The sequence below is a fragment of the Pantoea sp. CS_6 genome (assembly GCF_041954745.1).
Taxonomy (GTDB): Bacteria; Pseudomonadota; Gammaproteobacteria; order Enterobacterales; family Enterobacteriaceae; genus Pantoea; species Pantoea stewartii.
The window spans coordinates 171,079-218,671 of record NZ_JAVAYG010000010.1 but is presented as its reverse complement, the minus strand read 5'-3'; the positions used below and the strand labels follow the sequence as shown (position 1 = coordinate 218,671).

The window sequence follows — 47,593 nt, the reverse complement described above, 5'->3', positions numbered from 1 at the left end:
CCTTTTTAGGGGCGTAGTTCAATTGGTAGAGCACCGGTCTCCAAAACCGGGTGTTGGGGGTTCGAGTCCCTCCGCCCCTGCCAGAAAAAGAAAAATCCTTTGCGTATGCGAAGGATTTTTTTTTGCCTTAAGAAAAGCAAAACAGAAAACCAGCCAGCAAAGACTGGCTTAATCCTCGCTTTCTTCCCTCTCTTTAATTCGGCACGACTGGAAACTTCAGCAACTGACGGATATACGTCTGCTGATCACTGTTTTGCAGCCATACCGCATACAAAGGCCGCACCGCCACAGACGTATCGGGCATCACTATCAGGTCGCTGTACAAGCTTTGCCAGAACTCGGGCAGAAACGCGCAGGCTCCTGTCGTGTGCAACAATTCACGCGTCACCTGTGCTGATGTCGTTGTTAATACCGGAACATCGTCCCCGCCGGAAAGATAACTTTGGTGCTGATGAAAGTCCGCGCCCCATTCCAGCTTAATATAGTTATATTTCTCACGCTTTTCGGTCTGCCGGGAACGAAACAGTGCCAGCGAGATATGACCTATCTGCTGGCTGGTCAATTCATCCATCTTTGGTGCTTCCGTCGTAATCAATAAATCCAGTTGGCGTTCATGCAACTGTTTAACTAACAAATGACGCTGCGCCACGCGCGCTTCCAGGTGCAGACTTTCCCTGTTTTCGTAGAGTGTCTGAAGCCATGGCGTCAGATAGGCTTCCCAAAGTGAGGCGCTGGCACCAATGGACAGCTCATGATGCTGCTGCGTGTGAGACACTTCTTTCTTCGCCATAAGCCAGGTGTTCATCAGACTTTCCGCGTAAGGCAAAAGACGCTCACCTGCCGAGGTCAAACGGATGTTGTTGCGGTGTCGGGTAAAAAGATTCACTCCCAGTTGGTTTTCTAACTGGCGGATGCGAAAACTGACAGCAGACTGCGTTAAGTAAAGTGCTTCTGCAGCACGCCCGAAATGGCGAGTTCTGCTCACTTCCAGGAAAGTTTTCAGTAATTCCGTATCCACAGCCTTCTCCCAAAATTTGTTTGTCGTATAGATTTAAATGTTTTGTTTTACACTCTGTCAAGCGTATCTAATACTCCGCGCCATAAATAGCACGGCCATAAGAGAAACAGGAGCGTGTAACATGGCGGAAAGCTTCTCAACGGAAAATCGTTTCTTTGATAACAAACATTACCCACGCGGATTTTCGCGTCATGGGGACTTTACGATTAAAGAAGCACAGCTACTTGAACGCCACGGCGTCGCGTTTAATGAGCTGGATCTTGCCAAACGTGAACCAGCGACAGAAGAAGAGCGTTTGTTCATCGAGGTATGTCGTGGTGTCCGTGAGCCGCAGACGGAAGCAGAACGTGTCTGGTCCAAATACATGACCCGTATCAAGCGTCCTAAGCGTTTTCACACGCTGTCAGGCGGTAAGCCACAAATGGATACCGTTGAAGACTACACAGAAAGCGACGATTAATGAAAAGGGGCGAAAGCCCCTTTTTACTGCAGGTTGTTATGAAGATAGGTCATGAGGCGGTCAATGCTTCGGTAACTGACGGCTTCCTGCAAATGATAACGGCTGATCGTCTCTTCACCGGCCAAATCGGCCACCGTGCGCGCCACTTTCAGGATCCGCTGCCAAGCCCGGACTGATAAGCCCAACTGATTTAAAACAGACTCCAGCCACTTCGCATCCGCAGAACAAAGCGCACACCACCGTAATACCTCCGCATTAGCTAAATGAGCGTTGATTTTTCCTGAACGCGCTATCTGTCTTTGCCGGGCAACAAGCACGCGCTCGCGTACCGCCACAGAACTTTCTCCCGTCTGCTGTTGCTGGCCTAACAGTCCCGGCGGTAGCAATGGCACCTCCAGCGACAGATCAAAGCGATCAAGAAAGGGGCCGGAAAGTTTGCTGAGATAGCGTAAAATCTGCTGCGGCGAGGTGCGGTTATGCTGTCCCTGATAGTGTCCTGTCGGACTGGGATTCATCGCAGCGACTAACTGAAAACGTGCAGGGTAAACCACCTTAGCCCTGGCTCGCGAAATCGCGACTTCACCGGACTCAATGGGTTCGCGCAATGCATCCAGAACGCTGCGCTGGAATTCAGGCAATTCATCTAAAAAAAGCACTCCATTATGGGCCAGCGAGATCTCGCCGGGACGGGGCAATGCGCCACCGCCAATGAGCGCATACAGTGAAGCACTATGATGAGGGGCCCTGAACGGCCTTTTACGCCATGAATGATGCACAGGGCCCGCATTACTCAGGCTGGCTATCGCTGCGCATTCTAAGGCCTCCTGATCGCTTAATGGCGGCATGATGCCCGGTAAACGAGTGGCAAGCATGGTTTTGCCTGTGCCTGGCGGTCCGATCAGCATCAGGTTATGTCCACCGGCCGCCGTGATCTCCAAGGCACGGCGTCCTTGTTCCTGCCCGACAATATCGCGAAGATCGTCTGTGATTTCGTCGGTGTTATCGGCGTGGGCGGTGGCAATCGTGAGTTCACCCCTGTTGTGTAAGAAAGCACAAACGTCGATCAAATGGGCGGCTACCAGCGTTGAGCCTTTACGGATTAAACCCACATCAGTCTGGTTTTCTGCTGAGAGAATCAACTGCCTGCCAGCTTTAATCGCCGCAAGGGCAGCCGGAATGGCGGCCTGTACACCACACAGAGCGCCGTTTAGCGCCAGCTCGCCCAGAAACTCATATCCGCCCAGCTTCTCTGCAGGGAGCTGTTCAGACGCGACCAGAATGGCGACAGCCATGGGCAAATCGTAGCGCCCGCCTTCCTTAGGCAGATCGGCCGGGCCCAGATTGATGGTGATTCGCCGGGCAGGGAAGTCAAAGCCGCTGTTAATGATGGCGCTACGGACACGTTCGCGTGCCTCCTTGACGGTAGTTTCCGGTAAGCCCACCAACGTCAGGGCAGGCAATCCGTTGCTGATATGGACTTCAATAGTCACCAGCGGCGCATCAACCCCGATGGCTGCACGTGTCAGAACTTTTGACAAAGACATGGCCGCTCCCAAATGCGGCAAGTCTGCCCTGGCGCTTCAATGACGGCGAGGGCCAAAAGGACAAAATGTAAGCTGCGCCGTGATTTTTTTGCGCACTATACATCCGCACGCTTTTTTTGTGGAACCGGACTTTGAACGCGGTATAACCGCATCGGCATGGTTTTTTTGTCAAAGTCGGGGCTCAATAAAATAATCTTTTAATTACAAATTGATAACGAAAGAACGCAATGGGCCGCAATAAAAAACCTGATAAAAAATATTGTAATTAGCCTACTAACTATGATAACTCTGTAGGCATTACTTCGAACGAGTTAAAGAATCGAATACGTTATGAAAGCCCTTCTACTAGTGATTAGCCTTGTCGTGATTAGCGTGGTGGTGATTATTAACCCACTGTGCGGGGCAACGCTTGGAGCAAGAAAGGCTTAAAAATCAAGCCAGAACTCTAAAAAACCCCCCGCACCGAAAGGTCCGGGGGTTTTTTTTTGACCTGGCAAAATTCAGTAAATCTGCAAGGAACAAACAATGAACAGTAGCATAAAATTCTGTTGTTCCCCTCAGGCGACAGGAGAATAACGATGACAGGTGCACAATGGGTAGTTCAGGCTTTACGCGCACAAGGCGTTGATACCGTATTTGGTTACCCTGGCGGCGCCATCATGCCAGTGTACGATGCGCTATACGACGGCGGCGTCGAACACCTGTTGTGCCGTCACGAGCAGGGCGCGGTGATGGCCGCAATCGGCTATGCCCGTTCAACCGGTAAAACCGGTGTCTGCATTGCCACTTCGGGCCCCGGTGCAACAAATCTGATCACCGGCCTGGCTGATGCCATGATGGACTCCGTGCCGGTTGTCGCGTTGACCGGTCAGGTCGCTTCTGCCTTCATCGGTACGGATGCCTTTCAGGAAATCGATGTTCTCGGTCTGTCGTTAGCCTGCACCAAACACAGCTTCATGGTTGAATCGCTGGATGATTTGCCTTCCGTGATGGCCGAGGCGTTCGCCATTGCGCAGTCGGGTCGCCCCGGGCCGGTATTAGTCGATATCCCAAAGGATATTCAGCTGGCAAAAGGGGAACCTTCACCGCAGTTGATGCCGGTGGAAGAAGCGATGTCGATGCCGCATCAGGCAATTATTGACGCGCGGGCAATGATGGCGCAGGCCAAAAAACCTATGCTGTATGTCGGCGGTGGCGTCGGCATGGCGCAAGCGGTACCGGCACTGCGCGCGTTGATGCAGGAAACCGGCATTCCCGCTGTTGCCACGCTGAAGGGCCTGGGAAGTGTGGATGCCGACAGCGAATGTTATCTGGGCATGCTGGGCATGCACGGCACTAAGGCCGCTAATCTGGCCGTCCAGTCCTGCGACCTGTTAATCGCGGTGGGTGCCCGTTTTGACGACCGCGTCACCGGTAAACTGGACACCTTCGCCCCGCTGGCCAGCGTGATCCATCTGGATGTGGACCCTGCAGAACTGAATAAGCTGCGCCGTGCACATGTGTCGCTGCAAGGCGATCTCAACCATGTCCTGCCGGCCCTGAGCCAGCCTTTACAGATTCAGGCGTGGCGCGACGAAGTCATGGCGCTGAAAGCACAGCATGCGTGGCGCTACGATCATCCCGGTGAAGCCATCTATGCGCCGTTATTACTGAAACAATTGTCCGATCGCAAACCGGCAAACACTGTTGTTACCACCGACGTAGGTCAGCATCAGATGTGGGCGGCCCAGCATATAGCCTGTGACGCGCCTGAAGATTTTATCACCTCCAGTGGCTTAGGCACCATGGGCTTTGGCCTGCCTGCGGCAATCGGCGCACAGGTTGCGCGCCCTCACGATACCGTCATCTGTGTCTCGGGCGACGGCTCGATCATGATGAATATTCAGGAACTGGGCACCATTAAGCGTGGCAAACTGCCTGTGAAAATTCTGCTGCTGGATAACCAGCGTCTGGGCATGGTTCGCCAGTGGCAGCAGCTGTTTTTTGACGGTCGCTACAGTGAAACCATCCTGACCGATAACCCCGACTTCCTCACGCTGGCCAGCGCATTTGATATCCCGGGCCAGCGAATCACCCGTAAAGATCAGGTCGACGCCGCAATCGATGCTCTGCTGAACAGTGAAGGTCCTTATTTCCTGCACGTGTCAATTGATGAGCATGAAAACGTCTGGCCATTGGTACCGCCCGGTGCCAGCAACGCCAACATGATGGAGAAAACCGTATGAACCAGCATCAATTGTCTATCGAAGCGCGCTTTCGACCTGAAATATTGGAACGCATTTTACGTGTAGTACGCCATCGTGGCTTTCAGGTGTGTTCAATGAACATGGCGACTGTGGCTAACGCCGAAAACATTAATATCGAAATGACCGTTGCCAGCCAGCGCTCTGTCGATTTACTGTCTTCCCAGTTAAGCAAACTGATGGATGTCGCCTGCGTCCAGATTCAACAACAGACATCACAACAAATCCGCGCGTAGTCGCGAAAGGAAATAATAATGAGCACCAAGAAAGCAGATTTCATTTGGTTCAACGGCGAAATGGTTAAGTGGGAAGAGGCGAAAGTCAGCGTGATGTCTCACGCTCTGCATTACGGCACCTCGGTATTTGAAGGCGTGCGCTGCTACGACTCACACAAAGGCCCGGTCGTCTTCCGTCACCGCGAGCACATGCAGCGTCTGCACGATTCCGCCAAAATTTACCGTTTCCCGATCAAGCACAGCGTTGATGAACTGATGGAAGCCTGCCGTGAAGTGATTCGCGTGAACAACCTGAAAAGCGCCTACATCCGTCCGCTGGCTTTCGTGGGCGATGTCGGTCTGGGCGTGAACCCGCCGGATGGCTTCACCACGGATGTGATTGTTGCAGCCTTCCCGTGGGGCGCTTACCTGGGCGCTGAAGCGCTGGAAAACGGCATTGATGCCATGGTGTCTTCATGGAACCGCGTTGCGCCAAACACATTGCCAACCGCAGCAAAAGCGGGCGGCAACTATCTGTCTTCCCTGCTGGTAGGCAGTGAGGCGCGCCGCCATGGCTATCAGGAAGGCATTGCGCTGGATACCAATGGCCTGATTTCAGAAGGCGCAGGCGAAAATCTGTTTGAAGTGAAAGATGGCGTGCTGTTTACCCCGCCGTTTACCTCCTCTGCACTGCCGGGCATCACCCGCGATGCCATCATCACGCTGGCGCGTAATATGGGCATCGAAGTGCGTGAACAGGCACTGTCTCGTGAATCTCTGTACCTGGCTGACGAAGTCTTTATGTCCGGCACGGCGGCAGAAATCACCCCGGTACGCAGCGTGGATCGCATTCAGGTTGGCGAAGGCAAATGTGGGCCCGTCACCAAACGCATTCAGCAGGCATTCTTTGGCCTGTTTACCGGCGAGACCGAAGACAAATGGGGCTGGCTGGACCCGGTTAACGCATAACCAGACCTTGCGCGGATGTCGCTGGATGTCCGCGATCTTATTTTGACTGGAGTAAAGAGCATGCCTAAGTACCGTTCCGCTACCACCACCCACGGCCGCAACATGGCTGGTGCCCGTGCCCTCTGGCGCGCAACAGGAATGACCGACGATGATTTCGGCAAACCGATTATCGCCGTCGTTAACTCATTCACCCAGTTTGTGCCGGGCCACGTACACCTGCGTGACCTGGGTAAGCTGGTTGCCGAGCAAATCGAAGCGGCAGGTGGCGTGGCCAAAGAGTTCAACACGATCGCGGTGGACGACGGTATTGCCATGGGCCATGGCGGCATGCTGTATTCTCTGCCTTCACGTGAGCTGATTGCCGACTCTGTCGAGTACATGGTGAACGCGCACTGTGCTGATGCCATGGTCTGCATTTCAAACTGCGACAAAATCACCCCCGGCATGTTGATGGCCGCACTGCGCCTGAATATTCCGGTGATCTTTGTTTCCGGCGGCCCAATGGAAGCCGGTAAAACCAAACTGTCCGATCAGATCATCAAGCTGGATCTGGTGGATGCCATGATCCAGGGGGCTAACCCGAACGTCAGCGATGCTGACAGCGAGCAGATTGAACGCTCCGCCTGTCCAACCTGCGGCTCCTGTTCGGGCATGTTCACCGCAAACTCAATGAATTGCCTGACCGAAGCCCTCGGCCTGTCACAACCGGGTAACGGTTCACTGTTGGCCACCCATGCCGACCGTAAAGCGCTGTTCATTAACGCCGGTAAGCGCATCGTCAGCCTGACCAAACGCTATTACGAGCAGGATGATGTGAATATGCTGCCGCGCAACATCGCCACCAAAGCCGCGTTTGAAAATGCCATGACGCTGGATATCGCCATGGGCGGCTCTACAAATACCGTTCTGCACTTGCTGGCCGCCGCGCAGGAAGGTGAGGTGGACTTTAACATCTCTGATATCGATCGCCTGTCACGCAAAGTTCCTCAGTTGTGCAAAGTGGCACCGAGCACGCCGAAATATCACATGGAAGATGTGCACCGTGCGGGTGGCGTCATCGGTATTCTCGGCGAGCTGGATCGTGCCGGGCTGATTGACACCAGCGCCCGTAACATTCTGCAGCAGAGCCTGCGTGAAACGCTCGATCAGTACGACATCATGCTGACTCAGGATCAGGCGGTGAAGGACATGTTCCGTGCGGGTCCAGCCGGTATTCGAACGACTCAGGCGTTTTCGCAAAGTTGCCGTTGGGACACGCTGGATGATGACCGCGCTGAAGGCTGTATCCGTACGCGCGAACATGCCTATTCCCAGGATGGTGGTCTGGCCGTGCTCTACGGCAACATTGCCGAAGATGGCTGTATCGTAAAAACCGCGGGCGTCGATAAAGAGATTCTGACGTTCAGCGGCCCGGCTAAAGTCTATGAAAGCCAGGATGACGCTGTGGAAGCTATCCTCGGTGGCAAAGTGGTAGCGGGTGACGTGGTTGTGATCCGCTACGAAGGGCCAAAAGGTGGGCCGGGCATGCAGGAAATGTTGTATCCCACCACTTACCTGAAGTCGATGGGGCTGGGTAAAAGTTGTGCCCTGATCACCGACGGTCGCTTCTCTGGCGGCACCTCTGGCCTGTCAATTGGTCACGCCTCACCTGAAGCCGCTAACGGCGGCACCATCGCGCTGGTGAAAGATGGCGATATCATCGATATCGATATCCCAAACCGCGGTATCAGACTGGCCGTACCGGATAATGAACTGCATGCCCGCCGTGAAGAGCAGGAAGCCCGTGGCGACGCAGCTTACACGCCGATGAACCGTCAGCGCGACGTGTCGTTTGCCCTGCGCGCCTATGCATCGCTCGCGACCAGCGCCGATAAAGGTGCTGTGCGCGATAAGAGTAAGCTGGGAGGCTAAGATGGCTGAGGCTCAACCGCTACCCGAGGCGCCCTGCGGTGCCGAGTATCTGCGTGCGGTGTTACGTTCACCGGTATACGAAGTGGCACAGGTTACCCCACTGCAGAAGATGGAAAAAATCTCTGCACGTCTGGGCAATACCATTCTGGTGAAGCGAGAAGATCGCCAGCCGGTGCACAGTTTTAAACTGCGCGGTGCCTACGCGATGATTGCCGGCCTTGATGAAGAGCAGAAAGCACGCGGTGTTGTCACCGCGTCGGCCGGTAACCACGCCCAGGGCGTTGCGTTATCGGCGACGAAGCTGGGCATCAAGTCGCTGATCGTCATGCCGCTGGCGACAGCGGACATCAAGGTGGATGCGGTGCGTGCATTTGGCGGTGAAGCCTTCCTGTATGGTGCCAACTTTGACGAGGCGAAAGCCAAAGCCATTGAACTGGCGACGCAGCAGGGTTACACCTTTGTGCCACCGTTTGACCATCCGGCGGTCATCGCCGGACAAGGCACGCTGGCGATGGAACTGCTGCAGCAGGACGCACATCTCGATCGGGTTTTTGTTCCGGTGGGCGGCGGCGGTCTGGCCGCGGGCGTGGCGGTGCTCATCAAGCAGCTGATGCCGCAAATCAAAGTGATCGCTGTTGAGTCAGAAGACTCGGCCTGCCTGAAAGCGGCGCTGGAGGCTGGTGAGCCGGTGGATTTACCGCGCGTGGGCTTGTTCGCCGAAGGTGTGGCCGTGAAGCGCATCGGTAACGAAACTTTCCGCCTGTGCCAGGAATATCTCGACGATATCGTCACCGTGGACAGCGATGCGATCTGCGCGGCAATGAAAGATCTGTTTGAAGATGTGCGCGCCGTGGCAGAACCTTCAGGCGCGCTGGCGCTGGCGGGCATGAAGAAATACGTACAGCAGCACGATATTCAGGGCGAACGCCTGGCACACGTGTTGTCGGGGGCTAACGTTAACTTCCATGGTTTGCGCTACGTTTCTGAACGTTGTGAGCTGGGTGAACAACGCGAAGCTCTGCTGGCGGTCACGATCCCGGAACAGCAGGGCAGCTTCCTGAAGTTTTGTCAGACGTTGGGTGGTCGCTCAATTACCGAGTTTAACTATCGCTATGCCGACACCGACAAAGCCTGCATTTTTGTGGGCGTGCGGCTGACGCGCGGGATGGATGAGCGCGCAGAGATCATCAGCCAGTTAACGGAAAACGGCTATCAGGTGGTGGATCTGTCTGACGATGAGATGGCGAAGCTGCACGTGCGTTACATGGTGGGCGGACGGCCTTCCAAGCCGCTGCGTGAGCGCCTGTTCAGCTTTGAGTTTCCGGAAGCGCCCGGCGCATTGCTTAAGTTTCTGCAAACGCTGGGCACGCACTGGAATATCTCACTGTTCCATTACCGTAGCCACGGCACGGACTACGGCCGGGTCCTCACGGCCTTCGAGCTTGGCAACGACGAACCGCGTTTTGAAGAGCACCTTGCCGACCTGGGTTACGATTTCCACGACGAAACGCATAACCCGGCATTCCGCTTCTTCCTGGCAGGCCAGTAACTATAGCTGGTGCCAGAATGCACTGATAAGCGGCTCTCCAAGCCGCTTTTTTTGTACACAAACACCCAGCTCCAGCGGTGCGACGGACGCCACGCTTTCCAGCGGCAGCACACGGTTTCGTACCGGCTCAGGGCTGTTCTCCAGCACCACATCCGGCAGCAGCGCAATCCCACAGCCCAGCGCTACCATCGACACGATTGCTTCATGACCGGCAACGGTCGCATAAATCAATGGGTTAACGATGCGATGACGGCGGAACCATAGCTCGATCGCCCGCCGGACCGGTCCCTGCTCGGGCAGGATAAACGGAATCTGTGACCAGTCCGGTGCCTCTTCTGTCGCCTGACTGCGCACCGGACAGGGCAGTGCAGGTGCAATCAGTCCCAGCGGCAACAGTCCCAGCGTGGTGAAATCAATGCTGGCAGGCAGCGATTCAGGTCGACCGGCAATCGCCAGATCGGCATTGCCCGACTGGACCATTTCAATCGCATCGGCCGCATCGCCGGTAGTCAGTTTGATTTCCACCTGAGGATGCTCGGCGCGGAAACGATCCAGAATGGGCGGCAGATGGCTGTACGCGGCGGTCACCGAGCAAAACAGGCGCAGTTCACCACTGAGTGACGGACCGTTGAGATCCATGGCATGGCGCAATTGCTGATACTGCAGTAAGGTTTGTTGTGCAAATAACTTCAGTCTTTCGCCCGCTTCGGTGAGCGTGACGGTGCGGTTATCACGCAGAAACAACGCGTGGCCGACATCCTCTTCCAGCCGCTGAATCTGGCGTGACAGCGTGGACGGACTGACGTGCATGGCCCGTGCGGTGCGGCCAAAATGGCAACTTTCTGCCAGATGTAAAAACAATTTGAGATCGCGTAAATCCATACAGGTTCCACCTCAGGAATGCATTGCGATTATTGCAATGTAATGTTGTTAATATATCAATTTAAGCAACAGAAATCCTGTCATATGATGGGGTCATTCGCGGTGCTGAATCTCACGCCGTCAACAGACAAAAGCAAACACAACATTTAACCGGAGTACCCATGGCTAATTACTTCAACACACTGAATCTGCGCAACCAGTTAGCGCAACTGGGCAAATGTCGTTTTATGGGGCGTGACGAGTTCGCGGATGGCGCCAGCTTCCTGAAAGGCAAAAAGATTGTGATTGTGGGCTGTGGTGCGCAGGGCCTGAACCAGGGCCTGAACATGCGCGATTCCGGTCTGGATGTTTCTTATGCCCTGCGTGCAGAAGCCATCGCCGAAAAACGTGCCTCGTATCGCAAAGCCACCGACAACGGTTTCAAAGTGGGCACTTACGAAGAACTGATTCCTCAGGCGGACCTGGTGGTTAACCTGACGCCAGACAAACAGCACTCCGCCGTGGTTCAGGCTGTACAGCCACTGATGAAAGACGGTGCCGCGCTGGGCTATTCACACGGCTTCAACATTGTCGAAGTGGGCGAAACCATCCGTAAAGATATCACCGTCGTTATGGTGGCGCCGAAGTGTCCGGGCACCGAAGTCCGTGAAGAATACAAGCGTGGCTTCGGGGTACCGACGCTGATCGCGGTTCACCCGGAAAACGATCCGAAAGGTGAAGGTATGGCTATCGCCAAAGCCTGGGCTTCTGCCACCGGTGGTGACCGCGCTGGCGTGCTGGAATCCTCTTTCGTTGCGGAAGTGAAATCTGACCTGATGGGTGAGCAGACCATTCTGTGCGGTATGCTGCAGGCCGGTTCTCTGCTGTGCTTCGATAAGCTGGTGGCTGAAGGTCACGATGCGGCGTACACTGAGAAACTGATTCAGTTTGGCTGGGAAACCATCACCGAATCCCTGAAATTTGGCGGCATTACGCTGATGATGGATCGCCTGTCTAATCCGGCGAAACTGCGTGCTTACGCACTGTCTGAGCAGCTGAAAACCATCATGGCTCCCCTGTTCCAGAAGCACATGGATGACATCATCTCAGGCGATTTCTCTGCTGGCATGATGGCGGACTGGGCGAATGACGATAAGAAGCTGCTGACCTGGCGCGAAGAGACCGGTAAAACCGCGTTCGAAACCGCCCCTCAGTTCGACGGCAAAATCGAAGAGCAAGAATACTACGACAAAGGCGTTGTCATGGTTGCCATGGTCAAAGCGGGCGTTGAGCTGGCATTTGAAACCATGGTAGATGCTGGCATCATCGAAGAGTCGGCTTACTACGAGTCACTGCACGAGCTGCCGCTGATCGCGAACACCATTGCCCGTAAACGCCTGTATGAAATGAACGTGGTTATTTCTGATACCGCTGAGTACGGTAACTACCTGTTCTCTTTTGCGGCGGTGCCGCTGCTGAAAGAGTTTATGGCCTCACTGCAGCCGGGCGATCTGGGTAAAGCTATTGACGGCACGCAGGTGGATAACGCCCAACTGCGCGACGTTAATGAAGCCATTCGTCAGCATCCTATCGAGCAGGTTGGCCGCAAACTGCGTGGTTACATGACCGATATGAAACGCATCGCGGTTGCAGGCTAAGTCGCACCGCCACCGTTTTCAGCAAATGTAAGACAAAAAGGCGCAGCCATCTGGCTGCGCCTTTTTGTTTTAGCATGCGCCTGGCGACACGATAACAGGCGGTAAAAGGCTCCTGTAACCAACATACTGACACCCGGCAAGAATAAGGAACATGCCAGCCGTAAGGTTGCCAGCAAAATACTCGTGATGATGTCTGAGGGCATAGCATACGGCGACAGAAGCGACAGCCGTGCGCTGCGGGTCGGGTCGGCATTCAGTCAGTCCCCGCCTTTTCCCCAAATGCGCTTCGGGAAGAGTCTGGCTGCGCAATGTGTGTAGATTTATCGCAAACGGCTATCTGCTTAATGGTCCACTGCGTCGTGTTTTGCCGGACTGGCACAGTGAAAACACAACACCGATGACGCCCTGGGCCATCACCTTACCCAACCGTCTGCTGCCGCTAAAAACCCGGGTTTTTATCGATGATTTTATGGCCTGGCTTAAGTCGAAATAGCGCGCTTTCGCCGCGAAAACGCATAAAAAACCCGGCCTGAGCCGGGTTTTTTTATGAGCGTGATCTGAGATCACACTTCATACAGCGTTTGATGCCGGGTTTCTTTACAGGCAATCAGGGCGATCAGCGTCAGGAAGGCCATAGAGGCCAGGTACAATCCGACGGCATATAAGCCGTAGTGCACGTTCAGCCAGGTTGCGATATATGGCGCAACGGAGGCCCCCAGAATCGACGACAGGTTGTATGAGAACGACGCGCCGGTATAGCGCACTTCTGTCGGGAACAGCTCGGGCAGCAGCGCACCCATCGGGCCAAATGTCAGGCCCATAATGCTTAATCCCAGCAGCAGGAAGGCCATCACCAGCGCCTGAGAGCCGGAACCCAACATCACAGGGAACAGGAATGAGAAACCAATAATCATCAGCGTAATGGTGATCATGGTTTTCCGGCGACCAAAGCGGTCAGCCAGCAGGCCCGCGATGGGGACCATCACGCCGAAGCCAATGACCGCCATCATCAACATCCACAGCATGCTGTTACGTGAGATGCCCAGCCCCGCAGGCGCGGCGGCGGTGCCGTAACTCATTGAGTAAACTGTCATGATGTAAAACAGCGTGTAGGTGGCGAGCATGATGAAGGTGCCCAGAATGGTCGCCGTCAGATGTTTGCTCAGAAGTGAGGCAATCGGCACGCGCACCTGCTTCTTCTCTTTCTGCACTTTGGCAAAGACCGGACTTTCATGTAGCGACACGCGCACATACAGGCCAATCAGGACCAGCACGGCAGACAGTACAAAAGGCACGCGCCAGCCCCACTGCATAAACTGCTCGTCGGTCAGCAACCAGGAGAGCAGCAGGAAGGTGCCGTTGGCAAAAAAGAATCCAATGGGCGCACCCAACTGCGGGAAGGAACCGTACAGCGCACGCTTTTTGGCTGGCGCATTTTCCGTGGCCAGCAGGGCCGCACCGCCCCATTCGCCGCCGAGTCCCAGGCCCTGACCAAAGCGGGCCAGTGCTAACAGCAGCGGGGCCAGAACGCCAATGCTCTGATAGCTGGGTAACAAACCAATGACCACGGTAGAGATCCCCATGGTCAGCAGCGAGGCTACCAGGGTGGCTTTACGACCGACACGGTCACCGAAGTGACCAAACAGCGCTGAGCCGATAGGGCGCGCAACGAACGCAATCGCGAAGGTCGCCAGTGACTGTAGCGTGGCGACAGTGGCATCACCCTGAGGAAAAAAGATATGCGGAAAGACAATGACCGCGGCGGTGGCATAAATATAGAAATCGAAAAATTCGATGGCGGTGCCAACCAGTGAAGCAATAACGACTTTACTGCGTGAGTTCACTGGCGTTGGCTCATGTTGTTTATCAAGAGTTTCTGAGATGGAGGCTTGCATAAATGTTTCTTATTTTTAAATACCGTTAAGGAATCTTACGCACCTGTATAGCGGCATTCAATGGCTGGAAACCGCGTCAGCCGCGGCTTTCTCTGCCTAAAAGTAGAAAATCTTTGCCTGATGTGAAATGTCGGAGAATGGCAGCGTTAACAGAGATAAACATGGCGAGATACTCTGTGAAAGCGCTGAAGAAAAGTGACCCCCTGGTTATTCATGCTGTAAAGTGGCTGATAAATAACCGGGGGCAGGGATTTTTCGCTGGTTACTGCTGTTCGTGGGTGGCCATTGCGCCTTTTTCAGGCATGCGTGGATCGTCTTTGTATTTGGCGGTGGCAATCCAGGCCGCGCAGAACAATGTCAGGCGGGCAAAGAAATAGAAGAACGCCATCAGCCCCAACACCGAGCCAAAAGCCGCACCCGAGGGCGAGCTGGCGAGTTTCGGCAGCGTCAACGTCATCACAAACTTAATGACTTCAAACCCGATGGCCGCCAGTAAGGTGCCACGCAGCAGGGCTTTTTTGCGCGGTTTATGGCGAGGCAGAATCCAGAAAATCCACAGAAACAGCAGATAATTTGCCAGTACAGAGATGGACGTCGCGATGATCGTCAGTGCCGGGCGCAACCATTCAATGCCATCCAGCCCTAACGCATTAACGATAGTCGCCTGGGCGGAACCGGCGACGGAGGTCAGTGACAAAGTAATCACCAGCGCCAGCATCAGGCCGGTCAGAGACAAGAAGTCGCGAATATAGCGTTTCCAGATCTTCTCTTTATCGTCAGGTTGACGCTCCCAGACGTCGCGTGACTGCGCGCGAATAGCCTCGCGTAAATTCCCCATCCAGTTGAGACCGGAATACAACGCCAGCAACAAACCGGTGATGCCCACGGTTGCGCGTTGCTGAATGGCCGTGTTCACGGTGTTTTTTAACGTGGTCGCCAGCGACGGATCGCTGATGCTGCTGACGATTTTGTTGATGATATCGGTCAGGAGGTCCGGATTCGAGGCCAGCACGAAACCCACGGCAGCAAAAGACACCATTAAAATGGGGATGAGCGACAGAAACGAAAAATAGGTAATGGCGGCACCAAACTGGCTGCCGAGGCGATCGTTAAACCGATCCAGCGCGCGAATAAAGTGCGCTACCGCCGGTATCGCCTGGAACCAGGCGGCGAAGCGTGATACGCGCACGATGGAGCGATCAACGGACTTGTTGCCGGTTTTAATATCGATCAGCGGTTTGGCGCCTTTTACGTTGTCCTGCTCGTCTGTCATAGACATTCACTTTCCTGTTGAACCTTAAAATCACATTATAGCCTGTCAGGTGACATACTCCTGGAGCACCTGACTTAACCACTCCATAAACACCCGAACCCGACGCGCGACATTCCGGCGATGGGGATAGAGCAAGTGAATGGGCATCGGTTTGGCCGGGAACGCATGGAGCACCTCGACCAGTTGACCGCTTTCCAGATATTTTTGGATGCCCACCGTCGGCACCTGAATAATGCCCAGGCCCGCAAGGCAGGCGGCGCGGTAGGTTTCGGTGCTGTTCACCGTCACGACGCCGCCCGTGTGCACATAGTGGCACTGCTTACCATCGAAGTATTCGAAGCCCTGCGCCGCCTGACCTAACGGCTGGCTGTAATGCACCATTGCATGCTGCGACAGTTCTTCAAGCCGAATCGGCCTGCCAAAACGCGCAAGATAGTCAGGACTGGCACAGTTAATCAAGGTGTGCGTACCTATACGGCGGGCGATCAGTCCCGAATCTTTTAGCTCGCCAACGCGAATCACACAGTCAAAACCTTCGCGAATGACGTCAACCTGGCGATCGTTGCTGCTGAGTTCAATTTCCACGCCAGGATAGTGCTGAAGGAATTCAGGCAGACGCGGAAGAATAAGATCGCTCGCCATTGCCACGGACATGTCGACCCGCAGTTTGCCACTTAACGTCGCGGGATCGTGCTGAAACAGGCTGTCCATATCGCCAATCATCGCCAGCAAATCAAGACAGCGATCATAGTATACCAGGCCATCCTGAGTCAGCTGCACGCGGCGGGTAGTACGATGCAGCAGCCGTGTGCCCATCAGATTCTCCAGCGCCTGAATTTGCCGTGATACGCTGCCTTTTGGTAACCCAAGGCTGTCAGCCGCCGCCGTAAAACTGCCCATCTCTGCAACTCTGACGAACACCTGCATTGCATGAATTTTATCCATATAGCCTGCCGATTGTTGTTGTAAGTGGAACAGTGCTGCGCATTCTTAAGCGTTTATAGAACAATTTTTAACGAATATCCTGAATCTGTGTTCAATTTTGCAACAGGAAATCAACATGAATCGTAAAATCGTCTTGATTACGGGCGCAAATCGCGGTTTAGGCAAGAATGCAGCGCTAAAACTGGCGGCAAAAGGCCGGGATATCATCCTGACGTACCGCAATCATCAAAACGAAGCACAGGACGTCGTCAACGCTGTTGAGCGCGCAGGCGGCCGCGCCATAGCGCTACAGCTGGATGTGGGTGATGTTAGCCAGTTCGACCGCTTCATTTCTGATGTCAAAAACACCTTACAGCAGCACTGGCAGCGTGAGACATTTGATTATTTAGTGAACAATGCCGGGCATGGTCACTACAAACCTTTTGCCGAGACGACGGAAGCGGAATTTGATGCGCTTATGAATGTGCATTTCAAAGGGCCGTACTTCCTGACGCAAAAACTGCTGCCTGTTATCAGCGACGGCGGGCGCATTCTGAATATCTCCAGTGGATTAACGCGCCTGACCTATCCTGGCTCGGGCACCTATGCGGCGATGAAAGGGGCGATGGAAGTGCTGACCCGTTACCAGGCCAAAGAGCTGGGGGAACGTCGAATCCGCGTTAATATCCTGGCGCCGGGCGCGATTGAAACGGATTTTGGCGGTGGACGGGTGCGTGACGATAAAGCCGTGAATAAAAGCATCGCTGCGTTGACCGCTCTGGGGCGGGTCGGATTACCTGATGATATTGGCGACGCCATTTGCGCCATTCTGAGCGAGGAAACCGGCTGGATCACCGCGCAACGCATCGAAGCATCGGGCGGGCAGGGACTGTAACAGTAAGGGCGACTCCGTCGCCCTGTCGTGTCTCAGGGCGTAACGTCAATTGTGCCCTCAACGATCGTCACTGTTTTTCCGCCAATCCAGATGGTTTCGTCCTCATAAGCCACGTTCACCCGGCCCTGACGTCTGACCTGCGTGCCCTGACGAACGCGGTAATTGTGCGGTTTACCCTGAGCCGCGAAGTAGCGCGCCAGGCAGGCATTTGCGCTGCCGGTAATCGGATCTTCTGTCAGGCTGCCGTGCTCAACCAGTAATCCCCGCACTTCATACTGTTCTGTTTCTCCCGAGGGCAGCGGGCCAAAGGGCATTACACCATCCACGCTGGCGTGGGTAATTAACCGCTCAAGATCGTTGACGTCGGGTATGACGGCGCGCACCGCCTCGGCACTGACCATCGGGATAAGCAACCAGCGAATGCCCATATCCGCCACGGTGACAGGCTGTGAATGATCCAGCGCGTCGCTGTTTAATGCTGTGCTGATCAGGGCATCGTGGTAGGGCGTCAGGGTGGCGCTGGGCGCGGCAAAAGCCAGCGTACCATCGGATGCGATTGTCACCACCACATTGCCGACGCCGCACTGCTGCACCATCCTGCCTGGTGTTTTGGTTTTCCAGCCCGCCTCAAGCAGGGCATGGGCGGTACCCAGCGTGGGATGACCTGCAAACGGTAGCTCGCCCTGTACGGTGAAGATGCGCACGCGGTAGTCAGCCTGGCTGTCTTCTGGCGGCAGGACAAAGGTCGTCTCGGATAAGTTGGTCCAGCGTGCAATCGCCGCCATCTGCCTGTCGTCGAGGCCCTGCGCATCCATGATGACGGCCAGCGGATTGCCGTTGAACGCAATCGAGGTGAAAACGTCCACTTGTTTAAACGCAACCTTCATTGTCACTCCTTTTCATTGAGATAAAGCGGTTTTTTCATGCTCGGGCAATTGCTTATGTCAGTTAAGAGGGCTATGAATAAGTTAAGCAACCGGATGGAGCCTGCTATGTTAAAAATTCTTGGACGCGCCTCCTCAATCAATGTGCGCAAAGTATTATGGCTGTGTGACGAGCTGGACCTGCTTTACGAACGCGAAGAGTGGGGCGAAGGTTTCAAATCCACTCACTCGCCAGAATTTATGGCGCTTAATCCCAATGCCATGATCCCGGTATTACTCGACGACGACTTTGTCATGTGGGAATCCAACGCTATTTTGCGCTATCTGGCCACGGCCTATGGCGGCGAGTGGCTTTACCCGGAAAATCCGCGCGCGCGCGCGCCGGTGGATCAGTGGATGGACTGGCAATCAACCGAACTTAACACCTCGTGGCGCTATGCCTTTATGTCGCTGGTGCGCCATTCGCCCGCGCATCAGGATCCCCGCCTGTTAGCTGCGGCCTGCAAAGGCTGGTCCCATACCATGGGGATTCTCAACCAGCAGCTGGAGCACACCGGTCGCTATGTCGCCGGACGCAACTTCACGCTGGCGGATATCCCGATTGGCCTTGCCGTGAACCGCTGGTTTGAAACCCCGCTGGATCATCCCGACCTGCCGGCTGTCCGGACCTATTACGAGCGTCTGACTGAACGCCATGGTTATACCATCTGGGGACGGAACGGAACGCCCTGAGTCCGACCCGGCGGCAGGCCTGCAAGTTCACAGGCGATGGCACCGACGCGGGCGATAGCGCGAATGTAGCGATCGGTAAACGGATAGCAGCACGAGAGGCGCAGTGCATGGTTATAGCGCTCACTCAGCGAATACAGCGCGCCGGGCGTCACGCAGATCTGCTCTTTCAGCAGACGAGAGAACATCTCGGTCGTGTTCACGTTGCCCGGCAGTTCCACCCAAAAAACAAAGCCGCCGCGCGGCAACGTGGCCTGCGTGCCCTGGGGAAAATGCTGGGCAATTAACCCTCGCGCCTCATCCAGATTGCTGGCATAACAGCGCCGCAGGCTACGCAGATGATGGTCATAACCGCCATTGGCAAGAAACTCTGCCAGCGTCTCTGACAGCAGAGCGGACTCCGCCATCGATGACACGGCTTTAAGCCGTGCGATAGCATCGTGGAAGCGTCCGGCCGCAATCCAGCCGACACGGAAATCCGGCGCAACGGTTTTGGTAAAGCTGGTGCAGTATAAAACCCAGCCCTGCTCGTCAAAGGCCTTCACGGCAGGGGACAGCGGCCAGTCAAACTGCAATTCATCGTAAAGGCCGTCTTCGATGAGCGGAACTTTGTAAGTATTTACCAACCTTGCGAGCCTTTTCTTGTCGGGCAGGCTCATACAGTAACCCAGCGGATTTTGCGCCGTGGGCATCGCCACAATCGCCTGAAGTCGCTCTTCCTGCAGCAGCATTTCCAGCGCATCCAGCGACAAACCACGCTGCGGATCGGTGGGGATTTCCAGCGCTTTGAGGCCGAGTGAAGCCAGCAAAGGGAACAAAAAAAAGTAGGTAGGTGATTCCAGCCCTACGCAGTCGCCGGGCTGCGTCACCGCGCGCAATGCCAGCTGCAACGCCTCCATGCAACCATGGGTGAGGGTGATATCATCGGCGGTGAGTGACTGGCCCGCATGTAATGCGCGTCGCGCAATCTCCTCCCGTAAGCGCTCACTACCGGGCGGAAGCGCATAGCGACCGATAAGGTTGGGATTGCGTCGTAGCAATGAGGCGGTGATGCGGGCTAACCGGGCCGAGGGGAACAGTTCGCTGTCCTGCGGGCAGGCCAGCGAGATATTGATGTAATCAGGATGATTCTGCGCGGCGAACACTTTATCGATCAAATCCAGCTTTTCGTTGCTGGGATCGCGTATCACACGAGCAGCGTGCTGAGTATGCCGGGTGACCACAGGCAGGACGCCGCGCACGTAATAGCCTGATTGCGGTCGTGCCTCAATCAGGCCACGGTTCTCCAGCAGCTGCCAGGCATTCAGCACGGTGTTCACGCTCACCTGGTGCGACTGGGCGACGCGACGGATAGCCGGTAAGCGCTTACCCGGCTTGAGAGTACCCTGATGAATGGCCTCTGCGAAGCTATCGGCCAGTTGCTGGTAAAGCGTTTGTTCAGGCTGAATTTCAAGGGACACAATTGCCTCCTGGCACGACAGGTACAGTTTGACATCAGCGTGATTGTACCCATCAAAATAGCCATTTCCTGTCCCTGTTACCATCACTTTTCGCAACGTAGCATGGTGCTCTGTCTCCCTGTCAGGAATACCATGATGCTTGATCCCTCTTTTTTCAGTTATGTCACCGTGATGTCGATTACGCCGGGTCCTAACAACCTGTTGCTTGCCACTTCCGGCGTGAATTTTGGTATGCGCCGGACGCTGCCGATGGTGTTTGGCATTTTACTTGGATGCGGCCTGCAAACGGTTATTGCGGGCATGACACTGGGGCTGTTGCTGCACTGGATGGCATCCATCCGCTTGCCGCTTACGCTGGTGGGATGTAGCTATCTGCTGTGGCTGTCCTGGAAAATATTTCGTGCGGCTGCACCTGAGGCCCGGCACAAGCCTCAGCCGATGACGTTTCTCGGCGGTGCCTGCTTTCAGGCGGTGAATCCTAAAGCCTGGTTAATGGCCAGCAACGTGGCGCTGTTGTACAGCGCCAACAGTCACGTCCTGATCGTGATGGCGAGTTTTATGCTGCTCAACCTGCCCTGCATATTATTGTGGGCGGCGTTAGGTGACCGCCTGCGCGGTCACCTGCAAATCGCCTGGAAACGCCAGCTGTTCAACAGCCTGATGGCGCTGTCACTGGTGGTAACGACGATCTGGATGCTGGCCGATGCTCTGAAAGCGGTTTAGTCCGGTGCGCCGGGGGCGCTGGCGGAGGGCCACTTCCAGTTCTGCACCTCCGGCACATCTTCGCCATAGACCCGTACATAGCGATGATGCTCTGCCAGGCGCTGCTGCAGATCGTCAGGCAGTTCAGGATGGCGATCGGCAAGTCCCGGGATATGCCTGATGGCCGCCAGCGCCAGATGATAGCGATCCAGCTCGTTCAGCACCGTCATGTCGAAAGGCGTGGTAGTTGTGCCCTCTTCATTAAAGCCATGCACATGGAAATTACGATGGTTATTGCGTTGATAGGTCAGCCGGTGGATCAGACTGGGGTAACCATGGAAGGCAAAAATCACCGGCTTGTCTGCGGTAAACAGCGCATCAAACGCCTCTTCTGACTTGCCGTGAGGATGCTGTTTCTGCGTTTGCAGCGCCAGCAGGTCTACCACGTTAACCACCCGAATGCGCAGGTCCGGCAGATAACTTCGCAGCAGATCGACGGCCGCCAGCGTTTCCATGGTGGGCACATCACCCGCGCAGGCCATCACCACATCCGGCTCTGCGCCCTGCGGGGTTGTGCCGGCCCAGTGCCATTCACCCATTCCGGCCTCGCAATGGGCGATGGCGCTGTCCATGTCCAGCCACTGCGGCGCAGGCTGTTTGCCGGCCACAATCACGTTGATGCGGTCCCATGTTCGCAGACAGTGGTCGCCCACCCATAACAACGTATTTGCATCGGGCGGCAGGTAAATACGCACGATGTCGGCTTTTTTATTGGCAACGTGATCGATAAAGCCCGGATCCTGATGACTGTAACCGTTATGATCCTGACGCCAGACGTGAGAAGACAGCAGATAGTTAAGCGAGGAGATGGGCTGACGCCAGCCCAGCTTGCGTGTCACCTTTAACCATTTGGCATGCTGGTTGAACATCGAGTCAATGATGTGAATAAAGGCTTCGTAGCAGTTAAATAATCCGTGCCTGCCGGTAAGCAGATATCCTTCCAGCCAGCCCTGACACTGATGTTCACTGAGAATTTCCATTACCCGACCATCGGGGGCCAACTGCTCATCATAAGGCTCAATAGCTTCAAGCCAGGTGCGGCTGGTGGTGTCAAATACCGGCGTCAGGCGGTTAGAGGCGGTTTCATCCGGACCAAACACGCGGAAATTGTCCCGATTGCGTTGGAACAGGGCGTTAAGATAACGGCCAAACTGTTCAGTTGCCTGTCCGGCCTGCGAGCCGGGCTGCTGTGTATCGAAAGCAAATTCGCGAATATCAGGCGTAACTAATTCACGGCGCAGTAAACCACCGTTGGCAAACGGGGACGCGCCCATACGTTTGTCGCCCTGTGGGGCCAGCGCCTGCAGTTCCGGCTTAAGCCGCCCCTGTTCATCAAACAGATCGTCAGGCTGATAGCTGCGCAGCCAGTTCTCCAGAATGTTACGGTGGTCTTCGTTTTCGCGGCAGGCCGCTACGGGCACCTGGTGCGCCCGCCAGAAACCTTCCACTTTCTTGCCATCTACCGTTTTCGGCCCGGTCCAGCCTTTAGGGCTGCGCAGGATAATCATCGGCCAGCGGGGAATGGCCTTCATTGGTGAGCCCTGCCGGGCGGCCTGTTGAAAGCCGGCAATCTCTGAAAAAGCGCGATCCAGCGTGTCGGCCATCAACGGATGCATCTCTTCAGGTTCATGACCGCAGACAAACAGCGGTTCATAGCCGTAACCGCGAAACAGCTGACGCAGATCGTCGTCACTGGCGCGGCCCAGAATCGTTGGATTCGCAATCTTATAACCATTCAGATGCAGAATGGGCAGCACGGCACCGTCGCGCTGGGGATTAAGAAACTTAATCCCGTGCCAGCTGGAGGCCAGCGGCCCGGTTTCGGCTTCGCCGTCGCCAATGATGCAGGGCGCGATCAGATCGGGGTTATCAAAGACAGCGCCAAAGGCATGAGAAAGTGAGTAGCCTAACTCTCCACCTTCATTGATCGAGCCCGGGGTTTCGGGTGCCGCATGACTGGGAATACCGCCCGGAAAAGAAAACTGTTTGAACAGCTTCTGCATGCCGTCGGCATCCTGACGGATATGCGGATAGATTTCGCTATAGCTCCCCTCAAGCCAGGTATTCGCAACCATGCCAGGCCCGCCATGGCCGGGACCACAGACATAAATAAGGTTGAGGTCGCGCTGACGAATAATCCGGTTCAGATGGGCATAGATAAAATTCAGTCCGGGCGTGGTGCCCCAGTGGCCCAGTAAGCGCGGTTTAATATGCTCTGGCTTCAATGGCTCGCGTAACAGCGGATTGTCCATCAAATAAATCTGCCCGACAGACAGATAGTTAGCGGCGCGCCAGTAGCGATCAAGTAACGTGAGTTCGTGTGCCGTGTTCGGTTGAGCCATGCCATTTTCTCCTGCATTACGTCAGACGATGCACTAACCCTAATAGAGAATGGGGGAGTCAACCAGGCAAGCGGCAAACAAAAAGGCCTCGCAAGCGAGGCCTCAGACAGGTAGAAGACGGTTATTTACCGACGACGTAGGCAGTTTCACGGCCTTCGTCATTCGCGGCCACCGGCGTTACAGGCGTATACGGCAGTTGCAGGACGCGGCTGGTTTCAGCCAGCACTTTTTCAGTCAGGGCGACGTCACCGTTAAGTTTGCGGCCCCAAGACGGCACAACGGCACGAATTTTATTTTGCCATTCCGGTGACGCCATCTGCTCTGGACAGACCTTGTGCAGCAGTTCCAGCATGATCGGTGCCGCTGTTGAGGCGCCCGGCGAAGCACCCAGCAGTGCCGAAATCGAGCCATCTTCCGACGACACCACTTCTGTGCCCAGACGCAATACTGCGCCTTCTTTTTCATCTTTCTTGATGATTTGCACGCGCTGACCTGCGGTCACCAGACGCCAGTCTTCCTGCTTCGCCTGCGGAACATAGGCGCGCAGCGCGTCCATCCGGTCACGGTCGCTTTGCAGAACCTGATCCATCAGGTACTTCACCAGATCAAAGCTTTTCAGTCCGACTTTGATCATCGGCATAAGGTTAGTACTGTTCAGCGAGGCAAACATGTCCAGCAGCGAACCCTGCTTCAGGAACTTGGTCGAGAAGGTCGCGAACGGCCCAAACAGCAGAACCTGTTTGCCGTTCAGAACGCGCGTGTCCACATGCGGCACGGACATTGGCGGCGCACCGACGCTCGCTTTACCATAGACCTTCGCCATATGCTGTTTCACAACATCGGGATTTTCGGTCACCAGGAAAGAGCCGCCGACCGGGAAGCCCGCATAGCCATTGGCTTCGGGAACGCCAGCCTTCTGCAGCAACGGCAACGCCGCACCGCCTGCGCCAATGAAAATCTTACCGGCGGTTAACGTACGACGTGAACCGTCTGTCAGGCTGACAAGGGTAACCTGCCAGCGACCATCGTTCAGGCGTGTAATGTCGCGAACTTCCAGGCTCATGCGCAAACGGAAACTGGCTTTTTTCTCCAGTGAGGCAATCAACTGACGCGTCACTTCACCGAAATCGACGTCGGTGCCCATATCGGTCCAGGTCGCGGCCACTTTTTGACTGGCGGGACGGCCTTTCATCACCAACGGAATCCACTTCGCAATTTGCTGTGGATCTTCAGAGTAAGCCATGCCACGGAACAAAGTGCTTTTCTGTAATGCGTTAAAGCGTTTGCGCAGGAAGTTAACGTTGTCATCGCCCCAGACAAAGCTCATATGCGGTGTGCTGTGGATAAAGCTTTTTGGCGTATGCAGATTGCCTTTCTGGACATGATAGGCCCAGAACTGGCGAGAAATCTGGAAGGCTTCGTTAATCGCAATGGCTTTCGCTATATCTATACTGCCGTCAGCTCTCTGCGGCGTATAGTTCAGCTCGGCCAGCGCGGCATGGCCTGTACCGGCATTATTCCAGCCATTAGAGGACTCTTCCGCCACATGCGGCAGCCGTTCCACCATTTCAATGGACCAGTCTGGCTCAAGATCCTGCAGCCAGGTGCCTAAGGTGGCGCTCATGACGCCAGCGCCAATGAGTAGCACATCGACGTCTTTACGCTCCTGCGCCCCGGTGGTGTCCTTTCCGCTAACACTCATTGTGAGCGCAAGATTTACAGCTGATTTGCACATGAGGCGACATCTCCTCTTCTGTTGACCTGAAGCTCAACAGTGTTGCAGGCGAAATAGTCACGCTTCTGTCGAGCGCGTTGCGCTATTTCCGGGTTAAGACTCAGGTATAGGTTAAAGCGACGATAACGAGTTAACTGAACGTTATGCTTTGTTGCCCAAATATAACATTCTCGCGTTCGAATTAAACATTTGTTTATTTTTTAAATGCAGAAATGATTCAGCATAAGAAAGAATCATAATAACAGGCGCGCCATAAGCCTTTTTTTCAGCTAACTCAATGGGTTAAGTAAAAGAGGATGTTGCGGGATTGCCCCATAATGGTGCGGTATGAAAATGTCACTTAGCGAAAGGAATAATCTAACATAATGAAAAAAAGGGATTATTGAAATTTATTCTTTGCGTTGAATTTTTAATCGATAAGGCGGCGAAGGCTATCTTGTAAAAAAAATGTTACATTTTTGTGACCTCAGAGCCAGCCAGGTGACTGACCGACGGCAAGGAAGCGCGCCGCATCGCTGACGCTTTGCATGATCAAAGGTTCACCACCGCCAGCCTCTCAGTAATTCAGTCTTTTAAAAAAAGAGGGGCAGCAGGCAGATGTCGCCCTGACGGCGTGATTACGCCCGAAACCAGCGGCGCCAGATAAAGCGAATAACAAAAAACTCCAGCGCGCCCAGAAGTAAAAACCACAGGCAAAAGACCACGGTATAAAGCTGATTAAGGTCCTGCAGATGGAACATCTGTTGCAGGTGCTGCGCGACGGCCAGGCTAAACGCGGGAGCGGGAAGCAGAAGGGCAGAGAGAAAGCCCAACAGTAAAATGCCGCCGGGAATGATCAGGGATTCGAAGGGGTTAGTCATGGACAAAAATTCCGTATTTACCAGCCCGCCATTTTCCGGCATTCCGCGAGAAGGTTCAATGACGGACTGTTCAGGGCAGGAAGTCACGCTGTGCATTGCAAAGAAAAGGCTTAAATGACATTAACTTAGAGACATTCATAGCGATTGTTATGAGTTATAGCCTTTGCTATACTTAAATCCCTGATTTTATTGTCTTTTTATAACGATTATTGCGTGATAGACTGCGCGCACTTTTTAATAACCGAGCCATATGTGTGATGAATTCAGCACGAAATGCTGGCTTTTCATCCCAAGTGAACAAATCATGACCTTTATCGCCACCCTGATTCTTGCTTTTGGAATGTCGATGGACGCATTTGCTGCTGCGCTGGGCAAGGGTGCGACCTTGCATCGCCCGGGCCTGAAAGAAGCCGTGCGCACCGGTCTGATTTTCGGTTGTATCGAAGCCCTGACGCCGCTGATTGGCTGGGCATTGGGTCTTGCTGCCAGCCAGTATGTTGCCGCGTGGGATCACTGGATAGCCTTTTTCCTGCTGGCTTTCCTGGGTGCCCGAATGATGATGGAAGGCTTCCGTAAAACGGCGTCTGAACCGTGCGAAGCGCCGCAAAGCCATGGTTTTATGGTCCTGGCGGCGACCGCCGTTGCCACCAGCCTGGATGCGCTGGCGGTTGGCGTGGGGCTGGCCTTCCTTCAGGTTAATATCGTCACCACGGCTCTGACAATCGGTGCCGCCACTACCGTTATGGCTACCACTGGCGTGCTGGTCGGCCGCTTCATTGGGCCTGTTTTAGGTAAATGGGCCGAAGTGCTGGGCGGACTGGTCCTCATCGCCATCGGCTCCACCATCCTCACCGAGCATCTCGGGCTGTTTCAGTAACGCCCGCAAAATCGTATTTTGTGATCTGGTTCAAAATTTATTGCTGATTAAAACAGCAGGAGCTATACTTTTCCTGTAGTTATTCAACAAATTTTTAACTGGATGCTGTATGAAACGTTTTTTTAAGTACGTGTTTCACGCGTATGTGGAAACCTTTAAACACGTACCACCCGGTGCGCTGAACTAAGCGCCACGTTTTACCCTCGATAGTCGCGGTCAGGGAATGACCGGTGATTATCACCTCATTTTGCCGTTCTTCTCGCCTGTCTCCGCCTCTCTGTTCAGCCCGCACTGGCCTTGCATTCCGCCTGACATACTGTGATACAACTGGACATCCACTGTGCCAATCGCAGTACGATTTCCGTCATGTTTTTTGCTACTCTGCGCGCCGATTTATTCTCAACACGGGTGGATCGCCCGACATAATAAAAGAGGCAGCAATGCAGTTATGCAGTTTTTATCTTCCCGCTCAGGGGAAAAAAAGCGTGGGTATCGTACGGGAACAGGGCGTGATCGATGTCGGGATGCGCCTGGGCAAAGCCTGCCCGGATTTAAAAACCTTTTTGACACGTTCTTCTCTGGCCGATCTTGCCGCCTTTCAGAACATGCCCGTCGATCACGCGTTTTCCGCCGTGCAGTTTCTTCCCGTTATTGAGCAGCCTGGAAAAATTTTCTGCGTAGGAATGAACTACGCAGATAAACGCCAGGAGTTTGCCGCAACGCTGGACGCGCCAACCTTATTTATCCGTTTTGCTGATTCACTGACCGGCCATGAGCAACCGCTGCAAAAACCGCTGACTACCCAGGAATTCGATTACGAGGGTGAGCTGGCGGTGATTATTGGTAAACCGGCGCATCGGGTTAAGGCCGCCGACGCGCTGGACGTCATTGCGGGTTACAGCTGCTTTATGGATGCCACCGTGCGCGACATGCAGTTTACCTGGTTTACCGCCGGGAAAAACTGGCCGCAGACCGGAGGATTTGGCCCCTGGATGACGACTGCGGACGAGATTCCTGATCCCCAACAGTTATCGATTAAAACCCGACTGAACGGTCGTGAAGTGCAAAACGATACCACCGCCAGCATGGTGCATCCGGTCGCCAGCATTATCGAATATATCTCTGCCTTCAGTCCGCTATCACCCGGCGATGTCATTATCACCGGCTCCCCCGGCGGCGTAGGGAAAAAACGGACGCCGCCCCTGTTCATGTTCCGTGGCGACGTGGTGGAAGTCGAGATAGAAAAAATCGGTTGCCTGCGTAACCCTGTCGCCTGACGCAGCGTATTCACTGCCTCTCTGCCGATCCCGTCCTACACTCAATAAGTACCCAGGAACAGGAGCAGCTGATGAGGCGTACCATCCGGTGTAAAAGGCGACAGGGCATAGCCGTGGCCGCAGGGGTTGGTTTAGGTATAGGCGCAGTGCTGTGGGGCGCGAAGCGCTGGCAGCAAATGAAACAAACGCCGCCTGTTTCACCGCGTAGTCACCATGCGGGACTGGCGGGTTACTATCAACAGATCGGTGACTGGCGCATGTTCACCCGCGTGACGCCCGACGCACCTCATGGTTTACCTGTCGTCCTGCTTCACGGTCTGGCGATGTCAGGCCGTTCGATGGAGGCGCTGGCCCTCGCGCTGGGTCGGGACTATCACGTGCTGGTCCCCGACCTGCCAGGCTTTGGCGGTAGCGCGTTGCCCGCATCGGCACCGGTGCTTTCCGTCAGTGAACTGGCCGATATCCTGTGGCAGTGGCTCCAGCATAATGGTTTCCGGCGGGCAATCTGGGTCGGCAGCGCCTTTGGCTGTCAGGTGCTGGCGGCGCTGGCGGATAAACACCCGGACGCCGTGGCCGGACTGGTGCTACAGGGCCCCACAGCCGATCGCCATGCGCGAAGCCTGTTGCGCCAGCTCTGGCGCGGCTGGCGCAACAGCCGACTGGAAGCCCACCGTTCACCTGACTCGCTGGCCCGTATCGACTGGGCGAAAGCCGGTCTCCCCCGTGTATTTGGCACGCTGCGCGCCATGCTTAACGATCCGATTGAATATCATCTGACGTATCTGACGGCCCCCACATTGTTGCTCCGGGGTTCGCGGGACCCGGTTTGTCCGGCGCGCTGGCTGGATGAGCTGGCGGGGCTGTTACCTCAGTGTGAAAAAATCACCCTGCGCGGCGGTACCCACCGGCTGCACTATGTCTATCCATGGAGCTTCTGCCATGCGATCCGACCCTTTTTGGCCCGTATTCAGCAGGAGAACGCCGATGAGTAAACCGCCGAAGGGCATCGCCCGCTTTGATTCCGCAGCAACCATGCTGTTGGCTCTGGCAAGTGCACTACGCGATGAGCCCCTTACCCGTTCGTCATCGATGCTGGACCGGTTACTGCCTTCACTGGATCGACTACCGAGCCGGTTACGTGAATGGGGCCATGCGATAAGTGGCCAGGCGGACGGAATCAGCCCGAAACAGGCGGGTGAGCTGGATGTGGAAGGCATCGCCGAATGGATGGTGAGTGCCTACCCGCAGCGCGAGTATCCGGCGGCATTTATCGGCGCATCGAACGGTGCGCTGGTCCATCTGGCGGCGGCGATGGGAACGCCCTGGCTACCGCAAACGTTTCTGTGCCCGGTGCGCGTGGAACCCAGCGATCCGGACGATGCCCAGGCCGGCTTTGAGCAAGGCAAAGCGGTGGCCGCGGCGCTGCTGGCCACCTGGCCAAGGCTGGCGGTCCATCACAGGCAGGATCCGAGTCAGGACCGGCTGCTGCTCGAAAATATGCAGGCTTTCCGGCTTAAATTACGCGATATGCCACTCGCCTTTAATGAATTTCTGCTGGGAGGATTGCCCGCAGGCGCGACCCTGTTTATCAATCACTGCACGCGCCAGTGGCCGGTCACCCGCACCAGCGACCGTTCGTTTTTCCAGTTTGGCGCACCCGGTGGGGCAACGGAAAGCGAGTATTTGCAGGGCGGCCCCCGCGTTGCGGAATATCTGGCGCGGGCAGGGGTTGATCGGGCGCGCTGGACGCCGCCTGCCATCACCGATCATGTCCCTGAAGCCGAATGGGGGCTGGATGGTTACCTGATCTCTCCTCTGAAAAAACTGGCAGAAGCTCAACGCTGGACGCTGATGGAAATTCGTTATGAGCAACCGGAGGCGCTGAGTTTTGTGGTGGCGGAAATCTACCGTGACTGGTATCTGGCGGCAGGCGTGCTGCCCACCCGGCTTACGGTAGACAGCTTTATATTGCTGGATCCCTGGTGCAGTATGCAGCAACAGGCGATTCCCTTCTGGCTGATGTTCCCCTCTGCCGCCTCGGCAGATGCGCTGCAGCGTTTTCTGGAAAAACAGCCGCCGTTCCGCTACATCGATATGCTGTTGTACTCACAAGGGGCCGACAGCATCGGGCTGGCCGACATCGCCCGCTGGCAGCAGTTGCTTACCTTCGCCAAAGACGAAGGCGCGCTGGTCGGTGTGGATGAAACGCGTTTTCCTCATGATGTCACCAGTGTTTCGCAGTTTGACGCGGCGCTCCGTGAGCGGGCACCGCTGCTGCCTGCGCCGCCGCCGCTCACTGTCGGGACAGCGATCGCTGGTATTCAGCGTTACGGCGCCCGTCATGGCGTGAGCATCAGGGCGCTGACCTGAGTCAGGCTCCGTCGGTGATGGGCTTGCGAACCAGCACCAGATAGGCCAGTGCGCCCATCAGGGTTACGCAGGCACAAATCATCAGCGCCAGGCTGAAGGACTTCGTGGTGTCCAGTATCCAGCCGGTAATCACCGGAGCAAAGGACGCGAAGATAAAGCTGGCGAAGTTTTGAATGCTGCCTACGGAGGCTGTCATGCGCGCGGTCACGTTAGCGTGGATCAGGCCCCAGCATGAGGTCCCCGCAAAGTGAATACAAAACAGGGCCATGCCAATCAGGGTGACGGCGCTGGTGGTCTCAGTGGCGCGCGTGACGAAGGCGGTAAAACCCGCAGACAGAACCATGCCGCTGACAATGCACACCTTACGGGTTTTAACCGCATCCCAGCCGCGTTTCACTAACGCATCCACCACATAGCCGTTGAGCAACATGCCGGCTGCGCCAAACAGGAAAGGAATCGCCGCCAGTAAGCCTGTGCTCTTAAGATCAAGGTGATAGGTCGACTGCAGATAACCCGGCAGCCAGGCAATATACAGCCAGGCGGTGTAGTTAATGCCGCTAAAGCCAATCATCATGCCCCACATGGTGCGCTGCTTAAACAGGCCGCGCCATTCACGAAAGCTGATCGGCGCTTTACGCGATGCCACGCTGCCCGCCTGCAGATAATGGATCTCTTCCGCACTTAAGGTGTTGTTATCACGGTCGCGATAAGTCATGTACCAGCCGATCGCGAGGAAAACCCCTAAAATACCGATAGTCACAAACATGCCGCGCCAGCCCAGCAGCAGCATCATGGCCGCCAGGATCGGCGGCGCCACCGATAATCCGATCATCGAGGCGGCGTTAAACATCCCCATCGGCATCCCGCGATCTTTAATATTGAACCAGTCATTGATGACCTTTACGCCGCATGGATTCATGGGCGCTTCACCCATCCCGAGGCCAATGCGCACCAACACGAACTGCGTAAAGTTATGCACCAGTCCGGACGCGGCCTGGAAAAGTGACCATATGAACATGCCCACGCCCAGCATAATACGTGGGCCTTTGCGGTCCAGCAGGGCGCCAGCGGGCAGTTGTGCCAGCCCGTAAGCCAGCGAAAATGCCGAGAGCAGCACGCCAATTTCCGTCGCGCTCAGCCCCATCTCCTCACGAATCGTCATATTGGCCACCGACAGCGAGCTGCGATCAAGGTAGTTAATGATGGCGGCAAGCAGCAGCAACAGCATGGCGGTAATCTGGACTTTACGGATGCGCGGCGAGCGCACGATATCACTGCGCAACGGCACAAACGCCTCATCAGGTGCAGCGGCGGCGGGCGAGGTTGAACGATCAATAACCGATCTGTTTTCCATGGCAATCTCCCTGAGCAGGCGATTTATCATTATTGTGAGCATTAAGGATGCCCGACGGCATAGGGCCGCCGGCGCGTTGCGATGAAGAGTAAGGGCGATAAAGCAAAGATGTTGTAAAGTTGTTTCAAAATCGTGCGAGAGCTAATGCTTTGCGGTTTTTAATCGGTTTTTAATCGGTTTTTAATTGTACTGATTAATGCTGCGGATCATGGATCGCTTGGCTGTGGCCAGATGACTGTGCAGGGCGCAAAGCGCATCCACATCCCGGCGACCGATTAACGCAGACAAAATCGCCATATGCTCCTCCAGGGCAACGATGTTGCGCTGCTTCAGATCGCTTTCATCCCACTGATAGTGCGAATGGAAAATAACGGAAATAATCTCCAGCGACTGATTAAAGAACGGGTTATTGGCGGCAGACAGAATCAGCGAGTGCAGTTGCTTATCCAGCGCCGCAAAATGGCGATAGTTGCTGGCAATGGTCTCACGCATCGATCGGTGCCGATCCAGTAGATCGCGCGCCTGAATCCAGCGTTCATCGTCCATGGGCAAGTTTAAAAAACGCGTCAGGGCATGGGTTTCCAGCATTTCACGTAGCTCAAACAGCTTTTCCGCATACGTCTGCGAAAACTTTTTCATCTGCCAGTGGCCGCGTTTGACCGGTTCCAGCAGGTTGTAGCGCATAAAATGCAGTAAGAATTCGCGCACGGCCACCGGGCTGACATTGGCCTGCTTTGCCAGTTGCAGCTCGCTGAAGGTATCGCCGGGCTGCAACTGTCGCTGATTGATCAGATCGAAAAAACGCTTTTCAACCAGACTGGCCTGTTGATCAATCGGCGGCATCACCGCGTTCAGGCTGTCCTGCGCCTCCGGCGCGCGCACAATAACCCAGCTGTCTTTGACTTTTTCCAGCACGCCCCGCTCATGCAGATAACTCAGCACATGACGCACGGTCGTGCGGCTGACTGTGAACATTTCGGCCAGGGCGGCCTGCGGTGGCAGCGGCGACTGAACGTGGCCCTGGGCGATGCTTTCCAGCATATGGTTGATGACGTTATGGCGTAAATTTTGGCTGCGGCTCATGCGGGGGCTCCGGTTTTTTATGCATTAAAAACCATTGAAGGCCCAAAAAAGCCGTTCTGGTTCACAAAGTGAGAAGAGGGGAATACGGTGCCGCAGCCAGATTCGCCATAACTGCGCTTTTGATAACCGGAGAGTAGCCATGACCACTATGAAAGCCTTAGTCATCGCAGAACCGCGTTCGCTGGTCTGGGCTACACGCGCTCAACCCCGGCCTGCCGCGACTGAAGCGCTGCTTAAAATCGTCAGCGCAGGCATTTGCGGCACCGACATTCACGCCTGGGCAGGAAACCAACCCTTTTTTAGCTATCCGCGTGTCCTCGGCCATGAACTCTGTGCGGAGGTGGTGGAGACAGGCGCTGCCGTTCACGATTTAGCCGCAGGACAGCGGGTGGCACTGATTCCCTATCTCTCCTGTTTTGAATGCGATGCCTGCCGCAGCGGTAAAACCAACTGCTGCGAAAACATTTCGGTGATGGGTGTCCATCAGGATGGCGGCTTTAGCGACTATCTTTGCGTACCGGCAGCTAACCTGCTGGTGGTGGACGATCTTGCGCCAGAAGCCGCAGCGCTCATTGAGCCTTTTGCCATCAGCGCCCACGCGGTGCGGCGAGCGGCGGTGGCGCAGGGCGAGCAGGTGCTGGTCGTGGGGGCGGGGCCGATCGGCCTGGGGGCTGCCGCCATTGCCGCTGCTAACGGCGCGCAGGTGGTGGTCGCGGATACCAGTGATTACCGCCGTCAGCACGTCAGTCAGCAGTTGGGCCTCTGTGCACTCAATCCGGCTGATGCGGCGTTTATAACCTCACTGCGAAACGAATTTGATGGCAGGCTGCCGTTGAAGGTGCTTGATGCCACAGGCAATCCTGCGGCGATGAACGCGGCCGTAAGCCTGATTCGCCATGGCGGAACAGTCGTGTATGTCGGTCTGCATAAAGGGGATTTGGTGATTCCTGACAGTGAGTTTCACAAGAAGGAGAGCACGATCATGGGTAGCCGTAACGCCACCCGTGAGGATTTTGATCGGGTGCGTGAACTCATGGCGGCCGGGACGTTACGTGCCGATATGATGCTCAACCGGCGTTTCGCGTTTTCGACGCTGGCAGAACACTTTGAGGCGCAGGTCATCAACAATCGAGCGTTAATTAAGGGCGTTATCGATTTTGATCGCTGAAGCCGGAGACAACGGTGTGCGCTGTCTCCGCACGCGCTACGCCGTTCCGGAGAGCGACTGGAAAAAGTGGCGACGCACGGCGTCGGCATCCACGCCCAATGCGATGCGTTGTCGGGGCAAATCGCGAAAAGGGTTGTGACGGGAAGCCAGCGTGCTGATCTGGCGCACCGTCTGACCACAGGCGATGCCTTCGGTAATCACTCGCAGTGGGCTTTCCACCAGCGTAAATGCCTCGGGCAAACACAGCCAGGATATCGTCAGCGTGTCATGCAACGCCATTCCCGCAAATCCTTCCTTCTCAAGACTGTACGCCAGATAAGGGCGGCAGATCGCCCGCAGGATCGGCTGTTGTAGTTGATCCACCTCATCGCTATTGATCAACACTTTATGGGTAACATCCAGCGGGATCAGAATAACCGGCAAGGCCGAGGACAGGACCTGATCCGCAGCATGAGGATCCTTCCAGATATTAAATTCACTGAACGGTGTCACATTCCCGCTGTGGCCATCGGTACCAAAGGCGCCGCCCATGATGACCAGTTCTTTGACCAGCGGGATAATATCCGGTGCCTGGTTGATGGCGCTGGCGATATTGGTAAGGGGGCCGATTGCCACCAGCGTAATGACGCCGGGATTAGCACGAACGCTGTCGATAATAAACTGCACGGCACCGGGCGCGTCGTCGCTAAACGGATTATCAAACGCATCCCCTAAACCGTCTTCACCATGCAGCCTGGCAGGTGCGCTCGGTTCCCGTGCCAGCGGACGGGCGCAGCCGCGGTACACCGGCACGTCAATCGCCATTTTCTGGCAAAAGAGCCGCGCATTTTTCACCGCCTGGCCCACGGCAACGTTGCCGAATACCGTGGTAATGCCCAGCAGATGTTGCGTCCGCGCGGCATAGGCCAGCGCAAAGGCATCATCCACGCCGATATCAGTATCAAAAATGACAGTGCGCACAGGATTCTCCAGAAAGCGTGAGCGCCTCACCCGGGGCGACAATCGTTGTGTGGGCGCGGCAAGCGTAAAAGCCGTCATTTATTTAAGCGGAAAACGGAAAAAGGGGAAACCTGAATTCTCCCCCCTTTTAAGGCTACCCGCGTCGGGTTTTTAACACTGCATGTCAGCCGCACATCACGGGCGCGCGTTCACATGGTCTGAGTTGCCAGTCAGAAAAAGGCATCGTATGATTGCCTGCGCAAGGTGATGGCGTTCCACCTTCCCCAACCGCCAGCAGGTTTCCCCTGCGGCTGATGACGCCTGACACTATCCTTTATCCTTTCGTGGGAGCGGGAGCGTCAGGTGCCGGTATTTGCTGACCCTCCACCGTCTTCTGCACAATGCCTGTTAACGGGAGTATAAGATGTTAAAACCGCTATTCGCTGTGATCGTGGGCGGCAGCGTAGGTTGTGTACTGCGTTGGTGGTTCGGTATGCGTTTCAATGCGTTTTTCCCCAATCTTCCACCGGGTACGTTGCTGGTGAATCTGATTGGCGGCTTTGTGATCGGGGGGGCCATGGCCTGGTTTATTAAAAATCCCCAGCTCGATCCCGCCTGGCGGTTACTGATCATTACAGGCTTATGTGGCGGTCTCACCACGTTTTCCACGTTTACCGCAGAATTAATGACCCTGTTGCAGTCCGGAAAATATCTCTGGGCCATGAGCAGCGCGCTGGTGCATGTCATTGGCTCGTTGCTGATGAGTTTTGCCGGTTTTGCGCTGATTAACCTGTTGGGTTAACGCCGCCGCGAAACCGGATGCCATTAGTCCTGCAGACACTGAGCGATGAAGCTGGCGGCGTGCAGGGCGCCCTCGGCTGAAATCGTGTGGCCAGTCTGTGGCTCAATCAATGCCTCGACCGGAACCGCCGCGGCTTTCAGGCGGGCCGCGGCTGACTCACTTTCGCTGACGGGGATCACCGCATCAGCCCGGCCATGGATCAGCAGGGCTGGCGTATGCGCGAGTGGTGTCAGTGGGCCGTCAAAGGCCAGTCGGCCGGAAAATGCCACCACGCCCGCCAGGGGATAACGGCCAGAGGCCAGTAGATCTAGCGCCATGATCGAGCCCTGAGAAAAGCCCACCAGGATGACCTTCTCCCAGCATTCTGCCATATCATGCTGCGCCATCAGGTCACGCAGAACGCGGTCAAACGCCTCACGAGCTTCGCGAACCCGCCCTGGACGGTTTTCCGACGTAATGCCCGCCAGACTGAACCACTGATAGCCCATGCCCTGTTCAAAAGCATAAGGCGCATCCGGTGAGGCAAAGACCACATCGGGTAACAAGGTTGCCCAATAATCGCCGACAGGTGCCAGATCGTCGCCGTTACTGCCTACGCCGTGCAGAAAAATCACCAGTGCTTTTGCCATGCCGGTTCCTGTAAAAGTTGTGTTGTCTGACAGGTATTTGAACAGTTACACCGGTTAACGTCAAAATCAAACTGACCGCCGGGAAGGCCGCCTGTCGTACGGGGGAGGGCAAACATTACGTGCCGTCTCCCTTTCCCTGTAACGTAAAACCTGCTTGACTGAAACGTCACCGCTTGCCGTCTGGAGTTATGCATGTCGTTGTTTACCCTGAGCACGTTATCCGACATTCCCGCCGCTGAATGGGATGCGCTGCTGCCTGATGATCAGCCTTTTTTACGCCATGCCTTTTTGCTGAGCCTTGAAGACAGCGGCAGCGTCAGGCCGGAAAGGGGCTGGCAGCCAGCCCATCTGGTCTGGCGTGAGCAGGGTGAACTCTGCGCCGCGCTACCCGGCTACCAAAAAAGCCATTCACAGGGTGAATACGTGTTCGATCACGCTTGGGCCGATGCCTGTCAGCGAGCCGGTATCGCTTACTATCCGAAATGGCTCGGTGCCATTCCCTTCAGCCCGGTAACGGGCGCGCGCGTGCTGGGCAAATCCGATGCCGCTATCCGACTGCTGTCGAGGCTGCCAGACTGGCTGGAGCGCCAGGCGTTGAGTGGCGCGCATATCAATTTCACCGACTCTCACGCTAACGCGCTGCTGGCGGAACAACCCGACTGGCTGGCGCGGCTGGGCTGCCAGTATCACTGGCACAATCGCGGCTATCGCGACTTCCAGGACTTTCTGGATACGTTGATGTCACGCAAGCGCAAACAGCTGCGCAAGGAACGGGAGCAGGTCGCCCTGAACGGCTTTGAATTTGACTGGTATCGCGGCGATCAACTGCGTGAAGATCAATGGGATTTTGTGTACACCTGCTATGCCAACACGTACGCGGTGCGTGGTCAGCGTCCTTATCTGACGCGTGCCTTTTTTAGCTTACTGGCCGCGCGTCTGCCGGAAAACATTCGCGTCGTCATTGCCCGTTTGCAGCAGCAGCCCGCAGCGATGGCTTTTTACCTTAAAGACGGGGAAAGCCTGTATGGCCGCTACTGGGGCTGCCTGGCGGAATTTAACCAGCTTCACTTCGAAACCTGTTTTTATCAGGGGATGGATTTCGCCATCGCCGAAGGCCTGCAACGCTTCGATGCGGGCGCGCAGGGCGAACACAAGCTGGTGCGTGGTTTTGAACCGCAGATTACCCACTCCTGGCACTACCTGTGTCATCCCGGCCTGCGCGCCGCCGTTGACGATTTTTTGCAGCAGGAGCGGCAGGGCGTTCACCTGTGGGCCGAAGAAGCCAGGGACGCCTTGCCCTACCGACGCGGCGACTAGTCCGCCCCGACAAACCCGCCGGTCTGGTGTTGCCAGAGCCGGGCATACAGGCCATTTTGTGCCAGCAGTTCCTGGTGGCTACCGATTTCGACAATCTGGCCGTGTTCCAGCACCACCAGCCGGTCCATTTTTGCAATGGTGGACAGACGGTGAGCGATGGCAATCACCGTTTTACCCTGCATCAACGACTCCAGGCTTTCCTGAATCGCCGCTTCCACCTCTGAATCAAGGGCGGAAGTGGCTTCATCCATGATCAGAACCGGCGCGTCTTTCAGCAACACGCGCGCAATGGCTATACGCTGACGCTGCCCGCCAGACAGTTTTACGCCGCGCTCACCGACATGCGCATCCAGCCCTGTCCGGCCCTGGGAATCCGACAGCAGCGGGATAAATTCGTCGGCGCGGGCGCGACGGATAGCCAGTTGCAGTTCTTCCTCGCTGGCATGGGGCCGGCCATAGAGCAGATTTTCGCGGATAGAGCGGTGCAGCAGCGAGGTATCCTGGGTGATCATGCCAATCTGGCTGCGCAGGCTTTCCTGCGTCACGTCGGCAATACACTGACCGTCAATCAGGATGCGCCCGCCGTTCAGGTCGTAAAGACGCAACAGCAGATTGACCAGCGTTGATTTTCCGGCACCGGAAGGTCCAATCAGGCCAATCTTTTCCCCCGGTTTAATGGTCAGGTTCAGGCCATTAATCACCTGCCGCTCGCCACCATAGTTAAAACGGATGTTGTCGAAGCGAATCTCCCCCTGCGTCACTCTGAGCTGTTTCGCCTGGGGCGCATCCTGCACGCTAAGCGGTTGGGAAATGGTGTTCAGTCCGTCCTGCACCATGCCGATATTTTCAAAAATGCCGTTCACCACCCACATCACCCAACCGGACATATTAACCAGACGGATAACCAGGCCGGTCGCCAGGGCAATGGCACCGACGCTAATCAGCGATGCGCTCCACAGCCACAGCGCCAGGCCGGACGTGGCGACAATCAGAACGCCGTTGAGCGTCGACAGCGTCAAATCCATGCTGGTTACCATGCGGTTAGCCTGCTGCGTTTTGTCTGTCTGCTCCTGAATCGCCTCACGTGCGTACTGCCGCTCCAGGTCGCTATGGGCGAACAGCTTGATGGTAGCGATATTGGTGTAACCATCCACAATCGTGCCCATGAGTTTCGAGCGCGCTTCTGAGGACACCACGGAACGGGCCTTTACGCGCGGCACAAAATAGCGCAGCGCCGCGCTGTAAAGCACAATCCAGATAATGAGCGGAATCATCAAACGCCAGTCCGCTTCGGCGAACAGCACCAGCGCCGTCGCGGCGTAGATCAGCACATGCCAGATGGCATCGACCAACTGCACCGCAGAATCGCGGAGCGAGTTGCCGGTTTGCAAAATGCGCTGCGCAATCCGGCCCGCAAAATCGTTCTGGAAAAAATTCATGCTCTGACGCAGAACGTAGTTGTGGTGCTGCCAGCGAATCATGCTGGTCATGCCGGGATTAATGCTCTGGTGAACCAGCATATCGTGCAGCGCAATAAACACCGGCCGCAGTATCAGGGCGACGCAGCCCATCCAGAGTAAGGTTGGCCAGTTATCGTGAAACAGCGTAGCCGGGGTGGAATGGTTAACCAGATCAATGATGCGGCTCAGATAACTGAACAGCGCCACCTCAATGAGCGCGCCCACCAGCCCCACCACCAGCAGTGCGGCGAAGCTTGGCCACACCTGGCGCAGGTAGTAAAAATAAAAAGGCCAGACCCGTGAGGGCGGCATATCGGTGGGGGCATCCTGAAAAATATTGATAAAACGTTCGAAACGACGATACAACATACAGTTACTCTTTCCGTTCGATAAGAATTACAGCTTAGTGCATGTGTACGCCCGATTAAAAAAAAGGATTCTCTATGGATATCACTCTGCGCGGCCGTGAACCACATGATGCAGCGGCTTACCAACGTCTTTACGGCCATCCGGCGGTTTTCCCCTGGACGCTGCAATTGCCGTTTCCCAGCGTCGCCACCTGGGAAAAGAAATTCGCAAAAATGGATGCCGAGGGCTTCATCAATTTTGTTGCCGAAGTAGACGGCGAAATGGTTGGTGAGCTGACCTTGTTTACAAATCATAATCCGCGTACGCGTCACTGCATCAGCTTCGGCATCGGTGTCAATCCGGCGTTCTCAGGGCGCGGCATTGGCGAGCTGTTGATCCGCACGGCAATGGATTATGCACGTAACTGGCTGGGCATCACCCGCATGGAGCTTGAGGTGTTTCATGACAATCATCGGGCGCTGGCGCTGTATGAAAGGCTGGGTTTTGAGCGCGAAGGGGTGCGTCGTCAGGCATCCTTACGTGAAGGTAAACTTCATGATGTGGTGATGATGGCCAAACTGCTCAACGTGGCGTAACGACCGCGCATTGCCCGTTTTTGCGCGCGGCGTTAAGGTCAAAAGTCGCGCAACATGTTTAAACGTTGTTCTGTGCCACAGTTCGCACAAAATGCCCTGCATAAAACCCATCGCCTGCCGATATGACGGTATCACCCACTGATGCTCTGGAGGGCGATTGTGATAAAACTAATAACGATCGACGAACTGAAAACGGGCATGTTCGTCCACAAACTTGAGGTCTGGTGGTTTAAAGACAAACGTATTCGTAATCAGATGCTGATCACCGATCCGCAGCAGGTTGCGATGTTCCGTCGTGAAGGTATTCAGCGGTTATGGATTGATGAAGAGAAATCGATTTCATCACCACCTCCTGAGCCAGTCCATACCGCACCCTGCCAGCAGGCTCCCTTTACGCAGGAACGTGAACAGGCACAGCAGCTGTTTGAACAAGGCAAAATCAAGGTCCTGGCGCTGTTTAACGAAGCGCGAATGGGTTGCGGCCTCGATCTGAGCAGTATGATTGATATTGTGGATAAAATAGCCGGTTCGATTGAGCGCGAGCCCAGCGCACTTCTGCGCGTGGCACAACTGAAAGATCACGATAATTACACCTACCTGCACTCCATGGCGGTCTGTGGCTTGATGATCGCTCTGGGTAAAAAGCTCGGCCTGGATGCGCATCAACTTCAGCGCGTTGGCATGGGAGGGTTGTTACATGACATTGGCAAAGCGGCCGTACCGCTCAGTATCCTGAATAAACCGGATAAGCTGAGCGACGACGAGTTTGCCATCATGTGCGAGCATCCGATAGCGGGTGCACAAATGCTGATGGAAGCGAACGCAGGGGATGACCTGGTCGATATTGCCCTGCATCATCATGAAAAATATGACGGCAGCGGTTATCCCTACCGCCATAAAGGCCATGAGATTAGCGTCTATTCCCGTATGGCCACCATTTGTGATGTGTACGATGCCCTGACCTCAACGCGTCCTTACCGCGAGGGCTGGACACCCGCACAAGCTTTACAGTCGATGCTGGCCTGGCGCGGGCATTTTGACACAACGCTGCTGCATGCGTTCGTTACGACAATCGGTCTGTATCCGGTGGGGTCGCTGGTGCGGCTGGCATCGGGACGTATTGCACTGGTGGTCAAGGCGGGCGAACAATCGCTTCAGAAGCCGCGCGTACATGTTTTCTGGTCGTTGCACGCTAAGCGCCCCGTCAGACCAGAAGTGGTCGATCTGGGGGACAGTTTTTGCACGGACAGCATTGTCTGCTCGGAGAGTCTCGCGGCCTGGCCAACGATCGACCTCAACCGGGTCTGGTTGCTGGACGTTGCCTGAGCCAACGTCGCCATTTTTATACCTTTTTTACAGCGTGCCAGTGCTTTTTAACCCTTTCTTTATGTGACTCAGCGCAAGCTATTCAGCAAATCCAAACCTCTGGAGGTTGCTGTGAGTGCAGGCGTGATAACCGGCATTGTGCTGGTCGTGTTGTTGCTGGGCTATTTAGTGTATGCCCTGTTGAATGCGGAGGCCTTCTGATGGCGGCCAATGCATTTTTACTGATCGCGGTGTATCTGCTGGTGCTGATGGTGTTGGCACAGCCGCTGGGACGTGGCCTGGCAGCGCTGGTGGCGGACAAACCCCTTTTTACCCGTGCCGAAGCGCTGTTTTGGCGCGTCGCCGGGGTACAGCAAGGCGATATGCGCTGGCCGCAATACCTGCTGGCCATTGTGCTGTTCAACCTGTTCGGCCTGATCCTCCTGATGGCTATACTGCTGCTTCAGGACAAGCTCCCGCTCAATCCACAACACTTTCCGGCCTTGAGCTGGGATCTGGCGCTTAACACCGCGATTAGCTTCGTCACTAACACCAACTGGCAAGCTTATTCAGGCGAAAGCACCCTGAGCTATTTCAGCCAGATGGTGGGCCTGACCGTGCAGAACTTTTTCTCTGCCGCGACCGGTATCGCTGTCGCCTTTGCCCTGATTCGGGGCTTTGCGAATCGCTCGATTGCAACCCTGGGTAACGCCTGGCGCGATCTGACGCGCGTGACGCTTTACGTGTTATTGCCCGTCAGTCTGCTGATGGCGCTGTTTTTTGTCAGCCAGGGCAGCATTCAGAACGTCCTGCCTTATCAGACGATTACCGGCCTGGATGGGGCGCAGCAAACGCTGGCAATGGGCCCGGTGGCCTCGCAGGAAGCCATCAAAATGCTGGGCACCAACGGCGGCGGCTTTTTTAACGCGAACTCTGCTCACCCGTTTGAAAACCCCACCGCGCTGACCAACTTCGTGCAGATGCTCAGTATCTTCCTGATACCGGCCGCGCTGTGCTTTGCCTTTGGCGAATGTGTGAAAGACCGTCGTCAGGGCAACATGCTGCTGTGGTCAATGACGCTGATGTTTGTCGTGGCGGCGGCCTTCGTGATGTGGGCGGAAGTGAACGGGAATCCGCACTTCCTGACGCTGGGCGCGGACAGCGCCATCAATATGGAAGGAAAAGAAACGCGCTTTGGCATTCTCAATTCCAGCCTGTTTGCGGTTATCACGACCGCCGCGTCCTGTGGTGCGGTGAATGCGATGCATGACTCGTTCACGGCCCTGGGCGGCATGGTACCTATGTTGCTGATGCAACTGGGCGAAGTGATCTTCGGCGGTGTCGGTGCGGGCTTGTATGGGATGTTGCTGTTCGTGTTGCTGGCGGTGTTTATCGCCGGACTGATGATTGGCCGTACTCCCGAGTTTCTCGGCAAAAAAATCGAAGTCTGGGAAATGAAAATGACCGCACTTGCCATTCTGGTGACGCCCGCGCTGGTGCTGATCGGTACAGCCATCGCCATGATGACCGACGCTGGCCGGGCCGGTATGGCTAACCCAGGCACCCACGGCTTCAGTGAAGTGTTATACGCCGTATCGTCGGCCGCTAACAACAACGGCAGTGCCTTTGCCGGTCTGAGCGCGAACACGCCGTTCTGGAACGTTTTGCTGGCCATCTGCATGTTCCTGGGGCGCTTTGGCATCATCCTGCCGGTAATGGCGATTGCCGGTTCTATGGCCGGTAAAAAAATTCAGCCGGTCGGTAACGGGACGCTGCCAACGCATGGTCCGCTGTTTATCGCGTTGTTGGTGGGCACCGTCCTGCTGGTGGGCGCACTGACCTTTATCCCCGCTCTGGCTCTGGGTCCGGTAGCCGAGCATCTGCAACTTATTCAGGGACATTAATCATGAGTCGTCAACAACAGGTGTTTGACGCAGCGCTCTTGCGCACTTCAGCAATCGATGCCGTGAAAAAACTCGACCCACGCGTTCAGTTTCGTAATCCGGTGATGTTTGTCGTCTACCTGGGCAGTCTCCTGACCACGGTACTGGCGGTGCTGATGTCTACTGGCTATCAGAGCGGCAGCGCCAGTTTTACCGGCGCGGTGTCTGTCTGGCTGTGGTTTACCGTGCTGTTTGCGAACATGGCAGAAGCGCTGGCCGAAGGGCGCAGTAAAGCCCAGGCGAACAGCCTGAAAGGCGTCAAAAAAACCAGCTTTGCGAAAAAACTGTCGGCTGCGCATTACGGAGCAAAATGGCAGCAGATTGCGGCCGATGAGCTGCGCAAAGGGGATGCGGTATTAGTGGAAGCGGGTGACGTTATCCCGTGCGATGGTGAGGTGGTCGAAGGGGGCGCATCGGTTGATGAAAGTGCCATCACCGGGGAATCCGCACCGGTGATTCGTGAATCGGGCGGTGACTTTGCCTCGGTAACCGGCGGGACGCGTATTCTGTCCGACTGGCTGGTCATCACCTGTAGTGCAAACCCCGGCGAAACCTTCCTGGATCGCATGATCGCGATGGTGGAAGGCGCACAGCGCCGTAAAACGCCCAATGAAATCGCCCTGACGATTCTGCTGGTGTCCCTGACAATTGTGTTTCTGTTAGCTACCGTCACGCTGTGGCCGTTCTCCGCCTGGGGCGGTACGCCGGTGACCATCACCGTGCTGGTTGCGTTACTGGTGTGCCTGATCCCTACCACGATTGGTGGTTTACTCTCCGCCATCGGCGTCGCGGGGATGAGCCGAATGCTGGGGGCAAACGTGATTGCCACCAGCGGTCGTGCTGTCGAAGCGGCCGGGGATGTGGACGTGCTGATGCTGGACAAAACCGGCACCATCACACTGGGTAACCGCCAGGCGACCCAGTTTTTACCGGCCCCCGGCGTCACAGAAGAACAGCTTGCCGATGCCGCCCAGTTGGCCTCGCTGGCGGATGAAACGCCGGAAGGTCGCAGTATCGTGGTCCTGGCGAAGCAAAAATTTAATCTGCGTGAGCGGGACCTGAGCAGCATGGGAGCCAGTTTTATTCCCTTCTCAGCCCAGACGCGCATGAGCGGTGTGAACGTGCAGAACCGCCTGATTCGTAAAGGGGCGGTCGATGCGGTGCGCCGTCATATTGAAGCCAGTCACGGTGCGTTCCCGGCAGAAGTAAACGCCCGGGTGGAAGAGGTTGCCCGTGCGGGCGGCACCCCGCTGGTGGTCGCTGAAGGCCCGAAAGTGCTGGGCGTGGTCGCGCTGAAAGATATCGTCAAGGGCGGGATCAAAGAGCGCTTTGCCGAACTGCGCAAAATGGGCATTAAAACCGTGATGATTACCGGTGATAACCCGCTGACCGCCGCCGCGATTGCAGCCGAAGCGGGCGTGGATGACTTTTTGTCGGAAGCGACACCCGAAGCCAAACTGGCGCTGATCCGTCAGTATCAGGCCGAAGGCCGCCTGGTGGCGATGACCGGTGACGGCACCAACGATGCGCCTGCGCTGGCGCAGGCCGATGTAGCGGTCGCGATGAACTCGGGGACGCAGGCCGCAAAAGAGGCAGGCAACATGGTCGATCTGGATTCCAACCCGACCAAGCTGCTGGAAGTGGTCCATATCGGTAAACAGATGTTGATGACGCGCGGATCGTTAACCACGTTCAGTATCGCCAACGACGTAGCCAAATACTTCGCCATTATTCCGGCGGCGTTTGCGGCTACGTATCCTCAGCTCAATATGCTCAACGTGATGGAGCTGCACTCACCGTCCTCCGCGATTCTGTCGGCAGTGATTTTTAATGCCCTGGTAATCGTCTTCCTGATTCCGCTGGCCTTAAAAGGCGTGAGCTACCGGCCATTAAGCGCCGCATCACTGCTGCGCCGTAATTTGCTGATTTATGGATTAGGTGGACTGCTGGTGCCGTTTATCGGTATCAAAGCGATCGATATGTTGCTTGTGCTGTTTGGTATGGCCTGAGGAGAATAAAATGAGTCAGTTACGTCCGGCAATTTTTCTGCTGCTGCTGCTAACGGTTGTATGTGGCGTAGTTTATCCTTTGCTCACGACCGGGTTGGCGCAGTGGCTGTTTCCCTGGCAGGCTAACGGATCGCTGTTAAAGGTAGAAGGTGAAGAACGGGGCTCTGCACTGATTGGGCAGGCTTTTAGCCAGCCTGGCGAGTTTTGGGGCCGTCCTTCTGCCACCGGCGACAAACCGTATAATCCCCTGGCATCCAGTGGCAGTAACCTGGCCGCGAGTAATCCGGCACTCGACAAAGCGGTGGCTGAACGCGTTGCCGCGTTACGTGCAGCCAATCCGCAGGCCAATGGGCCGGTGCCGGTGGATCTGGTGACCAGTTCAGCCAGTGGGCTTGATCCAGAGATTTCGCCACAGGCAGCGCTGTGGCAGGCACCGCGCGTGGCGGCGGCCCGTCAGTTGCCGCTGGCGAAAGTGGATGCGCTGGTGGACAGCCTGACCCAACGTCCGCTGCTCCCATTTATCGGCGAACCCACGGTGAATGTGCTGCAACTCAATCTGGCGCTGAACGATCTTAAATAAGTAAAAGGACGCTATGAATCACGAACCGCTGCGCCCCGATCCGGATGCGCTGTTACAGGCCAACAGTGACAGCCATCGCGGTAAGCTCAAGATCTATTTTGGTGCCTGTGCGGGGGTAGGGAAAACCTACGCCATGCTGCAGGAGGCGCAGCGGCTCCGTGCCCAGGGACTCGACGTGCTGGTCGGCGTGGTGGAAACCCACGAGCGGCCGGAAACGGCCCAGCTTCTTAACGGACTGGTGGTGCTGCCGCGTCGCGCTACCGGCCGATCCCGCCATGCTGAATTCGATCTGGATGCCGCGCTGGCACGTCATCCGGCGGTCATCCTGATGGATGAACTGGCTCATACCAACGTGAAAGGCTCGCGACATCCCAAACGCTGGCAGGATATTGAAGAACTGCTGGATGCGGGCATCGATGTGCTGACCACAGTGAACGTTCAGCACCTGGAAAGCCTGAATGATGTGGTCGGCGGCGTTACCGGCATTCAGGTGCGTGAAACCTTACCAGACCCGTTTTTTGACAGCGCCGATGAAGTGGTGCTGGTGGATCTGCCGCCTGACGATCTCCGGCAACGTCTGAAAGAGGGCAAGGTCTACATTGGCGATCGCGCCGAGCGGGCCATCGAAAATTTCTTCCGCAAAGGCAACCTGTTTGCGCTTCGTGAGCTGGCACTGCGCCGCACGGCCGATCGGGTAGACGACCAGATGCGCGCCTGGCGCGACAGCCAGGGACGGGACAAGGTCTGGCACACGCGCGACGCGATTTTGCTCTGTATCGGAGACGATACGGGCAGCGAGAAACTGGTTCGTACGGCGGCACGGCTGGCCGCCCGGCTCGGCAGCGAATGGCATGCTGTCTATGTTGAAACGCCGCGCCTCAACCGCTTACCGGAGGCCCGTCGCCGCGCCATTTTGCGGACGCTCAAACTGGCGCAGGAGATGGGCGCGGAAACGGCAACGCTCTCCGATCCCGACGACGCTCAGGCGGTGCTACGCTACGCGCGGGAACACGATCTGGGCAAGATTGTGACCGGACGGCGTCCCGTGCGACGCTGGCGACGCGACAGTTTTGCTGAGCGGCTGGGGCAACTGGGCCCGGATCTGGATTTGCTGGTAGTGGCACTCAATGAGCCCATGCAGGATGCGCCGCATCCCTTAGCCAGCGAACGGGTTAACAGCGACAAATGGCGCATGCAGTTGCGCGGCGTCATGATGGCGCTGGTGCTGTGTATTCTGGTCACCGCCGCCGGACAATCGGTGCTGATCAGCTTTGATCCGGCCAACTGCGTGATGATCTACCTGCTGGCGGTGGTGATCGTGGCCCTGCGTTATGGCCGATGGCCATCCG

The 47,593-nt window shown here is 55.9% G+C and carries 43 protein-coding genes, 1 tRNA gene and 1 riboswitch (1 of these 45 cut by a window edge); of the genes, 28 read left to right on the top strand and 16 right to left on the bottom strand.

Translation table 11 applies throughout. The annotated features are described in order from the left end of the window. Nucleotides 1–7: 7 nt before the first annotated feature. Nucleotides 8–83 (top strand) — tRNA-Trp (locus tag RAC90_RS16345). Between the two features lie 110 nt (nucleotides 84–193). Here the strand turns inward: RAC90_RS16345 and hdfR are convergent. After that, nucleotides 194–1,018 carry an HTH-type transcriptional regulator HdfR gene (hdfR, locus tag RAC90_RS16340; protein ID WP_375124553.1) on the bottom strand — a complete coding sequence of 275 codons (825 nt, stop codon included), beginning with the start codon at nucleotides 1,016–1,018 and terminating at the stop codon, nucleotides 194–196. 121 nt (nucleotides 1,019–1,139) lie between these two features. On the opposite strand from hdfR, the gene RAC90_RS16335 reads away from it, so the two are divergent. After that, nucleotides 1,140–1,478 carry a DUF413 domain-containing protein gene (locus tag RAC90_RS16335; protein WP_006121163.1) on the top strand — a complete coding sequence of 113 codons (339 nt, stop codon included), beginning with the start codon at nucleotides 1,140–1,142 and terminating at the stop codon, nucleotides 1,476–1,478. Nucleotides 1,479–1,501: 23 nt separating this feature from the next. On the opposite strand, the gene RAC90_RS16330 is transcribed toward RAC90_RS16335, so the two are convergent. Beyond that, entirely contained in the window at nucleotides 1,502–3,022 is a 1,521-nt protein-coding gene (locus RAC90_RS16330) for a YifB family Mg chelatase-like AAA ATPase (protein ID WP_006121162.1), read from the bottom strand. 330 nt (nucleotides 3,023–3,352) lie between these two features. Between RAC90_RS16330 and ilvL the strand changes: the two genes are divergently transcribed. The 6 genes from ilvL to ilvA all read left to right on the top strand — a co-directional run bounded on the left by ilvL (nucleotide 3,353) and on the right by ilvA (nucleotide 9,909). After that, nucleotides 3,353–3,451, top strand: a complete 99-nt coding sequence (ilvL, locus tag RAC90_RS16325) for an ilv operon leader peptide (protein ID WP_071785161.1) — start codon at nucleotides 3,353–3,355, stop codon at nucleotides 3,449–3,451. Nucleotides 3,452–3,600: 149 nt separating this feature from the next. Further along, the gene (gene ilvG / locus RAC90_RS16320) at nucleotides 3,601–5,247 is read left to right on the top strand and encodes an acetolactate synthase 2 catalytic subunit (RefSeq protein ID WP_006121161.1); all 1,647 of its coding nucleotides are present in this window, start codon (nucleotides 3,601–3,603) and stop codon (nucleotides 5,245–5,247) included. Beyond that, the gene (ilvM, locus tag RAC90_RS16315) at nucleotides 5,244–5,501 is read left to right on the top strand and encodes an acetolactate synthase 2 small subunit (protein WP_006121160.1); all 258 of its coding nucleotides are present in this window, start codon (nucleotides 5,244–5,246) and stop codon (nucleotides 5,499–5,501) included. The genes ilvG and ilvM overlap by 4 nt, the downstream gene beginning before the upstream one ends. An 18-nt stretch (nucleotides 5,502–5,519) precedes the next feature. Then, nucleotides 5,520–6,449, top strand: coding sequence for a branched-chain amino acid transaminase (locus RAC90_RS16310; protein ID WP_033738329.1), 930 nt, complete (start codon nucleotides 5,520–5,522; stop codon nucleotides 6,447–6,449). A gap of 60 nt (nucleotides 6,450–6,509) precedes the next feature. Beyond that, on the top strand, nucleotides 6,510–8,360 hold the full coding sequence (ilvD, locus tag RAC90_RS16305; protein WP_006121158.1) for a dihydroxy-acid dehydratase: 1,851 nt from the start codon (nucleotides 6,510–6,512) through the stop codon (nucleotides 8,358–8,360). 1 nt (nucleotide 8,361) lies between these two features. Next, a complete protein-coding gene (ilvA, locus tag RAC90_RS16300; protein ID WP_006121157.1) occupies nucleotides 8,362–9,909 on the top strand; it encodes a threonine ammonia-lyase, biosynthetic in 1,548 nt (515 codons plus the stop codon). On the opposite strand, the gene ilvY is transcribed toward ilvA, so the two are convergent. Next, a complete protein-coding gene (gene ilvY / locus RAC90_RS16295) occupies nucleotides 9,910–10,791 on the bottom strand; it encodes an HTH-type transcriptional activator IlvY (protein ID WP_039342836.1) in 882 nt (293 codons plus the stop codon). Nucleotides 10,792–10,952: 161 nt separating this feature from the next. Between ilvY and ilvC the strand changes: the two genes are divergently transcribed. Next, nucleotides 10,953–12,428, top strand: a complete 1,476-nt coding sequence (ilvC, locus tag RAC90_RS16290) for a ketol-acid reductoisomerase (RefSeq protein WP_033738325.1) — start codon at nucleotides 10,953–10,955, stop codon at nucleotides 12,426–12,428. Nucleotides 12,429–12,738: 310 nt separating this feature from the next. Continuing rightward, nucleotides 12,739–12,921, top strand: a complete 183-nt coding sequence (locus tag RAC90_RS16285) for a hypothetical protein (protein ID WP_054632899.1) — start codon at nucleotides 12,739–12,741, stop codon at nucleotides 12,919–12,921. 70 nt (nucleotides 12,922–12,991) lie between these two features. Here RAC90_RS16285 and RAC90_RS16280 read toward each other — a convergent pair whose 3' ends face one another. The 3 genes from RAC90_RS16280 to RAC90_RS16270 all read right to left on the bottom strand — a co-directional run bounded on the left by RAC90_RS16280 (nucleotide 12,992) and on the right by RAC90_RS16270 (nucleotide 16,541). Then, a complete protein-coding gene (locus tag RAC90_RS16280; protein ID WP_033738323.1) occupies nucleotides 12,992–14,323 on the bottom strand; it encodes an MFS transporter in 1,332 nt (443 codons plus the stop codon). A 262-nt stretch (nucleotides 14,324–14,585) separates the two neighbouring features. Then, on the bottom strand, nucleotides 14,586–15,602 hold the full coding sequence (gene yhjD, locus RAC90_RS16275; protein WP_262959594.1) for an inner membrane protein YhjD: 1,017 nt from the start codon (nucleotides 15,600–15,602) through the stop codon (nucleotides 14,586–14,588). A gap of 39 nt (nucleotides 15,603–15,641) precedes the next feature. Then, a complete protein-coding gene (locus RAC90_RS16270) occupies nucleotides 15,642–16,541 on the bottom strand; it encodes a LysR family transcriptional regulator (protein WP_033738321.1) in 900 nt (299 codons plus the stop codon). Nucleotides 16,542–16,656: 115 nt separating this feature from the next. Between RAC90_RS16270 and RAC90_RS16265 the strand changes: the two genes are divergently transcribed. Next, the gene (locus tag RAC90_RS16265) at nucleotides 16,657–17,415 is read left to right on the top strand and encodes an SDR family NAD(P)-dependent oxidoreductase (protein WP_375124552.1); all 759 of its coding nucleotides are present in this window, start codon (nucleotides 16,657–16,659) and stop codon (nucleotides 17,413–17,415) included. A gap of 32 nt (nucleotides 17,416–17,447) precedes the next feature. Here the strand turns inward: RAC90_RS16265 and RAC90_RS16260 are convergent, their stop codons facing one another. After that, nucleotides 17,448–18,302, bottom strand: a complete 855-nt coding sequence (locus tag RAC90_RS16260; protein ID WP_375124551.1) for a PhzF family phenazine biosynthesis protein — start codon at nucleotides 18,300–18,302, stop codon at nucleotides 17,448–17,450. A gap of 105 nt (nucleotides 18,303–18,407) precedes the next feature. On the opposite strand from RAC90_RS16260, the gene RAC90_RS16255 reads away from it, so the two are divergent. Beyond that, the gene (locus RAC90_RS16255; protein ID WP_033738317.1) at nucleotides 18,408–19,031 is read left to right on the top strand and encodes a glutathione S-transferase family protein; all 624 of its coding nucleotides are present in this window, start codon (nucleotides 18,408–18,410) and stop codon (nucleotides 19,029–19,031) included. Here RAC90_RS16255 and RAC90_RS16250 read toward each other — a convergent pair. Then, on the bottom strand, nucleotides 18,998–20,488 hold the full coding sequence (locus RAC90_RS16250; protein ID WP_205955771.1) for a PLP-dependent aminotransferase family protein: 1,491 nt from the start codon (nucleotides 20,486–20,488) through the stop codon (nucleotides 18,998–19,000). The genes RAC90_RS16255 and RAC90_RS16250 overlap by 34 nt on opposite strands. Before the next feature lie 135 nt (nucleotides 20,489–20,623). Here RAC90_RS16250 and RAC90_RS16245 point away from each other — a divergent pair, with 135 nt between their 5' ends. Further along, the gene (locus tag RAC90_RS16245; protein WP_058708221.1) at nucleotides 20,624–21,211 is read left to right on the top strand and encodes a LysE family translocator; all 588 of its coding nucleotides are present in this window, start codon (nucleotides 20,624–20,626) and stop codon (nucleotides 21,209–21,211) included. Here RAC90_RS16245 and RAC90_RS16240 read toward each other — a convergent pair. The 3 genes from RAC90_RS16240 to RAC90_RS16230 all read right to left on the bottom strand — a co-directional run bounded on the left by RAC90_RS16240 (nucleotide 21,208) and on the right by RAC90_RS16230 (nucleotide 26,187). Further along, nucleotides 21,208–23,592, bottom strand: a complete 2,385-nt coding sequence (locus RAC90_RS16240; RefSeq protein ID WP_033738315.1) for a phosphoketolase — start codon at nucleotides 23,590–23,592, stop codon at nucleotides 21,208–21,210. The genes RAC90_RS16245 and RAC90_RS16240 overlap by 4 nt on opposite strands. A 121-nt stretch (nucleotides 23,593–23,713) precedes the next feature. After that, nucleotides 23,714–25,327 (bottom strand): malate dehydrogenase (quinone), encoded by a 1,614-nt coding sequence (gene mqo / locus RAC90_RS16235; protein ID WP_375124550.1) that lies wholly within the window; start codon nucleotides 25,325–25,327, stop codon nucleotides 23,714–23,716. Nucleotides 25,328–25,944: 617 nt separating this feature from the next. Then, the gene (locus RAC90_RS16230; RefSeq protein ID WP_033738354.1) at nucleotides 25,945–26,187 is read right to left on the bottom strand and encodes a DUF1158 domain-containing protein; all 243 of its coding nucleotides are present in this window, start codon (nucleotides 26,185–26,187) and stop codon (nucleotides 25,945–25,947) included. 304 nt (nucleotides 26,188–26,491) lie between these two features. On the opposite strand from RAC90_RS16230, the gene mntP reads away from it, so the two are divergent. The 5 genes from mntP (at nucleotide 26,492) to RAC90_RS16205 (ending at nucleotide 30,711) form a co-directional block, all read left to right on the top strand. Then, entirely contained in the window at nucleotides 26,492–27,064 is a 573-nt protein-coding gene (mntP, locus tag RAC90_RS16225) for a manganese efflux pump MntP (RefSeq protein ID WP_033738352.1), read from the top strand. A 109-nt stretch (nucleotides 27,065–27,173) separates the two neighbouring features. Then, nucleotides 27,174–27,251 (top strand): stress response protein AzuC, encoded by a 78-nt coding sequence (gene azuC / locus RAC90_RS16220; RefSeq protein WP_112900613.1) that lies wholly within the window; start codon nucleotides 27,174–27,176, stop codon nucleotides 27,249–27,251. 253 nt (nucleotides 27,252–27,504) lie between these two features. Further along, nucleotides 27,505–28,341, top strand: a complete 837-nt coding sequence (locus RAC90_RS16215) for a fumarylacetoacetate hydrolase family protein (protein ID WP_006121146.1) — start codon at nucleotides 27,505–27,507, stop codon at nucleotides 28,339–28,341. A 71-nt stretch (nucleotides 28,342–28,412) separates the two neighbouring features. Continuing rightward, complete coding sequence (locus RAC90_RS16210; RefSeq protein ID WP_193751024.1) at nucleotides 28,413–29,333, top strand: alpha/beta fold hydrolase; 921 nt, start codon at nucleotides 28,413–28,415, stop codon at nucleotides 29,331–29,333. Continuing rightward, the gene (locus RAC90_RS16205) at nucleotides 29,326–30,711 is read left to right on the top strand and encodes a hypothetical protein (RefSeq protein WP_006121145.1); all 1,386 of its coding nucleotides are present in this window, start codon (nucleotides 29,326–29,328) and stop codon (nucleotides 30,709–30,711) included. Before RAC90_RS16210 ends, RAC90_RS16205 begins: the two co-directional genes overlap by 8 nt. 1 nt (nucleotide 30,712) lies before the next feature. Here RAC90_RS16205 and RAC90_RS16200 read toward each other — a convergent pair whose 3' ends face one another. Next, complete coding sequence (locus tag RAC90_RS16200; protein ID WP_375124549.1) at nucleotides 30,713–32,065, bottom strand: MFS transporter; 1,353 nt, start codon at nucleotides 32,063–32,065, stop codon at nucleotides 30,713–30,715. Between the two features lie 180 nt (nucleotides 32,066–32,245). Further along, nucleotides 32,246–33,148 (bottom strand): GntR family transcriptional regulator, encoded by a 903-nt coding sequence (locus RAC90_RS16195; RefSeq protein ID WP_054632905.1) that lies wholly within the window; start codon nucleotides 33,146–33,148, stop codon nucleotides 32,246–32,248. A 139-nt stretch (nucleotides 33,149–33,287) separates the two neighbouring features. Between RAC90_RS16195 and RAC90_RS16190 the strand changes: the two genes are divergently transcribed. Further along, the gene (locus RAC90_RS16190; protein WP_039342818.1) at nucleotides 33,288–34,316 is read left to right on the top strand and encodes a zinc-binding alcohol dehydrogenase family protein; all 1,029 of its coding nucleotides are present in this window, start codon (nucleotides 33,288–33,290) and stop codon (nucleotides 34,314–34,316) included. A 36-nt stretch (nucleotides 34,317–34,352) separates the two neighbouring features. On the opposite strand, the gene RAC90_RS16185 is transcribed toward RAC90_RS16190, so the two are convergent. Next, entirely contained in the window at nucleotides 34,353–35,276 is a 924-nt protein-coding gene (locus RAC90_RS16185) for a nucleoside hydrolase (RefSeq protein ID WP_039342816.1), read from the bottom strand. Between the two features lie 233 nt (nucleotides 35,277–35,509). Next, nucleotides 35,510–35,586, top strand: a riboswitch (Fluoride riboswitch). 93 nt (nucleotides 35,587–35,679) lie between these two features. Between RAC90_RS16185 and crcB the strand changes: the two genes are divergently transcribed. Next, nucleotides 35,680–36,057, top strand: a complete 378-nt coding sequence (gene crcB, locus RAC90_RS16180; protein ID WP_006121140.1) for a fluoride efflux transporter CrcB — start codon at nucleotides 35,680–35,682, stop codon at nucleotides 36,055–36,057. Between the two features lie 23 nt (nucleotides 36,058–36,080). On the opposite strand, the gene RAC90_RS16175 is transcribed toward crcB, so the two are convergent. Continuing rightward, on the bottom strand, nucleotides 36,081–36,686 hold the full coding sequence (locus RAC90_RS16175; protein ID WP_110268697.1) for an alpha/beta hydrolase: 606 nt from the start codon (nucleotides 36,684–36,686) through the stop codon (nucleotides 36,081–36,083). A 192-nt stretch (nucleotides 36,687–36,878) separates the two neighbouring features. On the opposite strand from RAC90_RS16175, the gene RAC90_RS16170 reads away from it, so the two are divergent. Next, a complete protein-coding gene (locus RAC90_RS16170) occupies nucleotides 36,879–38,003 on the top strand; it encodes a GNAT family N-acetyltransferase (protein ID WP_006121139.1) in 1,125 nt (374 codons plus the stop codon). Here RAC90_RS16170 and RAC90_RS16165 read toward each other — a convergent pair. Continuing rightward, entirely contained in the window at nucleotides 38,000–39,832 is a 1,833-nt protein-coding gene (locus RAC90_RS16165) for an ABC transporter ATP-binding protein (protein WP_039342812.1), read from the bottom strand. The two genes, RAC90_RS16170 and RAC90_RS16165, sit on opposite strands and share 4 nt — an antisense overlap. Nucleotides 39,833–39,906: 74 nt before the next feature. On the opposite strand from RAC90_RS16165, the gene RAC90_RS16160 reads away from it, so the two are divergent. The 7 genes from RAC90_RS16160 to kdpD form a co-directional block, all read left to right on the top strand. Then, complete coding sequence (locus RAC90_RS16160; RefSeq protein WP_006121137.1) at nucleotides 39,907–40,407, top strand: GNAT family N-acetyltransferase; 501 nt, start codon at nucleotides 39,907–39,909, stop codon at nucleotides 40,405–40,407. A 159-nt stretch (nucleotides 40,408–40,566) separates the two neighbouring features. Further along, nucleotides 40,567–41,733: an HD-GYP domain-containing protein gene (locus RAC90_RS16155; RefSeq protein WP_039342807.1), complete on the top strand. Its 1,167-nt coding sequence runs from the start codon at nucleotides 40,567–40,569 to the stop codon at nucleotides 41,731–41,733. Between the two features lie 111 nt (nucleotides 41,734–41,844). Further along, nucleotides 41,845–41,934 (top strand): K(+)-transporting ATPase subunit F, encoded by a 90-nt coding sequence (gene kdpF, locus RAC90_RS16150; protein ID WP_033738296.1) that lies wholly within the window; start codon nucleotides 41,845–41,847, stop codon nucleotides 41,932–41,934. Beyond that, nucleotides 41,934–43,616 (top strand): potassium-transporting ATPase subunit KdpA, encoded by a 1,683-nt coding sequence (gene kdpA / locus RAC90_RS16145; RefSeq protein ID WP_110268700.1) that lies wholly within the window; start codon nucleotides 41,934–41,936, stop codon nucleotides 43,614–43,616. Before kdpF ends, kdpA begins: the two co-directional genes overlap by 1 nt. Nucleotides 43,617–43,618: 2 nt before the next feature. Then, nucleotides 43,619–45,664: a potassium-transporting ATPase subunit KdpB gene (gene kdpB, locus RAC90_RS16140; protein WP_033738291.1), complete on the top strand. Its 2,046-nt coding sequence runs from the start codon at nucleotides 43,619–43,621 to the stop codon at nucleotides 45,662–45,664. Between the two features lie 10 nt (nucleotides 45,665–45,674). After that, nucleotides 45,675–46,244 carry a potassium-transporting ATPase subunit KdpC gene (gene kdpC / locus RAC90_RS16135; protein ID WP_006121133.1) on the top strand — a complete coding sequence of 190 codons (570 nt, stop codon included), beginning with the start codon at nucleotides 45,675–45,677 and terminating at the stop codon, nucleotides 46,242–46,244. Nucleotides 46,245–46,257: 13 nt separating this feature from the next. After that, nucleotides 46,258–47,593: the 5' portion of a two-component system sensor histidine kinase KdpD gene (kdpD, locus tag RAC90_RS16130; protein WP_375124548.1), read on the top strand. Its footprint extends 1,340 nt past the window's final position; only the first 1,336 of its 2,676 coding nucleotides appear in the window; its start codon is at nucleotides 46,258–46,260; its stop codon lies off the right edge, out of view.

Coding starts and splice junctions, on each gene's coding strand:
- RAC90_RS16170 (WP_006121139.1), top strand. CDS start 36,879: ATGTCGTTGTTTACCCTGAGCACGTTATCCGACATTCCCGCCGCTGAA.
- RAC90_RS16160 (WP_006121137.1), top strand. CDS start 39,907: ATGGATATCACTCTGCGCGGCCGTGAACCACATGATGCAGCGGCTTAC.
- ilvG (WP_006121161.1), top strand. CDS start 3,601: ATGACAGGTGCACAATGGGTAGTTCAGGCTTTACGCGCACAAGGCGTT.
- kdpA (WP_110268700.1), top strand. CDS start 41,934: ATGGCGGCCAATGCATTTTTACTGATCGCGGTGTATCTGCTGGTGCTG.
- ilvM (WP_006121160.1), top strand. CDS start 5,244: ATGAACCAGCATCAATTGTCTATCGAAGCGCGCTTTCGACCTGAAATA.
- RAC90_RS16215 (WP_006121146.1), top strand. CDS start 27,505: ATGCAGTTATGCAGTTTTTATCTTCCCGCTCAGGGGAAAAAAAGCGTG.
- RAC90_RS16195 (WP_054632905.1), bottom strand. CDS start 33,148: ATGAGCCGCAGCCAAAATTTACGCCATAACGTCATCAACCATATGCTG.
- yhjD (WP_262959594.1), bottom strand. CDS start 15,602: ATGTCTATGACAGACGAGCAGGACAACGTAAAAGGCGCCAAACCGCTG.
- RAC90_RS16310 (WP_033738329.1), top strand. CDS start 5,520: ATGAGCACCAAGAAAGCAGATTTCATTTGGTTCAACGGCGAAATGGTT.
- RAC90_RS16255 (WP_033738317.1), top strand. CDS start 18,408: ATGTTAAAAATTCTTGGACGCGCCTCCTCAATCAATGTGCGCAAAGTA.
- kdpB (WP_033738291.1), top strand. CDS start 43,619: ATGAGTCGTCAACAACAGGTGTTTGACGCAGCGCTCTTGCGCACTTCA.
- ilvL (WP_071785161.1), top strand. CDS start 3,353: ATGAAAGCCCTTCTACTAGTGATTAGCCTTGTCGTGATTAGCGTGGTG.
- mntP (WP_033738352.1), top strand. CDS start 26,492: ATGACCTTTATCGCCACCCTGATTCTTGCTTTTGGAATGTCGATGGAC.
- ilvD (WP_006121158.1), top strand. CDS start 6,510: ATGCCTAAGTACCGTTCCGCTACCACCACCCACGGCCGCAACATGGCT.
- RAC90_RS16245 (WP_058708221.1), top strand. CDS start 20,624: ATGCTTGATCCCTCTTTTTTCAGTTATGTCACCGTGATGTCGATTACG.
- RAC90_RS16200 (WP_375124549.1), bottom strand. CDS start 32,065: ATGGAAAACAGATCGGTTATTGATCGTTCAACCTCGCCCGCCGCCGCT.
- RAC90_RS16280 (WP_033738323.1), bottom strand. CDS start 14,323: ATGCAAGCCTCCATCTCAGAAACTCTTGATAAACAACATGAGCCAACG.
- RAC90_RS16205 (WP_006121145.1), top strand. CDS start 29,326: ATGAGTAAACCGCCGAAGGGCATCGCCCGCTTTGATTCCGCAGCAACC.
- RAC90_RS16330 (WP_006121162.1), bottom strand. CDS start 3,022: ATGTCTTTGTCAAAAGTTCTGACACGTGCAGCCATCGGGGTTGATGCG.
- RAC90_RS16260 (WP_375124551.1), bottom strand. CDS start 18,302: ATGAAGGTTGCGTTTAAACAAGTGGACGTTTTCACCTCGATTGCGTTC.
- RAC90_RS16190 (WP_039342818.1), top strand. CDS start 33,288: ATGACCACTATGAAAGCCTTAGTCATCGCAGAACCGCGTTCGCTGGTC.
- RAC90_RS16265 (WP_375124552.1), top strand. CDS start 16,657: ATGAATCGTAAAATCGTCTTGATTACGGGCGCAAATCGCGGTTTAGGC.
- RAC90_RS16240 (WP_033738315.1), bottom strand. CDS start 23,592: ATGGCTCAACCGAACACGGCACACGAACTCACGTTACTTGATCGCTAC.
- RAC90_RS16230 (WP_033738354.1), bottom strand. CDS start 26,187: ATGACTAACCCCTTCGAATCCCTGATCATTCCCGGCGGCATTTTACTG.
- ilvC (WP_033738325.1), top strand. CDS start 10,953: ATGGCTAATTACTTCAACACACTGAATCTGCGCAACCAGTTAGCGCAA.
- azuC (WP_112900613.1), top strand. CDS start 27,174: ATGAAACGTTTTTTTAAGTACGTGTTTCACGCGTATGTGGAAACCTTT.
- kdpC (WP_006121133.1), top strand. CDS start 45,675: ATGAGTCAGTTACGTCCGGCAATTTTTCTGCTGCTGCTGCTAACGGTT.
- ilvA (WP_006121157.1), top strand. CDS start 8,362: ATGGCTGAGGCTCAACCGCTACCCGAGGCGCCCTGCGGTGCCGAGTAT.
- RAC90_RS16175 (WP_110268697.1), bottom strand. CDS start 36,686: ATGGCAAAAGCACTGGTGATTTTTCTGCACGGCGTAGGCAGTAACGGC.
- RAC90_RS16335 (WP_006121163.1), top strand. CDS start 1,140: ATGGCGGAAAGCTTCTCAACGGAAAATCGTTTCTTTGATAACAAACAT.
- ilvY (WP_039342836.1), bottom strand. CDS start 10,791: ATGGATTTACGCGATCTCAAATTGTTTTTACATCTGGCAGAAAGTTGC.
- RAC90_RS16210 (WP_193751024.1), top strand. CDS start 28,413: ATGAGGCGTACCATCCGGTGTAAAAGGCGACAGGGCATAGCCGTGGCC.
- crcB (WP_006121140.1), top strand. CDS start 35,680: ATGTTAAAACCGCTATTCGCTGTGATCGTGGGCGGCAGCGTAGGTTGT.
- RAC90_RS16165 (WP_039342812.1), bottom strand. CDS start 39,832: ATGTTGTATCGTCGTTTCGAACGTTTTATCAATATTTTTCAGGATGCC.
- RAC90_RS16270 (WP_033738321.1), bottom strand. CDS start 16,541: ATGGATAAAATTCATGCAATGCAGGTGTTCGTCAGAGTTGCAGAGATG.
- mqo (WP_375124550.1), bottom strand. CDS start 25,327: ATGTGCAAATCAGCTGTAAATCTTGCGCTCACAATGAGTGTTAGCGGA.